The 57,671-nt window shown below is 24.0% G+C and carries 48 protein-coding genes (2 of these 48 only partly in view); 26 read left to right on the top strand and 22 right to left on the bottom strand.

Annotation, left to right across the window (positions count from 1 at the left end; translation table 11 throughout):
* The 4 genes from ACZ5EC_RS10755 to ACZ5EC_RS10740 form a co-directional block, all read right to left on the bottom strand.
* Positions 1 to 1,450 carry the 5' portion of an IS1182 family transposase gene (locus tag ACZ5EC_RS10755; RefSeq protein WP_464302360.1) on the bottom strand. Its footprint begins 218 nt before the window's first position, so only the first 1,450 of its 1,668 coding nucleotides appear in the window; the start codon lies at positions 1,448 to 1,450; the stop codon falls past the left edge of the window.
* 94 nt (positions 1,451 to 1,544) lie between these two features.
* The gene (locus ACZ5EC_RS10750) at positions 1,545 to 3,065 is read right to left on the bottom strand and encodes a M16 family metallopeptidase (protein ID WP_464302485.1); all 1,521 of its coding nucleotides are present in this window, start codon (positions 3,063 to 3,065) and stop codon (positions 1,545 to 1,547) included.
* A gap of 94 nt (positions 3,066 to 3,159) precedes the next feature.
* On the bottom strand, positions 3,160 to 4,623 hold the full coding sequence (locus ACZ5EC_RS10745) for a M16 family metallopeptidase (RefSeq protein WP_464302484.1): 1,464 nt from the start codon (positions 4,621 to 4,623) through the stop codon (positions 3,160 to 3,162).
* Positions 4,624 to 4,955: 332 nt separating this feature from the next.
* Complete coding sequence (locus ACZ5EC_RS10740; protein ID WP_464302483.1) at positions 4,956 to 5,624, bottom strand: HAD family hydrolase; 669 nt, start codon at positions 5,622 to 5,624, stop codon at positions 4,956 to 4,958.
* 397 nt (positions 5,625 to 6,021) lie between these two features.
* Between ACZ5EC_RS10740 and ACZ5EC_RS10735 the strand changes: the two genes are divergently transcribed.
* Entirely contained in the window at positions 6,022 to 6,513 is a 492-nt protein-coding gene (locus tag ACZ5EC_RS10735) for a metallophosphoesterase (protein ID WP_464302482.1), read from the top strand.
* 134 nt (positions 6,514 to 6,647) lie between these two features.
* On the opposite strand, the gene ACZ5EC_RS10730 is transcribed toward ACZ5EC_RS10735, so the two are convergent.
* Positions 6,648 to 6,989 carry a DUF3795 domain-containing protein gene (locus tag ACZ5EC_RS10730; protein WP_464302481.1) on the bottom strand — a complete coding sequence of 114 codons (342 nt, stop codon included), beginning with the start codon at positions 6,987 to 6,989 and terminating at the stop codon, positions 6,648 to 6,650.
* A 253-nt stretch (positions 6,990 to 7,242) separates the two neighbouring features.
* On the opposite strand from ACZ5EC_RS10730, the gene ACZ5EC_RS10725 reads away from it, so the two are divergent.
* The 3 genes from ACZ5EC_RS10725 (at position 7,243) to ACZ5EC_RS10715 (ending at position 12,438) form a co-directional block, all read left to right on the top strand.
* Positions 7,243 to 8,409, top strand: a complete 1,167-nt coding sequence (locus ACZ5EC_RS10725) for an HD domain-containing protein (protein ID WP_464302480.1) — start codon at positions 7,243 to 7,245, stop codon at positions 8,407 to 8,409.
* 374 nt (positions 8,410 to 8,783) lie between these two features.
* Positions 8,784 to 9,719, top strand: a complete 936-nt coding sequence (locus ACZ5EC_RS10720) for an acetyl-CoA carboxylase carboxyltransferase subunit alpha (protein ID WP_464302479.1) — start codon at positions 8,784 to 8,786, stop codon at positions 9,717 to 9,719.
* Complete coding sequence (locus ACZ5EC_RS10715; RefSeq protein WP_464302478.1) at positions 9,703 to 12,438, top strand: hybrid sensor histidine kinase/response regulator; 2,736 nt, start codon at positions 9,703 to 9,705, stop codon at positions 12,436 to 12,438. Before ACZ5EC_RS10720 ends, ACZ5EC_RS10715 begins: the two co-directional genes overlap by 17 nt.
* Positions 12,439 to 12,482: 44 nt before the next feature.
* On the opposite strand, the gene ACZ5EC_RS10710 is transcribed toward ACZ5EC_RS10715, so the two are convergent.
* Together ACZ5EC_RS10710 and ACZ5EC_RS10705 are read right to left on the bottom strand one after the other, a co-directional pair.
* The gene (locus ACZ5EC_RS10710; RefSeq protein ID WP_464302477.1) at positions 12,483 to 14,132 is read right to left on the bottom strand and encodes a DUF342 domain-containing protein; all 1,650 of its coding nucleotides are present in this window, start codon (positions 14,130 to 14,132) and stop codon (positions 12,483 to 12,485) included.
* A 39-nt stretch (positions 14,133 to 14,171) separates the two neighbouring features.
* Positions 14,172 to 15,044 carry a GNAT family N-acetyltransferase gene (locus ACZ5EC_RS10705; protein ID WP_464302476.1) on the bottom strand — a complete coding sequence of 291 codons (873 nt, stop codon included), beginning with the start codon at positions 15,042 to 15,044 and terminating at the stop codon, positions 14,172 to 14,174.
* 142 nt (positions 15,045 to 15,186) lie between these two features.
* On the opposite strand from ACZ5EC_RS10705, the gene ACZ5EC_RS10700 reads away from it, so the two are divergent.
* Positions 15,187 to 16,263, top strand: coding sequence for a pyridoxal-phosphate-dependent aminotransferase family protein (locus ACZ5EC_RS10700; protein ID WP_464302475.1), 1,077 nt, complete (start codon positions 15,187 to 15,189; stop codon positions 16,261 to 16,263).
* Positions 16,264 to 16,353: 90 nt separating this feature from the next.
* On the opposite strand, the gene ACZ5EC_RS10695 is transcribed toward ACZ5EC_RS10700, so the two are convergent.
* A complete protein-coding gene (locus ACZ5EC_RS10695) occupies positions 16,354 to 17,304 on the bottom strand; it encodes an NUDIX hydrolase (protein WP_464302474.1) in 951 nt (316 codons plus the stop codon).
* Positions 17,301 to 17,762, bottom strand: a complete 462-nt coding sequence (locus ACZ5EC_RS10690) for an archease (RefSeq protein ID WP_464302473.1) — start codon at positions 17,760 to 17,762, stop codon at positions 17,301 to 17,303. Before ACZ5EC_RS10690 ends, ACZ5EC_RS10695 begins: the two co-directional genes overlap by 4 nt.
* 250 nt (positions 17,763 to 18,012) lie before the next feature.
* Here ACZ5EC_RS10690 and ACZ5EC_RS10685 point away from each other — a divergent pair, with 250 nt between their 5' ends.
* The 8 genes from ACZ5EC_RS10685 to ACZ5EC_RS10650 all read left to right on the top strand — a co-directional run bounded on the left by ACZ5EC_RS10685 (position 18,013) and on the right by ACZ5EC_RS10650 (position 27,893).
* The gene (locus tag ACZ5EC_RS10685) at positions 18,013 to 18,288 is read left to right on the top strand and encodes a Smr/MutS family protein (RefSeq protein WP_464302472.1); all 276 of its coding nucleotides are present in this window, start codon (positions 18,013 to 18,015) and stop codon (positions 18,286 to 18,288) included.
* A 64-nt stretch (positions 18,289 to 18,352) separates the two neighbouring features.
* The gene (locus tag ACZ5EC_RS10680) at positions 18,353 to 18,919 is read left to right on the top strand and encodes a cytochrome P460 family protein (protein ID WP_464302471.1); all 567 of its coding nucleotides are present in this window, start codon (positions 18,353 to 18,355) and stop codon (positions 18,917 to 18,919) included.
* Entirely contained in the window at positions 18,909 to 20,474 is a 1,566-nt protein-coding gene (locus ACZ5EC_RS10675) for an adenylate/guanylate cyclase domain-containing protein (protein WP_464302470.1), read from the top strand. The genes ACZ5EC_RS10680 and ACZ5EC_RS10675 overlap by 11 nt, the downstream gene beginning before the upstream one ends.
* Before the next feature lie 186 nt (positions 20,475 to 20,660).
* The gene (locus tag ACZ5EC_RS10670; RefSeq protein ID WP_464302469.1) at positions 20,661 to 21,497 is read left to right on the top strand and encodes a hypothetical protein; all 837 of its coding nucleotides are present in this window, start codon (positions 20,661 to 20,663) and stop codon (positions 21,495 to 21,497) included.
* Positions 21,498 to 21,535: 38 nt separating this feature from the next.
* Entirely contained in the window at positions 21,536 to 22,342 is an 807-nt protein-coding gene (gene ccsA, locus ACZ5EC_RS10665) for a cytochrome c biogenesis protein CcsA (RefSeq protein WP_464302468.1), read from the top strand.
* A 130-nt stretch (positions 22,343 to 22,472) separates the two neighbouring features.
* A complete protein-coding gene (locus ACZ5EC_RS10660; protein ID WP_464302467.1) occupies positions 22,473 to 25,739 on the top strand; it encodes a hybrid sensor histidine kinase/response regulator in 3,267 nt (1,088 codons plus the stop codon).
* Positions 25,740 to 25,763: 24 nt separating this feature from the next.
* Positions 25,764 to 26,813, top strand: coding sequence for a cation diffusion facilitator family transporter (locus ACZ5EC_RS10655; RefSeq protein ID WP_464302466.1), 1,050 nt, complete (start codon positions 25,764 to 25,766; stop codon positions 26,811 to 26,813).
* A 300-nt stretch (positions 26,814 to 27,113) separates the two neighbouring features.
* Positions 27,114 to 27,893 (top strand): hypothetical protein, encoded by a 780-nt coding sequence (locus ACZ5EC_RS10650; RefSeq protein WP_464302465.1) that lies wholly within the window; start codon positions 27,114 to 27,116, stop codon positions 27,891 to 27,893.
* A 137-nt stretch (positions 27,894 to 28,030) separates the two neighbouring features.
* Here ACZ5EC_RS10650 and ACZ5EC_RS10645 read toward each other — a convergent pair whose 3' ends face one another.
* Positions 28,031 to 29,524, bottom strand: a complete 1,494-nt coding sequence (locus tag ACZ5EC_RS10645) for a hypothetical protein (protein WP_464302464.1) — start codon at positions 29,522 to 29,524, stop codon at positions 28,031 to 28,033.
* A gap of 533 nt (positions 29,525 to 30,057) precedes the next feature.
* Here ACZ5EC_RS10645 and lysC point away from each other — a divergent pair.
* Complete coding sequence (gene lysC / locus ACZ5EC_RS10640; protein ID WP_464302463.1) at positions 30,058 to 31,437, top strand: lysine-sensitive aspartokinase 3; 1,380 nt, start codon at positions 30,058 to 30,060, stop codon at positions 31,435 to 31,437.
* Between the two features lie 140 nt (positions 31,438 to 31,577).
* The gene (locus ACZ5EC_RS10635; protein ID WP_464302462.1) at positions 31,578 to 32,930 is read left to right on the top strand and encodes a diaminopimelate decarboxylase family protein; all 1,353 of its coding nucleotides are present in this window, start codon (positions 31,578 to 31,580) and stop codon (positions 32,928 to 32,930) included.
* Between the two features lie 104 nt (positions 32,931 to 33,034).
* On the opposite strand, the gene ACZ5EC_RS10630 is transcribed toward ACZ5EC_RS10635, so the two are convergent.
* The gene (locus tag ACZ5EC_RS10630; protein WP_464302461.1) at positions 33,035 to 34,237 is read right to left on the bottom strand and encodes an MFS transporter; all 1,203 of its coding nucleotides are present in this window, start codon (positions 34,235 to 34,237) and stop codon (positions 33,035 to 33,037) included.
* Positions 34,238 to 34,764: 527 nt separating this feature from the next.
* On the opposite strand from ACZ5EC_RS10630, the gene ACZ5EC_RS10625 reads away from it, so the two are divergent.
* From ACZ5EC_RS10625 to hydF, 7 genes are all read left to right on the top strand, one after another.
* Entirely contained in the window at positions 34,765 to 35,514 is a 750-nt protein-coding gene (locus tag ACZ5EC_RS10625) for a hypothetical protein (protein WP_464302460.1), read from the top strand.
* Between the two features lie 223 nt (positions 35,515 to 35,737).
* The gene (locus ACZ5EC_RS10620; RefSeq protein WP_464302459.1) at positions 35,738 to 36,769 is read left to right on the top strand and encodes a 4Fe-4S double cluster binding domain-containing protein; all 1,032 of its coding nucleotides are present in this window, start codon (positions 35,738 to 35,740) and stop codon (positions 36,767 to 36,769) included.
* Between the two features lie 324 nt (positions 36,770 to 37,093).
* Complete coding sequence (locus ACZ5EC_RS10615) at positions 37,094 to 37,336, top strand: TM1266 family iron-only hydrogenase system putative regulator (RefSeq protein WP_464302458.1); 243 nt, start codon at positions 37,094 to 37,096, stop codon at positions 37,334 to 37,336.
* Between the two features lie 80 nt (positions 37,337 to 37,416).
* Positions 37,417 to 39,024, top strand: a complete 1,608-nt coding sequence (hydG, locus tag ACZ5EC_RS10610) for a [FeFe] hydrogenase H-cluster radical SAM maturase HydG (RefSeq protein ID WP_464302457.1) — start codon at positions 37,417 to 37,419, stop codon at positions 39,022 to 39,024.
* Between the two features lie 34 nt (positions 39,025 to 39,058).
* On the top strand, positions 39,059 to 40,081 hold the full coding sequence (gene hydE, locus ACZ5EC_RS10605) for a [FeFe] hydrogenase H-cluster radical SAM maturase HydE (RefSeq protein WP_464302456.1): 1,023 nt from the start codon (positions 39,059 to 39,061) through the stop codon (positions 40,079 to 40,081).
* Positions 40,082 to 40,103: 22 nt separating this feature from the next.
* Entirely contained in the window at positions 40,104 to 41,477 is a 1,374-nt protein-coding gene (locus ACZ5EC_RS10600) for a lyase family protein (RefSeq protein WP_464302455.1), read from the top strand.
* A gap of 40 nt (positions 41,478 to 41,517) precedes the next feature.
* The gene (gene hydF / locus ACZ5EC_RS10595) at positions 41,518 to 42,759 is read left to right on the top strand and encodes a [FeFe] hydrogenase H-cluster maturation GTPase HydF (RefSeq protein WP_464302454.1); all 1,242 of its coding nucleotides are present in this window, start codon (positions 41,518 to 41,520) and stop codon (positions 42,757 to 42,759) included.
* Between the two features lie 351 nt (positions 42,760 to 43,110).
* Here the strand turns inward: hydF and ACZ5EC_RS10590 are convergent, their stop codons facing one another.
* Positions 43,111 to 44,478: an ATP-binding cassette domain-containing protein gene (locus ACZ5EC_RS10590; RefSeq protein WP_464302453.1), complete on the bottom strand. Its 1,368-nt coding sequence runs from the start codon at positions 44,476 to 44,478 to the stop codon at positions 43,111 to 43,113.
* A 38-nt stretch (positions 44,479 to 44,516) separates the two neighbouring features.
* Positions 44,517 to 45,497, bottom strand: a complete 981-nt coding sequence (locus ACZ5EC_RS10585) for a dipeptidase (protein ID WP_464302452.1) — start codon at positions 45,495 to 45,497, stop codon at positions 44,517 to 44,519.
* Positions 45,498 to 45,726: 229 nt separating this feature from the next.
* Between ACZ5EC_RS10585 and ACZ5EC_RS10580 the strand changes: the two genes are divergently transcribed.
* The gene (locus ACZ5EC_RS10580; protein ID WP_464302451.1) at positions 45,727 to 46,053 is read left to right on the top strand and encodes a thioredoxin family protein; all 327 of its coding nucleotides are present in this window, start codon (positions 45,727 to 45,729) and stop codon (positions 46,051 to 46,053) included.
* Between the two features lie 38 nt (positions 46,054 to 46,091).
* On the opposite strand, the gene ACZ5EC_RS10575 is transcribed toward ACZ5EC_RS10580, so the two are convergent.
* From ACZ5EC_RS10575 to ACZ5EC_RS10565, 3 genes are all read right to left on the bottom strand, one after another.
* A complete protein-coding gene (locus tag ACZ5EC_RS10575) occupies positions 46,092 to 46,550 on the bottom strand; it encodes an arsenate reductase ArsC (protein ID WP_464302450.1) in 459 nt (152 codons plus the stop codon).
* Between the two features lie 107 nt (positions 46,551 to 46,657).
* The gene (locus ACZ5EC_RS10570; RefSeq protein ID WP_464302449.1) at positions 46,658 to 47,326 is read right to left on the bottom strand and encodes a molybdopterin-dependent oxidoreductase; all 669 of its coding nucleotides are present in this window, start codon (positions 47,324 to 47,326) and stop codon (positions 46,658 to 46,660) included.
* A gap of 170 nt (positions 47,327 to 47,496) precedes the next feature.
* Positions 47,497 to 48,714: an IS256 family transposase gene (locus tag ACZ5EC_RS10565; protein WP_464302448.1), complete on the bottom strand. Its 1,218-nt coding sequence runs from the start codon at positions 48,712 to 48,714 to the stop codon at positions 47,497 to 47,499.
* A gap of 370 nt (positions 48,715 to 49,084) precedes the next feature.
* Between ACZ5EC_RS10565 and ACZ5EC_RS10560 the strand changes: the two genes are divergently transcribed.
* Positions 49,085 to 50,272: a cysteine desulfurase family protein gene (locus ACZ5EC_RS10560; RefSeq protein WP_464302447.1), complete on the top strand. Its 1,188-nt coding sequence runs from the start codon at positions 49,085 to 49,087 to the stop codon at positions 50,270 to 50,272.
* 146 nt (positions 50,273 to 50,418) lie between these two features.
* The gene (locus ACZ5EC_RS10555) at positions 50,419 to 51,087 is read left to right on the top strand and encodes an iron-sulfur cluster assembly scaffold protein (RefSeq protein ID WP_464302446.1); all 669 of its coding nucleotides are present in this window, start codon (positions 50,419 to 50,421) and stop codon (positions 51,085 to 51,087) included.
* 92 nt (positions 51,088 to 51,179) lie between these two features.
* Here ACZ5EC_RS10555 and ACZ5EC_RS10550 read toward each other — a convergent pair whose 3' ends face one another.
* The 6 genes from ACZ5EC_RS10550 to ACZ5EC_RS10525 form a co-directional block, all read right to left on the bottom strand.
* Positions 51,180 to 52,226, bottom strand: coding sequence for an inorganic phosphate transporter (locus tag ACZ5EC_RS10550; RefSeq protein WP_464302445.1), 1,047 nt, complete (start codon positions 52,224 to 52,226; stop codon positions 51,180 to 51,182).
* Between the two features lie 103 nt (positions 52,227 to 52,329).
* Positions 52,330 to 52,980 (bottom strand): DUF47 domain-containing protein, encoded by a 651-nt coding sequence (locus ACZ5EC_RS10545; RefSeq protein WP_464302444.1) that lies wholly within the window; start codon positions 52,978 to 52,980, stop codon positions 52,330 to 52,332.
* Entirely contained in the window at positions 52,946 to 53,197 is a 252-nt protein-coding gene (locus tag ACZ5EC_RS10540) for a hypothetical protein (protein WP_464302443.1), read from the bottom strand. The genes ACZ5EC_RS10545 and ACZ5EC_RS10540 overlap by 35 nt, the downstream gene beginning before the upstream one ends.
* 26 nt (positions 53,198 to 53,223) lie before the next feature.
* Entirely contained in the window at positions 53,224 to 54,255 is a 1,032-nt protein-coding gene (locus ACZ5EC_RS10535; protein ID WP_464302442.1) for a TDT family transporter, read from the bottom strand.
* 149 nt (positions 54,256 to 54,404) lie between these two features.
* A complete protein-coding gene (locus ACZ5EC_RS10530) occupies positions 54,405 to 55,055 on the bottom strand; it encodes a 4Fe-4S dicluster domain-containing protein (RefSeq protein WP_464302441.1) in 651 nt (216 codons plus the stop codon).
* Positions 55,056 to 55,166: 111 nt separating this feature from the next.
* Positions 55,167 to 56,444 carry an endonuclease/exonuclease/phosphatase family protein gene (locus ACZ5EC_RS10525; protein ID WP_464302440.1) on the bottom strand — a complete coding sequence of 426 codons (1,278 nt, stop codon included), beginning with the start codon at positions 56,442 to 56,444 and terminating at the stop codon, positions 55,167 to 55,169.
* Between the two features lie 487 nt (positions 56,445 to 56,931).
* On the opposite strand from ACZ5EC_RS10525, the gene ACZ5EC_RS10520 reads away from it, so the two are divergent.
* A protein-coding gene (locus ACZ5EC_RS10520) for an MBL fold metallo-hydrolase (protein WP_464302439.1) crosses the window boundary here: on the top strand, positions 56,932 to 57,671 show its 5' portion. The gene runs 262 nt beyond the window's last position; the window shows 740 of its 1,002 coding nt (coding positions 1-740); its start codon is at positions 56,932 to 56,934; its stop codon lies beyond the right edge, outside the window.

Genomic DNA, 57,671 nt, shown 5'->3' with positions numbered 1-57,671 from the left:
CTATCTTCCTTCTAAATGATAACTCCTGTCCCATTAATGTTGATAAATTCGATTTAACTTCTGATTTTAATTTTAAAAATACTGGATTTACCCATATATTCTTGTAAGGTTTTCCTTTACTACACCTATCCTGATAAATACAACCTTTACATCCATTTGTTGAATATACTTTGTATAATTCTAATTTCTTCCTTTTTGTAGATCTTGCAGTATAAACATATTTTAATTCTTTCCCATTTGCACATATAAAACAATCTTTTGACTCATCATATTTCCAATTCTGTCTGTTTAATTTATCCTTTTTAAAACTTCTTTTACTTTCTTTAAAATATCCTGAATATTTAACATAATTATTTATTCCTCTCCTTTTTAAATATAAATAATTATAAGTAGAACCATATCCTGCATCAGCTATTAAATTTGTTGGTTTTCTCCCTGTCTTTAATATTAAACTTTCTAAATGAGGAATTAATGTGTTTGTATCTGATCTGTCTTGATGGATACTATACCATAATATAAATTGATTTTGTGTGCCTATCTGTACATTATAGCCTGCTTTTAATTGACCATTTAACATTGCATCTTCTTTCATCCTCATAAATGTAGCTTCTTCATCTGTCTTAGAATAACTATTACGTCCTTTAAATTTCTTTTCCTGCTCTTCATATCTTTCTAATCTTGGTATGTAATCCTGTTTTAACTTCTTAATACTTTTTTTTAATTGTTTGCTCTTTTTATCTTTTTTATCTTCTCCTCCTTCTTTCAATACCTCTTCTAATTCTTTTGCTATCTTTTTTAGTTTCTTTGAATCTAATACTTCCTTTTTACCTTTAGATTCTTCAGACTCTTTTTCTTCATAATATCTATCTTCTTCTTCATTTAAATAATCTATCTCTTTTAATAATTTCTTTACATTCTCTTTAAGCTTCTTTTTGTAATTTTTTATGCTCTTTGACCATACAAAACTATATTTATTCGCATTAGCTTCTATTTTTGTCCCATCTAAAAAATAATTGTTTAAATCTACATAACCTGTTTCATATAAATAGGATAATAATATACTGAATATTTCTTCCAAATGTCTTCCTAACTTCTCTTTCCTGAATTTGTTTATTGTCCTGAAATCTGGATAATTCTTCCCACTTAACCACATGAAATATATATTCTCTCTTAATGCCTTGGCTATCTTCCTTGATGAATATATTTTCTGGGTATAAGCATAAACTATTACCTTTAAAAGCATCTTCGGATGATAACTACTTCTACCACCTCCTTTATAGCTTCTGTAAAGAAAATTTAAATCCATATTTTCTATTAAATCATTTACTATTCTTACTATATCATTTTCTGGTATATATTCTTCTAATCTTTCTGGAAATAATAGTGGTTCATCCTGTATATATCTTTTAAATACTACCTTATTATGTACTTTTGTTCTTCTCTTTTTCATAATTCAATTATAGCAAATAAATTATAAAAAAAAAGAGGTTGTCCCCAAGTTTTGAGACAACCCCTTATTATCTAAAAAAGTTGGTGTTTATAAATTAACCGTTATAATCACCAATAAAATTAAGATAATCATCTTTTTCAACATCTTCTAAAATGTCAGAAGAACCTGTTATAGCCCACATAATTTTATTATCATAGAGATATTTTTTTATGACTCTTTGAATATCTTCAGGTTTTACACTATTTACCTGATCAATTAAGAGTAAATAATCCCTATAATCATTGTGATATAAAACTGAAAATTCAATTTGAGAAGCAATTGATGAATTGGTCTGTTGTCCTTCAAAATAGCTATTAATAAATTGAGCTTTGTAAAAATCTAAAGCTTCTTCTATTTTTCCATAATTACCTTTTTGCTCTTTTACATTTTGTTCCTTACCAAGCCCACCTTTACCAGCAGCTGATGCAGAAACTTTTGGTAATAAACATTCCCCTTTTAATAAATGAGCAATTGAATCATCAATATATTTTTTGACTTCTCCTGGAACTCTAGTTTTGTAAATAACAATTGACCCATAATTTGCTTTAAAAGTTCTTGCAATTGCCCATGCTGAATAGCAAGCTGAATGTTCTGTTCTAACAATCTGGAAAAGAATATCATCAAGCATAGCTAAACCTATTCTTAATGGCATATAATCTGGATCTTCTGAATCAGGTATAGCGAAATCTCCTCTTACATATGCTAAACCTTCTGATTTATTATATTTATCAAGAATTAAATTACTTTTTACTTTTCCCAAAAAATCAGGTACATCAGGTATTTTAACATTTTTATTTTTAATTGTTCCTAAAGTTGAATCTAGTTTCTCTTTTAACTTTTCAGTATCAAAATTACCAACTGCAATTACAAACATTCTATTTGAAGAAAAAGTTTTTTCATAATATTCCTTTATATCATCTAGCTTCATTAAAGCTAAAGAATTAACTGTTCCATCCCATTCAGCTTGATATGGATGCCCTTCAAAAAACGCATTGTTTAATTTATTTACACATCTGCTATATGGATCTTTTGCTTTATCCTGTACAGCTCTAATTAAGTCAGTCCTTACTTTAGAGTAATCTTTTTTTGTAAACGAAGGATTCATAAAAGAATCAATATAAACATCAAATACATCATTAAAGTATTTATCTAAAGTATTTAAATCATATGAGGATGAATCAAACAAAGTTTCATAAGATATAGAAGAAGAGGTATCAGATAAAATTTTTTGCATCTTATCATAATTATATTTTTCAGAACCTCTTCTTAACATAGCTAATGTAAATTTTTCTATACCAGCTTTTTCTACTGTTGTTAAAGCAACACCACCTTTTAACACTATTTTTATATTATAAATTCTATTATAAGGATTTTTTTTAACAATAACTGGAATACCATTAGATAAATTAAAAACTTCAAAAGTTGGCAAATTTGCTTTAGCAAACTCATTTACATTACCAGCACTAAAAATGTCCTCTTTTGAATAAAGAGAAATCCCCTGTTTAGATGTAACCCCACAGGAAGTAAAAAGCATAACAGCTAAAATAAAAGCTATTATTCCTAATATTTTCTTCATAATCTTCTCCTATATTTATATGCTTTATATTTTTATTAATATCTTTATAGTTTTAATTAAATTTTTATTAAATTAAATTTTTTATCTATATTTTTTAATTATTATTATAGTTTTCCCACCAGTAAGCATTTTCTTTTTTAATTACCTCAAAATTTTTAAAATTATCTTTTTCTAAATTGTAATCTTTATCAAACATTCTAACACCTAGGATAGAATTTTTTGATAACACATATTTTTCTAAATATGCTTTAATATCTTTATATGTAACTTTATTACAATTATCAATATAACCAAAATAATAGTCAGTTGTAGCTGAAGCCCACCAGAAAGATAAATTTTCTATAAAATTTGATGGAGTTTCCATATTAATTAACCTTTTATCTGCAAGTTTTCTTTTAGCAAGTTCATAGTCTTCTTTTGAAAAATAATCAGGATCTTCAGCCATTTGTTTTAACTCATTTAATACTGCTTGTTTTAATTTCATTATTCTTTCAGCTGTATTTTTCCCATCTAAAACTTGAAGATAAGTAGCAAAATCTATTTGACCACCATCTCTTTGTGTATAGTAATACATCCAGATATAATCTTTTGAATATATACCAGGAACTGAACCAAAAATATGGTTTAAAAATTTTCCATTTGGATCTTCTAATAAAGTTCCCCATACATCTGCAGCATATGTGGCTTCAGGATCAGCTGTTACATCAGGTCCTCTAAATGTTAGATATACATATGCAAACTTCTGATAAAATGTATCATCAGGATAAATATAAAATTCATCTTTATTTATATAAGGATGTGGATTTTTTGCTATTTGTGGATTCTCTTCTCCCTTAGGCCAATCTCCAAAGTATTTTTCCGCAAATTTTTTTACCTGTTCTGGATTTACATCCCCTCCAACAAACAATGCTGCATTATTTGGCACATAATATTTTTTTTGTATATTTTTCAAAATATCAACAGTAGCATTTTTAACATTGCTTTCAGGTCCTGAAACATCTTTTCTCCAAGGGTATTTATAAAAAAGTGAATAAGTTATTTTTGAAGTAAATATATTACCAGGATCATTATGATATCCTCTAATTTCATTAATTACAACATTTTTTTCTGACTCCAATTCATCTTTATTAAAAAGAGGATATTTAACAGCATTAGCCCAGAATTCAATTCCTTTATCAAGTTTAGATGAAGGAACAGTAATATAATAAGTTACATATTCCCTTGATGTTCCACCATTCCATGTAGATATACCTAGCTGTTTCATTGCAGCAGCAAATTCTGTTTGGTTTTTATAAACTTTGTTCCCCTTAAACAACATATGTTCATATAGATGGAACAACCCTGCTGTTTCTGGAGTTTGAGCAATACTACCACATCTAAAAGTTATCTGAATTCTTGCTAATGGAACAATATGATTCTCAATTACAAAAAGTTCAAGCCCATTATCAAGAATATAATGAGTTAATCCAGGAATTGCAGAAGTGTTTCCAGCAACACCAAAACTAAAAAAAATCAGGATTAATAAACCTGAAAAAAACAAAAAAAGTTTCTTAGACATAAATCCTCCTTACTTTTATATATTTTTTAAGTTAAAATTTTTAGATTAAAACTTTACTTATTATGTTTATATTTTATTTAATTTTTTGTAATGCTTTTTTCTATTTTATAATTGGTTACAAAAAATCAATATATTAGATTTATATTACAATGCATATTTTTATATTACCATGCATATTAATATATTTTTAATATTTATTTATTATATTTAAATTTTTATTATTTCTTCCTTTTATAATAATACAAATAACATTGTAATTAAATTAGATCAAAGATTCTATAATTTGTAAATTATAGAATTTGTTCAATAAATTCTTTATTCTATAAGAATATTTATTCTATAGATTCTATAATTTTTATCAATTGTTTCAAATTATTTATTATAAAATCTGAACCTTCAAGCTCTTTCTCATGCCCATGCCCTTTTATCCCAACAAAAATTGTTTTCGCTTCTCTTGCAGCAATAAGGTCTGTTATCCTATCCCCAACCATAATTATCTGGTTTTTTTTTAAATTATATTTGTTTTTATAGTACTTTAAGATATCTGTTTTTTCTCTAAATTCTTCAATCCCAACATATTTTACTTCATTAAAAAATTCATAAATGTTATATGTTCTTAATACTGCTTCAACATATTCTTTAGAACCATTAGATGCTGTTCCTATTTTAATATTTTTATTTTTCAAATATGAAAGTGTTTCAAAAACTCCATTAAGCAAAACACCTTTTTTTGAAGATATTTTTAAAGTCAAATCTCTCAATATAAACTTTCTGAGTTCTACCATCTCTTTTTCACTTATATCCGGGAATAAACTTGTCAGTATTTCTCTATATGTTTTACCAACATTTTTTAAAATATCTTCTTTTTTGGGAGGGATAAAATTTTTAGAAGTATTTTTTTTTAAATAATCGATTACACCCTGATAATAGGATTCTTGAAGAAAATTCTCAGATGAATAAATTACACCATCAACATCAAATGCAACAAACTCTATAGACATACTTATGATCTTTATTTTTTTAAGTTTTTAACACTATTCATCACATATGTCAACAAATATTAAAAAAAATTAATTAATAACAAAAGTTATTTAATTTCTTTTATGTATTCAATTCAAGGAGCAAAATTATTTGAAATATAACAAAAGTTATTTAATTTTAATAATTAATCAATGTTTTTAAAAGTATTTTAAAATTTATATTTTGCATTAGAATTATTATGTGTTTTGTTATTATACTAAAAATAAAAATATTGATATTAACTTATTAATATATAAACTCATAGATTGTTGAACAATAAAAAATAATATTTTTTTTAAAAATATTCATATTTTTAAAAATTATTCTATAATAAAAACAAATAAAGTTAAAATAAAAATAGCATTTTAGGAGATGTGAATGAATAAAATTTGTATTATCTCTGATAGCCATGATAGATTATCAAGCTTAGAATATCTTTTTAAAATTCTGGAAGAAAAAAATATAACTTCCGTTTATCATGCAGGAGATGCAATTTTTCCCCCTTTTTTTAGAGATTTTTTTAAAAAAAATTTAAAAATATATTTTGTACGTGGAAATAATGATGGGGAATACGAATTTTTAAAATCAACTTTAGAAAAAAATGGTTCATTATTTTTCCCTGAATATATGGATATAGAGCTTAATAAAAGAAGGATATTTATGATACATAAAGATGATCTAATTAAACCCCTGGCTAAATCAGGTTTATATGATGTTATAATTTATGGACACACACATAAACTTGATATAAGAAAAGAAAATAATACACTTATAATTAATCCTGGAACTCTTTCAGGTTATTTAGCTGAATTTAAAAGTTTTGTAATACTTGATATTGACTCATTAGAATATGAAGTTTATAAATTTTGATTTTAAACTTTAATTTCATATTTTATTATTAACTTCTTATTTAATCATTAATCTCATATTTTATAATTAATTTATTCATTGAAAAAGATTTTCAAATTAAATAAAAAGAAAGATTATGATCTCTCTTATTTTTTTTAAATAATATTTTTTTCTAAAATTTCTTTTTTAATTTCATATATTCTATCGATAGCTTCTGTAGTAAAATTTGAATAAAAAACACATGGGAAATCAGGACACAAACCACAAAACGAGATCCCTCTCTTTTCCGCACATAACGCAATATTGCAATCTTTATGAAATTTTATTTCACTTTCTTCTTTACATCCATAACAAATCTTATCTGCAAATTCCTTTTTTATTTTCTCATCAATATTTTTAATATCTAATTGAGAATCATTTTTTTCTTTATTTTTGTAATATATTGGACAATTTTCACATGAAAAACCGCAATAAGAATATTTATCCAATGTTACCATATTTTTTCCTTATTCAGATTTTATTATAAAAATTTAGATTTTAATTTTTTAAATTCTAAAATTTTTCTTTTGTCTTAAATATTTTCTAAAATATCGATTAATGTGTATTTACTATTTTCCTTGTAAAATAATAAATTATTTTTAGAAAATTAAAAATAAAAAATAGTTAAATATTATTAATAGTTGTTTTATTAGACAATTTATATGAAAAAGGTATTTTTAAACAAAATAAAAAGAAAGTTAATAATTATAAATGGATAAAAAACAATATTTTAACTTTATTAAAGAACTTGAAAAATTATTTTCCCCTTATAAATTCTATTTTATTTCAGAAACTGCATATAAAATTTCCAAAAAGAAAACCCCTGACATTTTTTTTACAGTTTCAAATATCGATACAATAAAATTATATTCAAATTTTGATAAAGTAACACATTTAAAATTTTCATCTTTTGATTATTATATAAACTTTTCTAATAAAATAATTTTTCTTAAACATTTTGATTTAAAAAAATCAAATACTAAAGACTATCTTATAGATTTTGCAAAATCAAATAAAGATCCATTTATTATAAATCTTTTTTATGATCCAATATTAGAAATATTTTATGATTTTAATTCTATACTTCATTATTTAAATAATAAACTTCTATTTCTTAGACAATTAGATTCAGATAATATTTTAAAATCTATAATACTTGCTAATAATCTATCAATAAAATCAGTTATATATGAAAATGATAATATTTTAAAAAAAATTGATTTTAACATAAATTACAAATTTAATGAAGCAATTTCAGATGAAAACTTAAAAGAGTTTCCATTACATCAATTTTTTAACTTATTCTATTTTTCTATAACAGGTTCAGGAAAATATAAAAACCTTATATTACTGGATAGATTAAAATTACTAAATTATTTTATACCTGAACTTGATAAATTAAAAAATGTTAATCAAAATAAAGATCATCACCCTGAAGGAAATGCTTTTGAACATTCTCTTCTTACAGTAAAAAACATAGAGTCAAATGATTTCGCTCTCAATCTTGCTGCCTTATTTCATGATCTAGGTAAATTTAAAACTGAGGTAAAGAAAAAATTGCAAAATGAAGCAAAATTCCCTTTTCATTCAAGGATTGGGGCAAATATTGCAAGAAATATTTTACAAAGGTGGAAGACCTATTTAGATTTTTATCCTGAAATAGAGCTTAAAATTTCATTTTTAATTGAAAATCATATGAATATTGGATTTATATATAATCTTGATTTTAACAAACAAAAAAAAATTTTAAACTCTATATATTTGCCTGACCTTTTAAAATTGTTTAAAGCAGATGCTAAAAGCTCATACAGGAGTCTTGATAGATATAAAAAAGTATTATCATACATTAGATCAAAATCAAAATATATTAAAAATTAATTTTTTTAAAATTATAGAGATAAAAAAATAGAATTTTAATACTGAAAACCTAAAAAAATATAAAATTTTAATTTGATTATAATTTATTATAAAAGTATACAATTATAATTATATTTAATTTTATTTGAAATTAAAATATTTGAAAATTATCAAACCTTAATTATAATTTTTAAAAGAGAAATGAAAGTGTTTGAAAATTATTATACTTTAATTATTATCTCTAAAAAAAGAATAAACATAGATATATTATTTTAGTATATTTTTTTATTTCTTTTTTTGTATTTTAAGCTAGAAAATTTTTATTATTTTTTGAATAATTAACTAAAAAACATATAAATAATAAATCTAATAATTATTTTAAGTGGTTAAATATTATGATCTATCTTGAATTTGAAAAAGAAATTGAACAAATTGATAAAAAAATTGATTCCGCTAAAAATATAAGTGAAAGAAAAATCCTTGAAAATAAAAAGAAAGCATTATTAAGAAGAATTTACAACAAACTGGATTGTTGGCAACAGGTTCAGGTTGCAAGACATCAAGACAGACCTTATTCCCTTGATTATATCAATTATATTTTTAAAGATTTTTTTGAAGTTCACGGTGATAGAGTTTATGAAGATGATCCTGCAATTGTTGCAGGTTTTGGTTATTTAGGGACATACAAACTTGCAATAATAGGACAACAAAAAGGAAGAACTCCTGAAGAAAGAGAATTCAGAAAATATGGAATGCCCAATCCTTCTGGTTATTATAAAGCTCTAAGGGTTTCAAAACTTGCAGAAAAGTTTAATTTACCAATAGTAATCTTTATTGACACTCCTGGTGCTTTTGCTGGATTTGATGCAGAAAAGCATGGTCAGGCTTTTGCTATTGCAAATAATATCTTACAATATTTCAAAATTAAAACCCCCATTATCTCAATAATTATTGGTGAAGGTGGTTCTGGAGGTGCATTAGCTTTAGGCATTGCTGATAAACTTTATATGTTAAAATATTCTATCTTCTCTGTGATTTCGCCTGAATCATGTTCTTCAATATTATTTCGAACTTCTGATAAAAAAGTTGAATCAGCAAACTTATTGAAACTTACAGCTAAATATGCAAAAAGATTTGGTTTGATTGATGGGATTATCTATGAACCTCCAGGAGGTGCTCATAGATATTTCAAAGAAACTGCTTTAAGAATTAAAAATCAAATAAAAAAAGATCTTATTGAATTTAATAAGGTTGATATAGATAATTTAATAAAAATTAGAAAAGAAAAATATTTAAAAAAGGGAGATAATTTCCTTGAAAGAAAATATTAAAATTGGAATTCCTGAATCAATATTTTCTCATTTATTAATTTTTTTAAAAAATCAACACCTATTAAATAACAAGAATTTACAATTTTTCCCTCTATTACATTTTAATATATTAGAGAACCTTTTTGAATCTAATTACCTCAATCTTTTAATATCTTATCCATCTTATTTATATGATTATATTAATAAAAACGAAATAAATTTAGAAAATATAAATTCAATATATTTACTTGATATTTTTTCCTTATTTCAATTTTCTATTTTTACACATAAACATTTTTTCAAATTCAAATTTAATAATAATATCACTTTAAAAATAGCTTTACCAAAAAACACGATTTATTACAAAACAATCATAAAACAATTTTTAAACTTTTTTAAAATCACAAATGTTAGAATTAAATGGCTTGAAATCATAAGTAAAGATATTGAATATTATTTTGAAAACAATATACTTGATGTTGCTATTGTTTTTGAAAAAGAATCGTATAACTTAATTAAAAAAAATATTGCCAATCTTGTTGAAATACCAATTAATAAAAAAAATGTTCCTGGTTTTGTTTATTTTTACAATGATTTTGCTTCTAATATTGATTTAGAAACAGCATATTCTGTTATAAATGAAATTAAAGATGCATTGAAAAAATTTGCAAATAATATAAATTTAAAAAATTTATTTCTAAACGAATTTAAAAATGAACATAAACATTTCATAAACATTTTTTTACAAAATATCAATAATATTTTCTACAAAAATAATTTTTCTATAAATAAAAAATATATCTATTTTGATAAAAGAGATATTATTAAACCTTTTGTACTATTTGAAAATAAACCTAAAAATCTACCTAAACAAAATAAAAAAGGAATAACTCTTCCTATAAAAAATGAATTGATACATCATATAATAAATTTCAAAAAAATACCTTTGTCTTTAGTACCTAAGGAAATACATCTTTTCATAAATACATATAATAACCTTTTATTTGAAAATGACCTGTTAAAGAAGAAACTCAAAGATCAAATAAATAAAAACAAAGTTTTACAGGATGACCTGGAAAATTTAAAAACTACTCTTTACCAAAACTTTATTCAACTAAAAGATATTTCTGATAACCTGATTGTTCAAAAAATTCGTGCTGAAGAAGCTAATAAAGCAAAGTCTAATTTTTTTGCATCTATTACACATGATTTAAAAACACCTTTGGTAGGTATAATATCGTTAACTGAAATGCTATTAGAATCTGAACAGGACAAAGAAAAAAGGAACAAATTGAAAATTATTATGGATTCATCAAATACATTATTAGAATTAATCAACAATATTTTAACTGTTTCAAAAAATGAAACAGCTAAAGTAACAATTTCAAAAAAAATATTTACCCTCGATACTTTAATTTCTGAAATAGAAGAAAACATTAAAGCAAAATTGGCTTCAAAAAATGTTAACCTGATTATTGATATTGATCCCGACATACCTGAAATGCTAGCAGGTGATCCACTAAAAATAAAACAAATAATATTTAATCTTTTAGGAAATTCTGTCAAGTTTACAAATAATGGATATATTAAACTTTCAATTAAAAAAGGTATTCAACAATTAAAAAAAATAGAACTTTTAATTACAGTTGAAGATACTGGAATTGGAATTAAACAATCTAAACTTGATAAGATATTTCTCCCATTTGAACAAGCTGAAGATAATATCGCTGAAACATATGGGGGTACTGGTTTAGGATTGGCAATAGTAAAAAAATTTGTAGAATTGATGGAAGGTAAAATTTCAGTTACTTCAAAATTAAATAAAGGAACTACTTTTTCTCTTAATATTTTTTGTGAAATTGTCACAGATTCAGAAGGTGATAAAGTTGAGCATATAGTTGATGCTACAGAGAAAAAACAATTCGTATTTATCCCTTCCAAAATATTAATAGCTGAAGATAATGAAGTTAATCAATATGTTATTAAAGAATATTTAAAAGATTTTAAAAACATTGATTTCGATATTGTTGAAAATGGAGAGCAAGCTTTAGCCCTTTTTTCAAAAAACAAATATGATTTAGTTCTAACAGATATACAAATGCCAATAATGGATGGTATTGAACTATGCAAAAATATTAGAAAAATAGATCAATCAATACCTGTAATTGCATTTACAGCTTATGATGAAGATTCAGTTAAAGAATTTAAACTAATTGGATTTACTGAGATTTCTAAAAAACCTTATAAAAAAACAAATCTTTTTAATTTATTATCCAAATATATTGGAATAAAAAGCATACATAATAAGCAAATACAGACACCTACATTAAATTCAGATATAGAAAACAAGAAATCCATCTCTTCCGATATTAATTTAAACAAAGCACAGACCAATAAAGTTTTACCAAATAAAGAAAAAGAAATTATTTTAAAACTTAAAGAAAAAATGGAATCTCTTGATAATAAGCAGGATAAAATAAAAAAGCTTTTTATTAAAAGTTTAATTGATTACTACACTAAATTAAAAGAAAATAAAGAAGATGTTGAACCAATAAGATTTATTCTTCATAACATAAAAGGAACAGCTCAAATTGGAGGACTTGATATATTAGCTGAAGAAGCATCGAAACTTTCAAGATACATTAAAGAAAATAAAATCACCAATAAAACACTAGATATTGAAAAAATTGATAACTTTTTAAAAAAATTCCTGGATAGTCTTGAAGTTTTACTAAAATAATATTTAAAAATTAAAATATTTAAAATGTACCAATCCTACTTAAATTAAGTATTATATTTATATGAAATCGTTTTTGATTCATCATCCCAATATATTGTAACATTTTTTAATGTTTCAAATACCTGAAATTTTGTTTGACCCATAAAAATAGTTACTCCTTCATAACATGCTTTTTTAACAACAATTTTTGCATCAGGATAAGTAAGAGATTTATTTAATTTTTTTATTTGTTGTTCTATTTGTTTTTGTTTTTCCATAAGTAAAAATAAATTTTCAAGATGTTCTTCTATCTCAATAAATCTATCTTCAGAAATTGTTGCTAGATATTTTTCAGGATTTTTAAAATAGCTTTCCCCTATTGCTAATTTAATTTTTCTAATCTCAATATTATTCATTTTATGTTGGTTATTTAAACTTCTTAATTTTAATTCTTTTTGTAAATCTATACCAACTACAACTTCTGTTGGAACAGATAATTTGGAACCCAATTCTATTACTTCTATACCATTAGAAGCAACAATTTTTCCTCCAATAACAACACCCTTTCCAGTAGCAATAATTTTACCACCACTCTGTATTAATGAATGGATAATCGATTTTGAAAAATAAATATCTTTAGCAGCCCAAACATTTGCATATTCTAAATAACCAGTATGAATTTCCCCACCTGCAATTATTTTATACTTATTGGAATCACCAATGATACCATTTTTTACTTTAATATTACCCCTTGCTCTAACATTTGCTTTTACAATAGAATCTCTTACACTAATATTTTTCCCTGCTTCAACTTTAAAACCTTCCTGAACTTTGCCTGTTATAACAATATTAATATTGGTCTTTATATTTCCGGTTTCTAAACTAACATCTCCATTAATCAATACTTTATCACTTATAGAAATCACTTTATCGTCAGTAACAGAAATAACACCATCAATGGTTGAAACAATGTTATTATTCTTATCTATTTTAAGATTTTTTCCCAATTTATAATTACTAATTCCATTGTACCTTGCACTTTTGATATGTCCAAATACATCATAACCATCTTCAGGTTTTATTTCAGGTATATATTCTCCAATTATAGTCCCTTTTTTAATATTTTTTATTGAATTAATTTCTTTAAAATCAATTGTTCCATCCTCTTTTACCTGACCAATATTTTTACTAAGGTCAATAAATAATTTTACCTGATAAGCTCTACCATCTATACTTTTTTTTCCTTTAGCTATCAAAACAAGTGATCCAGTTCCTTTCCTAGCATTTTCTAAAGCATTTCTGATTTTATCTTGATTTATGATTTTTTTTATACCAAATTTTTTTATTGATTTTATAATTGTTTCTTCATCTAGTTCAAGTGAATTTTCTGTTAAAGGGGGTAAAACCAGATATGCATATAAATCTTTTCTTAATGTTATTATTGGATCAATCACATTTATAAGCATCCCATTGAATTCAACAAAGCCAAGTTTATCAACAGAAAAACCACCTGCTGCAACATTATAATAAATATTTTCACCTTTATAATAATTTTCAATATTATTCCCTTTTATTATAACTCTATGTGGGACAAAAAAATTCTCAGATAAAGTTTTAAAAATCTTTTGGTCTTTAGGTGAACGGATTAAGTCATTAAACACTTTTTTAATCTTAATCCTTTTGTTAAAATAGAAAGTTTGCTCAACCATACTCATACCTTTAATTTAATCCAATTTTTTTTTAATGCAAATTGATTAATTTTTTAATATTATCCATTTAAGCATTCCGTTTTCCTTCTTAAAACCTAATTTCTCATACAAATTTATAGCTTTATAATTTTCTCTTCTAACAAATAAAGTTGCATAAGAAAAATCAAGGTTATTGAAAGAATAAAGGATCATTTTGCCAATTAAATAAGTTGAATACCCTTTTTTTCTAAAAGAAGGTAATGTAAATACCCCTCCAATTTGAAATATATTATGAGTATATGCATTCCATTCACATTTTGCTACTGGAAAACTATCTTTAGTTAGATAAAAAAGTTTAAATTCTTTATAAATTTTTAATAATTTAGTTAAAATAAATTTTTTGCTTAAAATTTTATCAGGGTAATTCATTTCTTCAATCATATACCCTGTTTGCAATTCTATAAGATTTATTAAATCTCTTTTTTTTATTGGTATTTTAAATTGTAATGAGCTAACATCTGAAATTGTTGAAATAAGATTTTCTAAATTTTTATTGTTTTCATTATTATTTTTAAAAGAATAAAAATAATAATTTTCTGAAAATATAATTTTTGTTGAGATTTCTGGCAAAATGGAGGTTAATAAATTAACAGTTTTGTTTTCACCACTTAGATAGGAAAATGTTATCCCATATTTTTTTATCAAATTTTTAAATTCAAATATGTATTTATTATCATAAGAGAAAATATGTAATTCCTTTGATTTCTTTGACAGGGTTGCAAAAAAATTATAATCTTTAGTGAAAAAATAAGTATTTTTATCATTATTTTTGTAAATGTTATACAATAAATAGATACTAATACACCCTTTATTAAAAAGAGAATTGATAATATTTCTTTTTTCTTTAGCTGAAATTGACGATTTAATCTCTATTTCCATAAAAATATATATAATTTTATTTCTTAAAATTGTCAAAATTTTATTTTATAAAGATTATAAAAAAAATTGTCAATTTTTTCTTGATTTATTATCAATTTTTAATACTAATATATTAGATTTAAAATATTTAAGGAGTAAAAAAATGCATAAAAAACTATTTATCCCTGGTCCTGTTGAAGTAAAACAAGATATTTTAGAAAAAATGTCTACTCCAATGATTGGCCATAGAACAAAAGAATATACTGAATTACAAAAATCTGCAACAGAGAAAATGCAAAAATTGATGTATACAAATAATATAGTTTTGTTTTCAACATCTTCTGGTACTGGATTTATGGAATCAGCAATTAGATCCTGTACTAAAAAAAGAGCAATAGTATTTTCTGTTGGTGCTTTTGGAAATAGATGGTTCAAAATAGCCCAAGCCAATGGTGTTGAAGCTGATAAACACGAAGTTGAATGGGGAAAAGCTATTACACCTGAACTTATTGATAAATACCTTTCAACTGGTAAATATGATGTTATGACTATTACACACAATGAAACATCCACCGGTATTATGAATCCAGTTTATGAATTGTCTGAAGTCTGGAAAAAATATCCTGAAGTTGTGGTGTTAATGGATACTGTTTCTTCCATGGGTGGTGTAAAAATAGAGGTAGATAAATTAGGTGTGGATTTTTGTTTAACTTCTACTCAAAAAGCATTAGGATTACCTCCAGGACTTGCAATTGCTGCTGTTTCTGAAAAAGCTATAGAGTCAGCAAAACAGGTAAAAAATAGAGGTTATTATTTTGACCTTTTATTATTACTTAAATATTACAAAGAAAAACCATACCAATATCCATCAACACCTTCAGTATCTCATATGTATGCATTAGATTATCAATTAGATAAAATTTTAAATAAAGAAGGACTTGAAAATAGGTTCAAAAGACATAAAGAGATGGCTGATTATGTTAGGAATTGGGCAAATGAACATTTTGAAATATTTCCTAAAAAACTTGAATGGGCTTCAAATACATTAACAACAATCAAAAATACAAAAGGATTTTCAATTAATGAGTTAAATAATGAATTAGGGAAAAGAGGGTTTATGATATCCAATGGATACGGTACATTGAAAGAAAAAACATTTAGAATAGCACATATGGCTGATACTACATTGGAAGAAGTTAAAGAATTACTAAAAAATATTGAAGAAATATGGAAGCTTTAAAAATTAAAAAAACTGCCTCAAAAAAAGGGGCAGTTTTTTTTGTTAATTTATAATATTTTAAATATATATTTTAACTTCATAATTATAAATTTATTTTATTAAATCATTTAACAGATTATAAAGAAAATCTGCTGATACCCCCCAGATAATTTCATTTAATTTAACTTTATAATTAATAACTTCAGTTTGAAAATTTCCTCTTGTACCTCTTTTTAACCCCTGTAAAATTTCATTTATTCCCTTTTTTTTGTTAACAAATAAAATTTCAATATTATTATCACTTTTATTTAAAATCTGAAAATTAAAAAACTGCTTTTCCAGTTTTGCAAGACAAAAACATTTTAAATTCCACAATTTATTTTTAAATTCCCATTTAGCATTATATAATAATGAAAAGATATAAAATGTAAGTAAATCTATAATCAATACTTTTTCGATTTCATTTGAATTAATGTTTAAATTATAGAAAAAATTTAAATCTTCTATTTCAATAAATGATATAAAACTTTTTATAAAATATCCTGTTGCAGATAAAATTTCTCTATTAAAAATCAAATTTTTAATATTGTAATTTAATCCAAGTTCTTCAAAAGTTTCTCTAATTGCAGTGTTTTTTAATGAAAAATCTTTCAAAATATCTAACTTTCCACCAGGAAAACTAAATTCTCCGGGATGATTCGATAATTTCTTATTTCTTAAAGTAAATAATACAAAAAATCTTTTTAATTTCTTAACATAAAAAATTGGGATATTAATAGCAGCAAATTTTGATGAAAATAATTTTTTAAAAATATTCTTTATAGAGTAATCTTTATTCTTATGTGTATCATATTTCTTTTTATTTACCCTCCTACCTTCAGAATAAATACTTTCAAAAGAATTATAAATTTTATCATTAAAAAGCTCTATATAGTCACCATTTTTATAAAAATCAATATTTGAGTTTTTATTTATAAAATCGTAAAACTTTATTAAAAGAGAATTATCTTGACTAATTTTGTTGAATATAATGTATCCATCTTTTTGATATTGATTACTCATACATCTATCACAAATTGGAACATATAATTATTTGAAACTTTATCTTTAGATAATTTAATATTTCCTAAAGTTGCAGCTTTTACTTCATTAATTTTTTCTTTTTCAAATTTTTTATTTAATATCACTACTGCGGAAAATAAAAAATTATTCCCTTTTTTTATTAAATAATTTATATGAAATTCAAATACAATTGATTGTTCAATATCTATTAGATACAATATTTCATTTATAATCTTTATAATAAGGAATTCAATTGAATCGCTTTCTACTAAAACATTTTTAAATATTACATGATCAAGATTATTTAAATATTCTTTATTAACAAAAATCTTATTTTCTTTAAAAGGATAAATATAATTCAATACTGCTTCAACAGAATCAGAGATAAGATTAATTAAATCATTTGAATATACCCTGATACCAATATCCGAAGTATGATCATAATATTCATATCCCATATTTAAGATTATATATATATAATCTTTATTTTCAAATAATTTTTATTTACTTTTTTCATTATGTCTTTTGAAATTTGTAAAAATAAAAATTAATGTAATAATTAGATATATAATTTATAAATATGAAAATAAATTTAAAAAAAAGAGCAATCTAATTGTTTTTAAACAGTTCAATTTATATATTTTACATTACTATCTATGTACATTTACTATTTTTATAAAATTATAAAAAAACATTTGGGTTATTACAATGAAAAAAGAAAAATATGACGAAATAGATTTACACCTTTTTCATCCAAAAGATGTTAAAGAAATAGTCCCTTTATTTTTAGAAGAAAATTTTTTAAAACAAACAGATAAAGTAAAAATTATTACTGGCAAAGGAAAAGGGGTTTTAAGAAACATTGTACTTAATATATTAAAAACCAGTAAATATGTTGACTATTTTTATCAAGCTCCTGCTTATGAAAGTCATTGGGGAGCATTCTATGTTAAAATAAAAAAAAATAAAAATTTTACAAATTAGATTGTTATATTATAATATTATAAAATGGTTAAAATTTCAAGAAGTTTTAAATTAAGAGAATTTTATGTCAAAAAAAAGGTTAATAAAAAGATTTTCAATACAAAAAATAAAAGGGGTTCTTTTATTACTTTTATTTACTTTTGCATTTGTTTTATTTTCCTGTTCAGAAAGTAAAACAAATATTTCAAAAACAAAATTAACTAAAAATAATATTTCTGCTGATCTATTATGGAAAAGAATAACCCAGGAAGATAATTATAAACGATGGAGTAATTGGCCCGGATTAAAAGGATTCTTTAAAGGACAGGTCCCTCATGGAAGTTATCACAAAGTTTATATATCAGAGGAAATAAAAGATGCTATACCAATAACTTCAAAAAGAATTCCCGACAATGGTATAATTGTCAAAGAAAATTACACTCCAAATAAAGAATTTGATAGTTACACCATTATGGCCAAGGTTTCAGGTTTTGACCCTGAACATAATGACTGGTTCTGGGCAAAATATGATAAAGATGGGAAACCTATTGCATCAGGAATTTTGCAAGGGTGCATTAATTGCCATAAAGCCAGAGAAAACAATGACTATGTTATGATACATACGCTTGGAGAACAAGAAGATGAAAAATAATAGTCTAAAAAAAAAGAATTTAATAAAAAATAAAGCAAAAAAAAATATTGTAAAAAACAATAATAACAAAAATGACAATATATCAAAAAATACTATAGATAAAAAAATAAAAAATAAAAAATTTGTAAAACTTAATTCTATACAATTTAAAATTCTAACTTTTATCTTTATCACTTTATTAATTATTTTTATCTCTTCAACTATTATTGTATACAATAATCAGCGAGAAAATTTATTTGATGAAACATCTAAAAATATTGAATTATCAGTGCAAATTTTAATCACTGCTTTAAAAAATCTTATGCTTGATGGACAGGCCCCAATTGTAGTTGATACAATGAATCAACTAAAACAAATATATGGATTTAATGAAATAACTATTTTAAGACGAAATGGAGAACTTGCATTTAGTGATTATGCAACAATGGATACTGTTAATAATAATATTGGTACAAAATATTTTAAAAAAACTCCTAGAATTGAAGATAAAAGAAGCTCTGAAGAATTAAAACACCATTTAATTGAAATTAATACTATTTTAAAAACCTCATCTCCAATTCAAAACTCAAAAGATGATGAAATGGTTGTTGAATTCTTTTATCCTATTGTCAATCAGGCGAGTTGCATGAAATGTCATGGCTCTGATCATTCAATAAGAGGAATTGTTGATGTTCAAATTTCAACTGCCAGTATTTTTCGTAAAATTAAATTAACAAGAAACTTTTTAATTATATTTTTCTCCTCAATAGGCTTAATATTAATAGTTATACTTTACTTTATGATAAGACAAATGATTTTAAAACCTGTTTTAACTATTGGAAGTATTGTTAAAATTGTAGGACAGGGTAATTTTAAAGTTAGAATCCCACTAAAAAAAAATGATGAAATAGGAGAACTTGGAGATAAAATTAATGAAATGATAAAGGGATTAGAAGAAAGATTTATTTTATCAAGATATGTTTCAAATACTACTGAAAGATTTATAAAATCTTCATCCGTTTCTGAAAAAGAATCCAATTTTGGGGAGAAAAGGGAAGTGACAGTTTTGTTTTCTGATATTAGAAGTTTCACTTCATTTTCAGAAAGCCACTCACCAGAAGTTGTTGTTGAAAATTTAAATAAAATCCTTGGGGGTCAATCTGAAATTGTTGAAAAGTATAATGGAGATATAGATAAATTTGTTGGTGATGAAATTATGGCTGTTTTTAACAACCCATTAGATGCAATTAAAGCAGCTTACCATATGATAATGAAAGTAATTGAAATAGATAAAGAAACCCATCAAAGTTTAAAAGTTGGTATTGGGATTAATAGTGGAGAGGTTATTGCTGGTAATATTGGTTATTCAAAAAGATTGGAATATGCAATTATTGGAGATACTGTTAATGTAGCCTCAAGATTATGTAGTATTGCACCACCAAGTCAGATATTGATTTCAGAAAATGTTTACAATAAAGTTAAGGATAAAGTGATTGCGAAATTAGTAACAGGCAAAAAAATTAAAGGAAAGAAAAACCCCATTAATTTTTATATTGTAAAATCAATTAAAATGTAAAAACACTATTTCTTTTTAAAATTTACAATTGGGTTGTCTTAGAACTCAATATAAAAATAAATATTAATTATATAAATATTAATTATTAAATTTAAATATCGATTTTTAAGAGTAATTATTTAAATTGATTATAAAGAATTATACATTAATTATAAATAATTAATTATAAAACATTAATTTATTATTATGACAATTATCAAAAAAAAACATAAAATATTATTATTATTTTTACATATTCCTTTACTTTTTATATTTTTTTTATTTTTTCTCACTTTATTTTTAAACATTAAAACTGAAATTTACATAAAAAAAGATAGCAAAATAAATATAAATTCTTTTTTTAAATTAACACCCCCTTTCCAGAACTTAAAAAAAGATTTAATTAAAAATGCAAAAAATTTAAATATTACATTAAAAAATATTAATATTACCAATGAACAAATTGTATCAACCTGCTTTTTGTCTTATAGCAATAACTCTTTATCAAAGAATGATGAAAACAAAAAATATCATATTAACAAAATAAACAACATCAATAATTTAAGTAATATCAATAAGATTGAATTCACAATAAAATACAATAAACCTTTTTATTATAAAAATTTTACTTTCTATCAGAATGGAATATCTTTTAATTTTATAAATTTTAAATTTAGTTTGAAAAACAAAGTTTATGATTTAAAGAAAGATAAAAATGTACATTTAATAATAGATGGTAATGAATTTCGTTTTTACCCTATAAAAATAATAAATAGTAAAGAGATAATTTTTCAGTGGATTTTATTGGATTCAAATAATAAAATTATTAATCAAGGGTACTTTACTAATTTCAACTATACAAATGATTCATTTTTACAAAAGTTTGATTTCAAAATTATTGATCTTTCTTTTGATATTTTCAATAAAATTGAGGTTTCATATAACCCTTTTAAAAAATATCTTTTATATTTTTCTCTATTTTTTCTCTTAATGTTGATTATTAATTTTTACTTTTATATAAAAAAAATGAAGACAAATATTTAAATAGTATAAATTTTATAGTAATAACTTCAGGATGTTAAATGAATATTATTTTATTTTTTAATTTAATTTTAGGTTTTATAGTTATATCTCTTTTACTTTACAGCTATTTTGAAATAGTAAAAGTTTATAAAAAAATAAAAATGTTTAATCCATTTTTAATTATATCATTAGTTCTAATTACATTATGGTATATTATTAGAATTTTGATTTCAGGATTCTACCCTTTTGTTTCACTTTTTGAAACTCTTGTTTTCTTTTCTTCTTTAATTTTGCTTGATATTATCTTTATAAAATATATTAACCCTTTTATAAAAGCTTTAATTTTTCTAATACCTGCAATTATATATTTTGCTGCTTTAATTTTACCTATAAAATTTAAAGTTATAACTTCTGCTGATATTTCATTAAAATCTTTCTGGATAATAATACATGTACCAGCTTTTTTTCTTGGATACACATCTATTTTGTTAAGTTTTATTTTTAGTATCAGATTATTATATTTAATAAATAAAAATGCTAAGTTATCACCTTTACCTCAACCAGCTTCTCAAAATGAGATAAATAATATTGCAAAATTTTTAAATTTAGAGATTTACAAAGCTTTTATTCTTATAACAATAGGATTAATTACTGGTAGTATATGGGCTGATTATACATGGAAAACCTTCTGGAGCTGGGATCCAAAAGAAACTTCTGCTTTAATTTTGTGGATTTCAATATCATTTTATTTTCATTTTAAAAACCCTAAAATAAAAGCAATAATCACAATTATATCTTTTCTAATTTTAATTTTTACTTATATTGGAATTTCTTATTTATTCAGTGGACTTCATTCTTACATTTGATTTTTACCAACAATTATTTTTTTAAACAAGCATTTTTTTAATTAATATATTTACTTGAATTTAATAAATTATTGTTGTATTTATGTTATATAGATTTAAAAAATAAGACAAAATAAAAAAGGGTTATTTTTTGGATAAAAAATCTAAATCTTTAATTAAAAAAATCTTTATAAAAATAATATTTGCATTTTTTATAAGTGGACTAATATTAATTTTTTTAATTGAATTCCCAAATTACAAAAATAATGTAAAAATGTTAAATAATAACTATTATTATTTTTTTCAATCTCAAAGTACTAATATAGAACAATTATTTTCTACTTATGAAGAAAAAGCAAAATTTATCTCTGCATCTCAAACAGTTAAAGAAAGTTTAAATAACTTTTATAAAGGGAAAATATCTAGCAAAGGTCTAATTGATATTTTAAAAGAGAAAAACAGATATTATTCTAATTATTTTAAAGACATTGTTTCAATTTTTTATTTTGATAAAAATGGGAAAATTATCTTTAGAAATGATGAAAATATCCCTTCCCAATTTTTAAATCTTCCTGGCTATTATTCATATAAATCATTTGTACAAAATATTGTTAAAGTAAAAAATAAAAAATTTATAAAAGTATTTTCTCCTATACTGGATAATAATTCTAAATATCTTGGTTTTTCTTTAGTTTTTTACAAATCTTCTTCAATAGATAATCTTCTATCTCAAAATTATTCTATTAATAATATTGCTCTCAATATAGAATTATATTTGATTACAGAAAAAGATTCTTTTTTAAAATATTCTGATTATCAAACTTTTAATGATACTAAATTTGTTCAAATTTTGAATAAAGCTTCTCATAGAACTTCAAATAAATTTTATAAAACAGGTGATTTTTTATATAATTTTAAAAGAATAAATTATTCAAATTGGATTATTGGATTCAAAATTAATAATAAAGATTATTTCTTTAAAACAAAAGGGAATTTTTTGCTTTTTTCTTTATACATTACAGTTATTTACATTATCATATTAATTTTAATTTATATATTCTTAAAACCACTTTCAAAAAATGTTATATTGACTTTTGATGAAATGGACAATAAGATTGCAGATTTAACTTCAAAACTAAAAAATGAAAGAGATAAATACCTTACCTATCTTGATAATATTGGAAACATTTTTATTGTTCAAAAAATAAATGGAGACCTTATATATATTAATAAGCAAGGAGAAAAACTACTAGGCTACAAAAAAGAAGAATTACTTGGAAAAAATTGGTTTAAAAAAGTCCATAAAAAAGAATCAGAAGCTTTAGTAAAAGAACTTTTTAATAAGATAAAACTAAAAGAAATTGAAGCTACAAAATTATCTGTTAGCCCTCTATACACTAAACTTAATCAAAAAAAGATTATTCAATGGTATAATAGTTATATAGAAGATGAAAATGGAGATATTATTGAAATTTTTAGTTCTGGAATTGATATAACTGATAAAATTAAATTATTTAAAGAGATAGATCAAAATGTTAGACAACTTAATTTTATTATTAATTCTTTAAACCTGTTTATATGGCAATTAAAAATTTACAACAATGGAAATCATGAATTGACATATCTTTCTCCTTCTTTTACTAAAGTTACAGGAATCTCTCCAGAAATTATTTTATATTCAAATATTGATTATATTAATTTTGTTTTACCTGAAGATAGGAATGTTATTATTAATTTAAGACAGGAAGTTCAATTATACAAAGAATATTCTGGAGAATATAGATTTCAGAAAGCAAATGGCCAAATCATATGGTTAAAAGATTTTGCATACCCTTTTAAGAAGGAAAAAGATTTCGTTTTGATTAATGGGTTTTCCCTTGATATAACACAAGAAAAAGAAAATTATTTAACACATATTTTTGATGCTATTTCTGAGTTAAAAATTGGAATAATAATGTATACCAATATCAATGGAAAAGAAGGGCTTATAACTTATGCAAATGAAGCTGTTTCCCGAATTACTGAATATAATATGGAAGAAATTTTAAATAAAAAAACTGTTTTTGATTTTATGACAGAAGACTCAAAAAAAATTTTAGCTACAAGGTATAGAGATAGACTTAATGGAAAAAACCCAATCTCCCATTTTAAAACAACAATCATAACCAAATTTAATAATAAAAAAACTTTAGATTTGATGATAACAACTCATGATATTGGAAATACAAAATATATAATTGCAATTTTGATTGATATTACAGAAAAGGAAAAATTAGAACAAAATTTATTTATTAAACAAAAAATGGAAGCAATCGGATTAATTACTTCTGGAATTGCTCATGACCTAAATAATATTTTAGGAGGAATGCTTGGTTATCTTGAACTTATAAGGTTAGAGTTAAAGGAACCTAATTTTATTGAATATATTGAACAAATTATGCAAGGTGGAAACAGAGCAAAAAAATTTATTTCAAATCTTTTAGGTTATTCCAGAAAAGGGAAACTTGAAAAAAGAGCAATTGATATTAATGAAATAATAAATTCAGCTCTTAACTTGCTTAAACCAACAATTAAAAAAAATATTAAGATTAAACTGGATTTATCAAAAGATATTGATTCCATTGAAGGGGATCCAGGACAAATTGAACAAATCATTATTAATCTTTGTATTAATGCAACACAGGCAATGCTAGATGGGGGAACTCTTTTAATTAAAACTGAAAACTTTTTTATTGATGAGGAATTTTCTAAAACTCATTACAATATACCTTCCGGGAAATACATAAAACTTATGGTGCAGGATAATGGGATTGGTATGGATAAAGAAACATTAAATAAAATATTTGATCCATTTTTTACAACTAAAACAAAAGAAACTGGAACTGGCCTTGGACTTGCAACTGTATATGGTATTGTTAAAAACCATAATGGAATAATTACTGCTTATAGTGAAAAGGGGAAAGGTAGCATATTTAATGTTTATTTACCAGCATCCAACATAAAAAAGGTTAAAACCAAGATTTCAAAAGTAGAGCGCTCTCTAATTTCAGGATCTGGAACAATTTTAGTTATAGATGATGAGAAAATTTTACAAAATGTATTTTCTAAAATGTTAAATAAACTTGGATTTGATGTTTTAGTTGCTGAAAATGGTAGAAAAGGTGTTGAAATTTACAAAAAAAATAAAGATATTATAAAACTTATATTATTGGACCTAAATATGCCAGAAATGTCAGGCAAAACTGCTTTTAAAAATTTAAAAAAGATTAATCCTGATATAAAAATTTTAATTACAACAGGATTTGCTCTTAATGAAGAAGTTCAAGAGCTTTTAAATATGGGAGCAGATGGATATATTAAAAAACCATTTGATTTGTATACTTTATCAAGCAAATTAAAAGAAATCATTGAAGAATGAAATTATTTATAATCAAGGGATATTATGAATATTGAAGAAAAAAGGAAAAAACTAAAAGAATGTCTGGATGAAACTAATAATTTTGAAATTGATAATAGAAAAAATAAAGAGATTTATGCTAACCCTAAAAATATTGATATTGACCATAGCCTAAATGATAACAGAATTAATGTTATAAAAAAAGCTTCATGGATTGGTATCATAGGTAATGCAATTTTAGCAATATTAAAGATTATAATTGGTTTTGTTTCTGGAAGTTATGCTGTAATTGGAGATGGAATTGACTCTTCTTCAGACATTTTAACATCAATTGTAACTCTCTTTACAGCTAAAATTATTTCTAAACCTCCTGATAAAGAACACCCTTATGGATATTTCAGAGCGGAAACCATTTCAACTTCAATTTTAGCTATTATTATTATCATTATGGGTTTTCAATTATTTTATAACTCAATTATAAAAATAATCTTTAAACATTCAATAACCCTTCCTTCTATTCTTGCAATATACATAACTATTATTTCTATTATTGGAAAAATCTTATTAGCCTTATCACAAATTAAAACAGGAAAAAAAATTAATAGCAAAATGCTAATTGCTAATGGAAAGAACATGGAAAATGATGTCATTATTTCTTCAACTATATTAATAGGGCTTATAATAATACATATCTTAAAATATCCTTTACTTGATAGAATTATAGCTGCTATTGTTGGTTTGTATATTATATATACAGGAATTACAATATTAAATGATACCATACATGAACTCATGGAAGGTACTAATGATAAATCCATTTACAATAAAATATTTGAAATATTAAACAACACAAAATGTGTTATTAACCCTCATAGAGTTAGAGTAAGAAAACTTGCAAATCTTTATGTAATAGACCTTGACATTGAAGTTGATAGAAATTTTACAATTAAAGAAGCTCATGATATCTCAAAAATTGTTGAGAAAAATTTAAAAAAAAACATTGAGAACATTTATGATATAATGATACATATTGAACCTGAAGGTAATATCGAAAAAGAAGAAAAATTTGGTATATCAAAAAATATCAAAAATTAAAGAAAATTTAATAATTTTTCACTTTTTTAATTTTATAAATTTTCCTAATTTTTCATTTTTTTAACCTATTATTTTTTTAATATATTTTATATTCTTATCTGGGTTTTTACTATTTTGTTCAGAAGGATTTAGTCTTTTTTTATAAATTTTTGAATTCATTTTCAAAAGTATCTAATCTTTTTTTATAAGTTTTTGACATCTTTTTCAAATTTATTTTATTTTTTTGAATTTGACCATTTTTTTAATTTTTATTATCTTATGCATAGATTGGCATATTAATAAAACTTAAATAATATTAAAATGAAAAAGGATAATGGCACTCTTATAAATGATCCAATTATAAAATACAATCTAATTTTCATAATATGGTTTAATATCATTTTTATTGGATTTAATGCTATAATTTTTTATTCAAATTACAATATACATAACTATCCTTTATCTTATCTTGGTTCCCCATTTACACCTGATGGGAAAAATAACTATTTTAGTATGATAATTTTTGAATTAACACTTATTATTGATTCAATATTATTTTTCAATATTGGAAAGTTATACAGTGACAATAAACTTAACAAAGACTTATATCTTAATAAAGGTCATAATTTTAACAAAACTTACAATAACAATAATGACCAATTTAGCATAAAATATGAAGAACATTCGAAAGGAAAGTCAAAACTATTTTATACTGGAGGAGCTGGATTTATCTTGATGCTATCTCCCTGTACAATAAATAATACAATTCATAGGATGGGTTCTGCATTGGTTTTTGCTTCAATTTTTTTCTTCTCACTTTTCTTATTTATGGAATCATTTAAATTAAAGTTGCCTTTTTATTACTATTTTTTTAATATATTAAACTGGTTAATTTTGTTTCTCTATGCTATTGAATTTTTATTTGGAAAAGAAGAAAACAGTTATACACAAAAATACGCACTTCTTGGAATATTTATTAATATAATACTTGATACATTTAATTATAATAAAAAATTTTTACCCCAATTTTTGCACCTATTTTTTTTCAAAGAAATAACAAAAAATTCATCAATCCATATATTTCATAAAAAAATTATATAATGCATAAAAAAAAGCATATTAAACCCAAATTATTTAAACCTGATTTATCAATTATTGGATCACTATTATAATAATGATAATTAAAAATACTATAATATTATAATTTTTACATAATATAACAATTTTTATTATACTTTTTATTGTGAGCTAACTGCAATATTATTCCAATACCATTCTGGACTATCTGGATCACTATCATAATCCGGGATATAGATATTATCATCTATTATGTGGATCTCTTTAGAAACATCATTATAATAAAAATATTTACTTTCACCGGGATATAAAAATCCAGCCAAATATAATACAAAATTTTTTAAAAATAATCCCTGAATAAATGATTGACCTGAATAATCAGGTGTTGTTTCCCATATAGTTTCATAAGGAGAATTTTGAATATATTTTCTTAAATAAAAACCATATTTTCCTATAGTTGCCGAATCATTTATAAATCCTCCAGCCATATAATAATTACCATTATCAATAACAATTTTAAAAGGATTTGAAAGGAATAAACCACTATCATTTTCAATTGATACTGCATCTGCATTTTTCCAATAACTTAAATTACTTGAACTTCCTGTTGAATAAACATTAGAATCATTATAAACAACCTGATATAATGTTTGAGAACCATCAGGTTGATAAGTGTGTTCTATTAAGTCGCTACTATTATTAACATCAATTTTCCAGATACAACCCAAACTATTACTTGCAGAAGAAGTTCCAGCTATATAAATATCACCAGTAGTTTCATCAAAATCTAATGCATAAGCATAAGTATCCCCTATATTCATAATTGGTTCTAAATCAAAAAATGTTGTTCCATCGAACAAAACTCCTGTATATATTGTAGAGCTATTATATTTACAATATCCTAAAATATAAATCTTTTCATTAAAAATTTTAATAGCTGTTATTACAAAAGTTTGATCGTCCAAGTTTGATGGAAAAGAAATAAAATTATCTATCCTTTCTCCATTTTTCCAGTAACAAAATATTTTTTTATTGTATTCATTAAAATAGTATCCTGCAACATAAATATTGTTATCTTCGTCAATATCAATTGCAGTTGCATAGGAGTTAAGACCCATTTCATATAAATCATTTCCAATTTCAACCTTTTGACCATCTTTCCAGTAACTTGCTATATACTCAGTATCAGAAAGCATATATGTTCCAGCTATATAAGTATAAACTTTCAAATGGATGCTCCCTTCTATCCCTTTAGAATAATTTACATTATCATCATCATATCCAAAAATTTTATAATAATAATCTTTTGTTGGATCAACTGTATCTACACAGGATAAATCTGATCCTGTATAAACAACTCTAACATCAGTTGATACCTCATCATTAATACTATATAATTTCCCTTTTTCAGGTTCCCATGTTATTGTGTTATGGCTTCTTACAACTAAAACATTTTTAAAATCTTCTGGATTAGACCAGTTTATACTTAGTTTATTTAAATTTACCTGTTCAATATGTATATTTGATACATCTACATTCTTTAATGGATTGCAACCATAAAAAAATGAAAATACTAATAAGGCTAATAAAAATAAAACAAAATAATGTAAATAATATTCTAATCCATACTTTGAATTAATATACTTCACTTTCATCTACTCCCCCACAATTATAATTAATAAAAAAGAATTTTCCTTTTTAACCTTTGAAATATTTATAAAGATTTTTAAATAGAAGAAAGAAGAAATAAAAAAGAAAATTCTGTTATACTTTATTTTTTTATCACAACTTTAAAAAAAAATCAACAAAACTTTAAATAATTTTATAGTTTTTCATATTCGACAAATATAAGTATTTAAATAGAAATTAATGAAAATTTATAATTTTTTTCCTCAAATTTAGATAATTATTTTAAATATGGTGTCTTTATTCACTTTGCTTTCAACAGCTATTTAACACAAACATTATTTGCGAAAGTTATTTAATAATATTAATTTGAAAAAATCATAAAATTTTAACCATTTTTTCATTTTAACAAAAGTTGTTTGAAATTTATGGTTAAGTAGTAAATCTTGACAATTTTACTTTTAAACTTATAAATTTATTCAATATATATTGATTATGTTTCACAATTATTAAAATTAATGCAAAGATATTTTATTTAAGACAATTCAGGGAGAAAAAATATATGAGTAGTAAAATACAAATTTTAAAATTTGGTGGGACCTCTGTTGCTGATGCTATAGCGATGAATAATGTTTATAAGATCATAAAAACAACTATTACAAATAGTATAGATACAAATCTTATTATTTTTTTATCAGCAACTGCAAAAACTACTGATCAATTACTTGAAACTATTAATTTTGCATTAAAAAATGACCTTAATAAAGCACTGGAAACAAAAAATAAAATATATGAAAGACATTTTAAAATAATAAAAGATCTTGATTTAACAAAAGATAATAAACTTGTTGATTCAATAAACGACCTTTTTAAAAAATTGGAAATTTTGATTAAAGGAGTGTATTATCTTGGAGAAATCACACCCAAAGCAAAAGATTCAATATTAGCAACAGGAGAATTATGTTCTACATTGATTTTTTCATCATTTTTAAAAATTAAGCTGAATAATATTTCATCAAGCTGGTTTGATATAAGAGAAGTTATGATTACAGATTCTAATTTTTCACAGGCTACCCCTGATTTTAATGAAATAAAAAATCAAAGTGAAAAAGTTCTTATCCCTTTTATTAAAAATTACACCATTATTATAACTCAAGGTTTTATTGGATCTACTAAATCTGGTGAAACAACTACTCTTGGTAGAGGGGGTAGTGATTATTCAGCATCTATAATTGGGTCAATTTTAGATGCTGAAAAGATAGAAATCTGGACTGATGTATCTGGAATATATACAACTGATCCTAGAGTTGTAAAAAATGCATATCCACAAATAGAGGTTTCATTTAAAGAGGCAGCAGAACTTGCATATTTTGGTGCAAAAGTTCTTCACCCCAGCTCCATTTTACCTGCAATGAATAAAAATATTCCAGTTTATGTTAAAAATACACATTCACCAGATGAACCTGGTACACGAATAGCAAGCAATAAACAGGAAAATAAAAATTTAATAGCTATAGCATTTAGAAAAAATGTAACAATGATTAACATTGAATCAACAAGAATGTTAAATGCTTATGGATTTTTAGCAAAAATATTTTCGATATTATCAAAATATGAAATTTCAGTTGATTTAATATCAACTTCTGAGATTAGTGTTTCTTTAACACTTGATTCCAAAATTGTTAATCTTGATGCTATAAAAGAACTAAAAAAATATGCTAATATAACAATTAAAGAAAATGTTTCAATTATTGCATTAGTTTCAGAAAACATTAAAATTATTGAAAATTTTTTAGAAACAGTTTTTAAAACTCTTAAAAATATACCTGTTGAAATGATTACTTATGGTTCTTCTAATATTAACTTGAGTATTGTAGTAGAAGATAAATTTTTAGAGGAATCTATTAAGAAATTGCACAAAATGTTTTTTGAAAATATTTAAAAGAATTGAAATAACTAAAAAAATTAAAATTGACAAAATTCTAAATAGATAAAAATAGATAAAAATGGATGAAACTCTAAATAGATAAAAACTTAATATAATTTAAACAATTAGATTGAAACAATTTTAAGGGGTTAAACATGTTAAAAATCAAAAATAACAAATTTTTTATTGAAGAAGTTGAAATATCACTAATAGAAAAAACTGGTACTCCTGTTTATGTATATTCAAAACAAAAACTCATAGAAAACATAAGAAATTTAAAAAATGCAATTTCAAAATACTTTAATAATTATAGAATTCAATATCCAATAAAAGCAAATAGTAATCCTTATCTGCTTGAAATTATTAAACAGGAAGGATTATTTGCAGATTGTGGAACTAAGGGAGAATTATATATTGCTAAAAAAACAGGATTTAACCTTTCAAAATCTACATATACAGGAAACTATGAAAGTATAGAGGATTTTAAATATGCTTTAGACTCTGGAATTATTTTAAATTTAGATGATTATACAAGGCTTAATGAAGTTTTAAAAATTAAAAAACCAGATATTATCTCTTTTAGAATAAACCCGGGTATTGGTAGAGGTGGATTTGAAGGTATTGTTACAGCAGGTGCTGATGCAAAATTTGGTATCCCATATGAAAAAACTTATGAAGCTTACAAATTAGCTTTAGAGAAAGGGATAAAAAAATTTGGAATTCATATGATGACCGGTTCCAACAATTTAGAACCTTACTATTTTGCAGAAATAACACAAAAATTGACAATGATTGCAGGTGAAGCTTTATCAAAACTTGGGATAAAACTTGAATTTATAAATATAGGTGGTGGATTTGGAATACCTTATAAAAATGATGAAAAAGAGCTTGATCTTGATAAAACATTTTTTCATATCAAAGAAGTTTTTAATGAAAATATTAGAAAATATAATCTTGGAAATCCAGCTCTAGTAATTGAACCAGGAAGATATATAGTTGGAAATACTTCAATCATATTAAGTAAAATTAATCATATAAAAAAAAGCTATAAAAATTATATAGGGATAGATTCTGGAATGAATACATTGTTAAGACCTTCACTTTATAAAGCTTATCATAGATTCTATTTTCAATCTAAAGACAATAAAATAATTTATTCTTCAGATTTGCATAAATTAAACAATAATATTTCAAAAGATCCTACCACACAAAAAGAACTGGATAAAATAATTGGATTACAGGATATTAAAAACTTAAAAGAATATTTTATTACCGGTCAAATATGTGAAAATTCTGATATCTATCCTTATGAGAGAGAAATTGGTGAAGTTGAATCTGGCGACCTCTGTATAATTGATAATGCAGGAGCTTATGGTTTTAGTATGGCATCCAATTATAATAATATTCCAAAACCTGCTGAAATCCTTATCGATAAAGATAAAATAATTTTAATAAGAAAGAGAGAAGAATTAGAAGATATATGGAAGGATATTATAATTGGGTTTTAAATTATATTTAAATAAGAAGCTTAAGATTCTTTTTATATGTTTATTTATTAAATTTATAAACTCATCTTTTCTATTATTGATTTTTATTGAATGCATATTCTTTTTTAAAAAGCATTATCCGGGACAACTTTTTTAAACTTTAAGAAATATACACTAGTTCCAAATAAAATGAATAAAAAGAAAGACATTAAATAATAGGTATTTTTTAATAAAAAAAGATCTGAAAAATATCCAAGAAACATTATTAAAATCATTTTAACTAAATTTAAGCTAAAACTATTTAAAGAACCAATAGTACTTTTTATTTGATTTTCAGGACAATTATCGAGTAATATTTTGTTAAAAATTACTCCCCAGCTACCAAAAGCAAACTGTTGAAATATTATTGCTGTAAAAATTAATAGAATATTATTTGAAGTACCAAAAAATATAAAGCTTATAATTATAAGAATACCAATTCCTAAATAAGTATATTTATAACTTAAGGATTCAACCAGTAAATTTGCATATTTTCCACCAATACCCATTATTAACATAAAACTTGCATAAATTAACCCAAAATATTTAGTTGAAATCCCCATAAGTTTAAATTTTACCTGATACATTTCAAAATTGAAAATTAAAAAACTAAAAATAATTGAAGTACTAAGAATTAAGTAAGTCAGAGTTTTATTATTTAAAATTACTCTAATCGCTTTTTGTGGAATTACAATGTATTCTTTTATCAGTTCATTAAAATTTCTATTTTCTTTTTTATGATAATCCCCTGGTAATAAAAGAACTGATACTAAAGATAGTAACCCTAACAAGGAAGTTCCAATAAATACAATTCGCGAATTTATTACATATAAATAAGAACAAAAAATTGCAATAATAGCAGATGTAATTTTTTTTATAAATTCGATTTTTCCATAAACTACTAAATATTTATCATTAGTTTTTTCTTTAATAAAGGTATGCAAATATGCAGTATCAGCTCCTGAAATAAAAGCTCCTGATAAAGCTAATAAAATTTGAGTAATAGCAAATCCTATAAATGAAGGATATATAATATAAAATATTGCATGGATTGAAAACAAAATTGTTCCCAGAATCATAGATATTTTTTTACTTATTAAATCAGCTAAAATTCCTGTTGGTATTTCAAAAATCATTATAGAAAATGAAAATATAACTTTTAATATTGATATTTCACTTAAAGACATTGAGTATAGTAAAAACCATGTTATTTTTACAGGTAAAATAAAATTTTGAGTGTAAAAAACTCTATAAAGGGTAAACAATATGTATTCTTTTTTTATTGCCATATAATCTTCTTCTCCTTTTTTATTTTAAATTAAATTTACAGTATCCATATTAACTAATAAACTGTTACCATTTTTTGTTTCTAATGCAAATATATTATATTGTTTAGCATACTATCCCTTTTTATCAAAATTTTATACTGGAAGTATATCCTTTTTCCAGTAAAGATATAAAATTTATACTTTATGTTTAATAATTTACTACAGATATAAACTTAAACTAATGCGTAAGGGTATAAGGACAAATTTAATTTTATAGATATGAAATATCTTTTTTATTGTCTCCTTTTTTGCTTTGAAATTTTTATAAAATCATTGAATCTTATTTAATCTAACATCAATAAAAATAGATATTGACTTTTTACTTTTATTTAAGAGAATTTATATAGCACAGTTAAGTTTTAATTATATGGTTTAATTTAAAAAAACTTATTAAAACATTTATTTAAGAAAATGGAAATAATAATCAATTTACTACACTTAAAAAATAAATATCCTGTATCTTAACAAAACAAAAAAGAAGATTTTATATGATTTTAAAACTTTCAAAATTAAATCATATAGTTTACTTTCTTACATTCACCTGTATAAACTATCTTATTGCAATTGCTTATATACAATTCTTTCCAGATATTAACTTATTACTAAAATTACTAATGACGATAATTGTATTTATATTAATGTTTACAATATCATCTATTTTTTATGGTAATCCTTTCAAATTTAATCAATTATCTTCTTATTTTAATAGTTTAATACATATATTAACATTATTAGTTATTGGAAATTTGATTCCTGTAATTATTATCATTACAACAGGTACAACAAAGATTTATATTGACGCTAAACCTTCATTTGTTAATAAGTGGCATTTTTGTTTACCATTTTATGCTTTAATTCATTGGGGATTTGTTAGCATAATGATTGCTTTTTTTTATCATTCTATAACTTATGAATTATTTAGTAAAAAAAACAAACTTATTGGAATAATAGCTTCAACATTTTTGTTTACAATAAATTATAACTTACCTTTAATTTCAAATTACTGGAATATCTGGGATATTTTATTTTTTGGAGCTGCTTTTGCTTATTCTTATTCAATTAAAAAGAATCCCTGGGCTTTAATAACAGCATATTTACTATCTGAAGTTCCTTTATGGTGGTGCATATTAGCCCCATTTGGGGAAACTGTCTTTGCTTCTTATTTCTTTGTAAGGTTTATTATATCAATCATTGCACTTTTCTTTTATGTAAACAAGTTTTTAAAAAAGGAAAAATAATCTTTCAAATTAGATTTATACATTATGTTTTTACAAGAATGATTCTAATAAAAATTTATTTATTAATAATTCTTATGTCATTTTATAAAATCTAATTATATACTTTTCTCATTTTTTTATTATACTAAAAATATGATTTAAATATATTAATTATATAAGATGTAACTTTTACTTTTATATACACTATGAAAAATTTAATTATATTTAAAACAGGATAAAATTAATGAGAAAATATGATGAAAGAGACACAATGTTTGCAAGAGCAACCTATTTATCTGGAACAAAAATTTATGAAGATTACTATAAAAGAAATCCTGATAAAAAAGAGATTGATGATAAAATTAGAGCAATGCCTCAAATCTGTTCTCCACAAACACCAACTTATGATCCAATTGGTTCAAAACTTGTTGATGCAAGTTTTAAATTTTTATCTGATTTAAAACAATTTTCATACAAAAAAGGGATTAAATTAAAAGAAAGTGAAAAAATTAAATTTGATAAATACGAGATTACTTTAAAAATTAAAAATTATGCTAAAAGTATGGGAATTGACCTTGTTGGTATTACAAAAACAAAAGAGTACTTTTATTATTCTTATCAGGGAAGACACCCTGAAGTTTATGGTAAAAAAGTTACTCTAAAACATAAATATGCAATTGTTTTTGCAAAACATATGAATAGAGTTAATATTCAAAAAGCTCCAAAATTTGAAGAAGTTTTTGAAAGTGCTACAACTTATGCAAAAGTTGGTTTCCCAGCTATATGGATGGCTTATTTTATAAATGAACTTGGTTATGAAGCTAAAGCTCACACTGATGCAAATTATTTAATGATTTTACCATTAGTTGCCAGAGAAGCTGGAATTGGTGTAATTGGTAGAAGTGGAATGTTAATTACTGATAATTTTGGCCCTGCTGTAAGACTCAGTGCGGTAACTACAGATTTAGAACTTGTTGAGGACAAACCATTGGATTATCCAATAATTGAATTTTGCAAATTGTGTGGATTATGTGCGAAAAGCTGTCCTGGAAGAGCTATACCTGCTGATGATCCTCAAATTATTGAATCAGAAGATTCTTCAAAAGACAAAACTTACAAATGGAATGTAAATCAGGAAAAATGTTATACTTTCTGGAGAAAAATTGGAACAGATTGTGGAGTGTGTTTAAAAGTTTGTCCTTTTGGAAAAAAAATTAGACTCCATGATTTCAATAAATATTCTATAACAACTTTAATTGAAAAAGTTTTTAATTAAAAATCAAATTATAAAAAATAAATAGGAATAAAACAATATTAAAAAATTAACAAATAACAGCAATAATTTTTTTAAAATTTATTTGTCTTCTTTTAATTTATAATTTCATTTATTATAAATCATTATTTAAATAAAATTAACAGCTAAAAAAAATATACTATTATTAAAAACCATTTATATATCTAAACAATTTTAAAAAGCATATCAATAAATATTTAACAATTACTTGACAATATATTTTTTTGTGTCATATATTTCACGACTGAAAAAGTGGAACTTCCGCTTTAAGGTCTATCTACTTACTTATCCAGAGGAGTTTTTCTGATGGAAAAGAGAATTGGCGTAGTTGCTATTCTTGTGAAAAATAAATCTTTTATACCAAAACTAAATTCCATTTTGTCTGAATACTCAGATATAATTAGAGGAAGAATGGGTTTGCCTTTAAAAGAAAAATCCATACAGGTAATTTCTTTAATTGTTGAAGGTTCAACAGATAGTTTGGGTGCACTAACTGGAAAAATTGGAAAACTCCCTGGAATTACTGTTAAAAGTACTTTAACTAAGTAAAGTTTTATTTTTAACAGTAAACATGCACTATTATATTTCTAAAATTTAATTATAAAAACTAATAAAAAAAAGGGGAGTTTATGAAAACAACTTTTTTTAATCCAATAATTGAATCTCAAATTAACAAATATTTAGACAATGGAAAAGATTTTATTAATGAAGAAGAGATATTTTATTATCTGGAGAAAGAAAATGGTGATGATTATCAAAAGCTTAAACATATTCTACAAAAATCCCTGGAAATAAAAACTTTAGCTCCAGATGAAACAGCTTTTTTATTAAATGTAAAAAATCCTGAATACTGGGAAGAAATTTTCCATACTGCAACTTTAGTTAAGAAAAAAGTTTATGATAATAGAATTGTTACTTTTGCACCACTTTATTGTAGTAATTATTGTGTAAATAACTGTAAATATTGTGGTTTCAGAATTGACAATAAAAAAGAAATTAGAAAAAAGTTATCAATTGATGAGGTTAAAAAGGAAACTGCTGCTTTAATTAATGCAGGACATAAAAGGTTGATCCTCGTTTATGGGGAACATCCTGAATCTAATATTGACTATATTGTTGATACAATAAATGCAGTATATTCAGTTAAAATTCCTGCTTCACAACACAATAAAAAGGTTAATAAACATCTAGGAATTAATACAAAATCTAATAATTTAAATAATTATTCCAGAATATCTGAAACTTTTCAACCAAAAAAGGTAGAAAGCGGAAAAGATAATGAAATAAAAGGGTATAACACAATTAGAAGGGTAAATATTAACAGTGCCCCTCTTTCAATTGAAGATCTTGTTAAAATGAAAGAAGCTGGTATTGGAACATATCAGGTTTTTCAAGAAACCTATCATAAAAATACATACAAAAAAATGCATCCTTCAGGTATTAAAGCAAATTACAGATGGAGACTTTATGCATTACATAGAGCAATGGATGCTGGAATCGATGATGTTGCTGTAGGTGCTTTGTTTGGTATTTATGATTGGAAATTTGATGTAATGGGTTTGCTTTACCATGCATTGGATTTAGAAAAAAAATTTAACATTGGGCCACATACTGTTTCTTTTCCAAGGTTAATGCCAGCAGCAGGATCAGAAATATCTAAACATAGCAAATATAAAGTATCAGACGATGATTTTAAAAAGCTTATAGCTGTTTTAAGACTTTCAATTCCATATTCAGGTATGATTATAACAGCAAGAGAACCTGAATATATTAGAAATGAAGTTATCCCTCTGGGTATTACTCAGACTGATGCTTCAACTAAAATCGGGATTGGTAGTTATTCCAAACATGAAAACAAACAAAATGAAAAACTGCAGCAATTTTTGTTAGGAGACACAAGGTCTTTAGAAGAAGTTATTACATTTTTTGCAAAACAGGGAATTATCACCTCATTTTGTACTGCTGGATATAGATGTGGTAGAACTGGAGATAAAATAATGAGATTATTGAGAACTGGAACTGAAGGAAAATTTTGTAAATTAAATGCAGTTTTAACTTTTAAAGAATGGCTTTATGATTATGCCTCAGAAGAAACTAAAAAACTTTGCCAACCTGTAATTGAAAAAGAAATTAATGAAATTAAAAATGATCCATTTTTTAAAAATGAAAATCTTTTAAATACCTTTTTTGAATATCTAAAAAAAATTGATGAAGGTTACAGGGATATTTATATTTAAAACATTTTATAGAATTAAAAAAATAGAGAAAATTATGATAAAACTTGAAAACACTTTTTTAAAAGATTACAAATATACAAAATTTTCTTATATTGCAAATAAAATAACTTTAAAACATTATGGAAATAAAGTTTTTTTAAGAGGGTTAATTGAATTTTCAAATCACTGTAAATGTGATTGCTTATATTGTGGAATCAGAAAAAGTAATAGTAAAGTTAAACGATATAGAATGAATGAAGATGAAATTTTAGATTGTGTAAGAGCAGGCTATAATAAAGGTATTAGAACTTTTGTATTACAAAGTGGAGAAGATCCTTACTATAAAACAAAAGATATCATTAAAATTATTGAAAAGATTAAAAATATTGATAATGACATTGCAATTACATTAAGTATAGGAATAAAATCCTACGAAGAATACAAAAGTTTTAAATTTGCTGGAGCTGATAGATATCTTATAAGATTTGAAACATCTGATCCTAAACTGCATAAAAAACTAAGAAATGGGATAAGTTTAAATACAAGATTGAAAGCAATTGAAAATTTGAAAAAATTAGATTATGAAATTGGTTCAGGATTTATGGTTGGGTTGCCAGATGAGACTTCTAAAACATTTTTTTCAAATATAAAATTATCCCGTGAACTTGAACTTGATATGATTGGAATAGGTCCATTTATTCCCCACCCTCAAACTCCTTTAAATTTTTTTACAAAATTTTATGATAAAAAAACTGCTTTAAATAAAAGTTTATATGCCATCTCACTTTTAAGAATTAATCTCCCCCTATCAAATATACCTGCTACTACAGCTATGGGAACCATTCATCCTAAAGGAAGAGAGATGGCTTTATCAAGTGGTGCTAATGTTTTAATGCCAAATATTACAAAAGAAAAATATAAAAAAAATTATCTTTTATATCCGGATAAAATTTGTATTGATGAAAGTGGATTGAACTGCATATTTTGTCTTGAAAATAGTCTTAAACCAATTGGGAAAACAATCTCTTTTGAAAGGGGAGATTCTATTTCAAAAAAAAATAAAAATAAATTTATATAAGAATTTTTTTCTGGATAAAGTTATGGAAAATAATGAAATGAAAAACAAAACCTATAAATATTTAGGACAACAATCAATTGCAGCTATAAATAATTTTGGTACAGGACTATTACCCTATGATTATATAAAATATTTTGCAATGGTAAAAAAATCTGCAATTATCGCTATTCAAAATGTTATCCAGAAATGGGAAAAAAACATTTATTTAATAATTTTAGAAACAATTGATGAGATTATTGAAGGAAAACACAATAATTTATTTTCTATTCCTTTAAAACAGGGAGGGGCAGGAACAAGCATAAATATGTTCTTTAATGAGATTATATCCAATATTGCTAAAGAAAAATATTTGTTGAAATATAAAAAAGAAATTTTACTTGATCCAATAGAGGATATAAATCTTTTCCAATCAACAAATGATTTAATTCCAACTGCACTAACAGCTATGTTATATTACTATCTAAATACAATAGAGAATAAAATTATTAAATTACAGGAAATTTTTGTTACAAAAGAGGAAGAATTTTCAAATATTTTGATAACTGGAAGAACTCAAATGCAGGATGCATTGCCTATACGACTTGGTCAAATTTTTGGAGGGTATGCATCTGCCATTCAAAGAGATAGATGGAGAACAAATAAGCTTAAGGAGAGAGTTAGAACAATCGCATTAGGAGGAACAGCAATTGGGACCTGTTTTTTTGCACCAAGGGAATACATTTTTGAAGTTGAAAAAATTTTAAGAAAAGAAACAGGATTGCCCTTATCAAGAAGTCAAAATCTTATAGATGAAATTTCCAATCAGGACAAATATGTTGAAGTTTCAAATGGATTTCAAATAATCGCTAATACTCTTATAAAAATTTCAAATGACTTTCTTATTTACACATCATCATTTTTAAATGAAATTAAACATCCAGAATTACAATATGGTTCTTCTATTATGGCTGCAAAAACAAATCCTGTAATCTTAGAATTTGTAAAAGGGTTATGCATTGATACAATTGGTGAGACAAATAAAATTCTTCTATATTGTCAAAATGGTAATCTTCAATTAAATCCATTTTTACCATTTATTATTGAAAGTTTTTTCAATATAAAGTCAAATTTATGCAAAGCAATTGATTCTTTTATTGATAAATTTTTAAATAAAATAACTATTAATCATAAGATTATTGAAAAAAATTTTGTTAATTCATTTGCTTTGATTAACTCTCTTGTCCCCTTCCTTGGATATAATAAAGTAAAAGAAATTTATACTTTGATTAAAGATAAAGAAATAAAATCATTTAGTGAATTGAAAGAAATACTATTAAAAAACACTGAATTAAATGAAGAAAAGATCAACAGGATTTTTGAACCATATTTTTTAACAGGATTTTTAAAAGAACTTTAAATTGTTTAATAAAGACTAATAAAAAAAGAAAGAGGATTTTATGATTACCAATACACCATTAGCAGAACAACCACATATTGCAATTATTGGTATTAGAAACTCTGGAAAATCTTCTCTAATGAACAATATATTCAAAAGACAGGTATCAATTGTTAGCGATGTAAAAGGAACCACAACTGATCCTGTTACAAAAAGTTATGAATTGATCCCCATAGGACCTGTTGCATTTATTGATACAGCAGGATTTGATGATGATCAAGAGAGTATAGGAGAAAAAAGAGTAAAAAAAACTTTAAATAGAATAAATAATTCAAATATTATAATATTTGTAACTAAAGCAAACAACCCCTTAACTGAAAAAGAAATAGATTTATTAATAAAAATATCAGAAAGTAAAAAGCCGAAAATATTTGTTCTGACTTTCGCAGATAAAAAAATAGATAATGAGAAAATAAATATATTAAAAAACAAATATCTAGCTGAAAAAATTATTCTTGTAGATAATATTTCAGAAAAAGGGATAGAGGAGGTAAAAAAAGAGATTATAAATCTTCTTCAATCCAGAAAAATTGAAATAACACCTGTAGAAGGACTTGTAAATGAAAATGACCTGGTATTACTTGTAACTCCAATTGACCTTGCAGCTCCAAAAGGTAGATTAATTTTACCTCAGGTAGAAACAATAAGAGATCTTCTTGATAAAGATTGCGCTGCATTAATAGTCAAAGAAAAAGAATTAAAATACTTTTATGATAATCTCAAAATAAAACCAAAACTTGTTATAACTGATAGTCAGGCTTTTTCAAAAGTAGCTGCAGATATACCTGAAAATCAAATGTTAACAAGCTTTTCTATCCTTTTTGCCAGGAAAAAGGGGGATTTGAAATTTTTTATTGAAGGTATTAAACAATTAGATGCTACACCTTCAAATGCCAAAATTTTAATTCTTGAAGCTTGCAGCCACCATAAACAGGCTGATGATATTGGCACAGTGAAAATCCCAAGATTATTTAAACAATTAGTTCGATCTGATGTAACTTTTGAATTTTCAAAAAATTTACCAGTTAAAGAAAAATTAAAAGAATACTCTTTAGTTATAAATTGTGCTGGTTGCATGGTAACAAGAGAGAAAATGTTAAATAGAATAAATATACTTAAAGAAAATAAGATATATGCAATCAATTATGGACTATTTTTAGCTTGGGTTAATGGTTTATTACCAAGAGCATTGGAACCTTTTCCATTGGAATATGAGCTATATAAAGAAAAAATAAAATTATAAAATATATGTTAAATTTAAAACAACTTTTGTAAATTGAAAAAAACTATAAATTTTAATGATTTTTTTTAAATAATTTTATTATTTATAATTTTTTATTATCTTTTACTATTATTTCCAATAATTTATTTTACAATAATAATTTTTTTAATAGTTCTGAATTATTTTTTAATATTTTAAAACTACCAATATTTAATGATCTATTTTTTTCTATTACAATACCTACATCTGTTAATTCTTCCAGCATCTTAATATCGTGAGAAATTATTATTCCAGTTTTTTGTTTTATTTTTGTTTTTAATAACTTTTTTAATTTATTTTTAGTTAAATTATCAAGGGAGGTAAAAGGTTCATCTAAAATAAAATAATCAAATTGGTCAATATGATATAAAAACCTCGCAAAATTAACTTTTCTTTTTTTTCATTTCCAAGCTTTATATTTTCTTCCAATGTATCATTTAGTATATATGAATCTTGAGAAATATATAATATATTATTTTTTAAATTATATTTACAAATATTAATGTTATCATTTAAAAAATACCCTTCCCCAGTTCCATTTTCACAATTATTCAATATGAATGAAATAAAACTTGTTTTTCCCTCACCTGTCATACCTATTAATCCATATATTTTATTTAACTTAAGAACAAAATTTAATTTTTCTAAAATTACTCTATTTTTAAATTTTAAATTTACATTATTGAATTTAATAAAAAATAATTTTTTAATTTTTCTAACATTATCAATTTTTAGCTTAATATTTTTTTCATTATTTTCTATTATATCAACCATCTCTTTAGATGATACATTAGCCTGACGAATAAATTTTGATATTTCATCAAAATCATCAAATATTGAACTAATTTGAGAAAAATACCCTATAAGCAAAACTATTATAGAAATAGTTATTTTATTTAATACATATAATTTTCCCATATAAAAAAAAAGTATTATAGTTAAAACTGGAATTACAAATTTAGAAACAAGTTTATAAATATTATCTCCAAAAAATCCATGAATTCTTGAAGCCTCATTTAGATCTTTTATTTTCTTAAGTGCTAAAGAATTATTTTTTTTATTAAATAATGGAAAAGTTGAAAAAAGAGCGTTCATTGAAATTGATTCATAAAAAAATGAATAAAAATCAACCATTTTAGATATTACTCTTTTATAATTTCTTTCAAATATTCTTTTATTATATATGTAATTAAAAAAATAAATAAACAATGAAATTAAACCTATTGTTCCAATTATTAGATTATATTTAAAAAGTATAAAAATGATAAAAAAATATTTGAAAATACTAATTATTCTAATAAATACCTGAGGGGTAAACAATATTACTATGTTATATATAGTTGTATCCATTATCCTTTCATAGTATCCTTCTCCCTTTGATTTTATATCAGTTTCTTTCTCATTTTTAATAACATTATAAAGATAATATCTTATTTTCTCATCAATTTTTACATTGATTTTACCATAAATCAAATCAAGACATAATTCTAATAATACTGATGAAGGGACAATTATTAAATATAAATAAAGATATTTTTTATAATTTAAATGATTCTGTAATGAATAAATAAATTTACTATAAATCCATGGATAAACTAAAGAAATTAAGGACAAACCTGCAAAAAAACAAGAAATTATTGATGCAATAATAATTAGATTTTTAATTTTAAATTTATTTATTATTATTTTCAAATATCTCATAAAAAGCACCTAATGCTTGTTTTAAAACTTAAATTATTTTAAGCTAGAATAGTTGTAAATACTCTTTGAAAATTTTTTCCTGCGATCAATTCAATTTCATCATCATTAAATCCCGCTCTTTCAAGATTTTTTAGTATGATATCTATATCATAAAGATTATTATATCCTTCCATATTTCCTGGAACAGCATTAATATCTGTACCAATTGCAAGATGTCTTGCTCCAACAATATTTTTAAAATGTTTTAAATGTAATTGAAACTCCTGTTCTGTTTTAATCCCTTTACCTTTATAATAATACAACCATAAACCTATTAAACCACCATTTGATGCAATATTTTTTGCAACTTCATCAGAAATGTATCTTTCAAAATTCATAACATCTTTTGATCCCGTATGTGAACAAATTACTGGTTTTTCTGAACATCTTAACACATCCAGAGCTGTTTTCTCATTAGCATGAGCAATATCAATTAAAATCCCTTTTTTATTCATAGATTTTACAATATCATATCCAAAATTGGTTAAACCATCTTCTTGATTTTTTATTTCAATTTTTTTACCTCCAAAACCCATACACGGAATTCCTATACAATTCTTGTTAAAATGAATTAAAGTTATTACTCTAACACCTAAATTGTAAACATCATCAAGTCGTTTCATATCCCCCTCTAAAAAATCAGCTCCCTCTATTCCTAAAATCAAGAATTTATTTTTTTCATTTATATTTTCAATAAACTGTTTTAAATTGAAGACAATTTTTAAATTATTATTAATAATTTGTTTTTTTATCTTATTAATTTGATTAATTGTATTTTTGTATGGGGATATTGGAAATTTCATTATTCGTGAAAAATCTCCAACTGCATTAACAATAAATCCAGATACATCTGTTTTTTTTAAATCATCAAATCCAATATCTTCAGGAAATTTATTTTTTGCAATTATCTTAAAAAATAAAGGTAAAATATTCTTTTTATGACCATGAATATCAAAATAAAATAAATTATTTTTATTCATACTTATTCCTTATTTGTTATTTTTGTTTTAATTTAATTCTTTTTTATTATAAAACAACTTTTAAAAATATTAATATTTAAAAGTAATATTAAAAAAAATTATTATTTGTTATTGTCAAACACATTACAAATTTATTATATTAAGTGTATATTTTAATATTTTATATTTTTTTAATCTTTAGCAATAAATCATAATTACTCTTATTAAGATCTGTTATGGAGGAAAATATTTGGTACAAATTAATAGAATCGAAGAAATTGATACATTATTTGAAAATAATACAATTGTTTTATTTTATTTTTCAACTCCAACATGTAATGTTTGTAAAGCACTTTTACCAAAAGTTGAAAACCTTTTAGAAAATTTTCCTGAAATTGAAAAAAGATATATAGATATGACCAGATTCAAAGAACTTTCTGGAAAGTTCAGTATTTTTAACTTCCCTACTATACTTGTTTTTATAGATAAAAAAGAAACTATAAGAAAATCCAGATTTATTTCCATACCTGAACTTGAAAGCTTATTAACAAGATATTACTCATTTATTTATCAATAACTTAAGTAACTAATAATAAATATATCTCAAAAACATCTTTATAATTTTTTAATATTTAATTCAAATTTATCTTCTTCAAGTTCCCCATTTATAAATTTTAAAATAGTTTCTTTTATTTGATCTCTTACAACCCTTGTTTTATTCAAAATTTCCTCTTCTTGACCTTTAAATGAAGAAGGATCTTCAAATTCTATATGTAACCTTTTACCCTGTCCTGGAAAATATGGACATTTTTCCCCTGATGCTTGATCACAGACTGTTATCACATAATCATAAGTTTTTCCTTTCTTAAGAAACTCCTGCACTGTTTTTGTTTTGTTATTTGAAATATCAATTCCAATCTCATACATTACTTTAACAACATAAGGATTTAATTTTCCTTTTTCAAGCCCAGCACTTTCAGCAAAAAATTTGTTTTTACCATAATAATTTAAAAAAGCTTCTGCCATCTGGGACCTTGCTGAATTATGAACACATACAAATAAAACTTTTTTCACCACATTTTTCCTCTAAAATAAGTATTACTAACTGTCAATATTTTAAATTAAAATATTTAAAATAAAATATTATTTTTTATCCAACAATAAAATTTTACATTTATATTTTATATTTTATTTAAATCAGCATCATTAGAATAACCTCTACTTTCCCAGAAACCTTTATAATCAGGATTGTTAGATAATTCAATTCTTGTAATCCACTTTATCCATTTGTACCCCCATTTTTGTTCAGCAATAAGTTGAAATGGAAATCCTCTTTTTGGTGGTAAAACAATATTATTCATTTTATATGCAATTATTATATTGTTGTCAATTATATACTTTAATGGTAAAGATGTAGAATACCCATCTTTGGCATAAAAAATGACTGTATTTGCATTATTTTCAGGTTCAACATTTTTTAATAAATCTTTAACAAGAATCCCTTCCCATAAAATTTTGACACTCCATCCTTCTACACAATTCAGAGTGACAAGTTTTTTATAACTTTGCAAGCTCAACACATCATTATAACTTAATTTAACAGGATTTTTTACAAGTCCATTAAGTATGAGTGAATACTCATCAACATTTATATATTGAGGACCTTTAATTGAATTCTCTCTAAATTTATTTATAGAATCAAGTTTTTCACCCTTATAATTAAGAACTTCTTTATCACCTAAATCTATTGAATTTTCCTTTTTTACTCTGGAATTATTTTTGTTACATGAGACTATTAATACTAAAACAATTATTAATATAATAGAACCAGGTGTCTTAATTATTTTCAAAATATTTTCTCTTATAAAGTTACAAAAATTTTATAATACCTTTATAACTACATTAATATTCTTATAACTTCTATTTTATTTTTTTGTTTTGGTTATGTCAATAAAAATGTGTAAATTAGTTATAATTCTAGAATTATAACTAATTTCGCCTCCCGATGAAAATATTGACATTAACCATAAATTTTTTTTAACATTAAGTCAAGCTCATATTTTGCCTGACCAAACCCCCTTAATATTCTTTCTTCCCATCTATTTTCATAATCTTTTAATATTAAAAATAATAGTTTCAGAGCTTTCTCAACTGTTGGAAAACTATTCTTCCCTTTTATTCTTTTCCTTACTTCTTCATTTAATCTCTCTATCCAGTTTGTTGTATAGATCTGTTTCCTTATACTCTCTGGAAATTCATAAAATGTTAACATATAATCCAATACTTCTTCTAAATCTTTAACTAACTTCTTATACTTACTTCCCCATTTTATTTTAAATTGTTCAAAATAAACTAGTGCTTCTTCTTTCCTAGTTTGACTATAGACTTTTTTAAAATCCAATAATATTTCTCCTCTATCTCTTACCCTTACTCTTGTTGATATGTTCCTGCTTAAATGATATATACATCTTTGTATTTTTGATTTTGGGAAATTGTTGCTTATTACTTCTTCTATTCCACTTAATCCATCTGTTACAAACAACAATACTTTTTTTACTCCTCTTGTTTTTATATCTTCAAATATTTCATTGTAAAAGCTTGAACTCTCTGTTGGATTTATGTAAAATCCTAATATCTCTCTTTTCCCTTTTACATTTACTCCTAATAAAAAATAGATTGCTTCTTTGGATACCGTATCTCTCCTTATGTTTACATGCATTGCATCTATAAATATTACATAATAACTTTCTTCTAATTTCCTGTTTTTAAATCCTTCTATATCTTTTTTTACTTTCTCCGTTATATTCGATATCGTTTCTTTACTATATTTCATCCCATATATATCTTTTATATGTTCTGATATATCAGCTGTAGATAATCCTTTTGCATACAATTTTATTATTGTATCATCTATATTTTCAAGTCTTCTCTTATATCTTTCCAATATTGCAGGATAAAAACCATTCCTTGCTCTTGGTACTTCTAAGTTGATAATTTTTCCATGACTCGTGTCTAAATCTCTGTATCTTTTACCATTTCTGTAATTTTCTTTTTCTGTTTCTCTATCATATTTTTTAAATCCTAATACAGTATCTATTTCATTTGTCATTAAACTTTCATATCCATATTTTAATATAGATAACATTAATTCTTTTGTTTTATCAGGATTTTTAATAAATTCTTCTAAAACCCCTTGACTTTCTAAAAATTTCACTAATTCTTTACCTAAATTGTTCATTTTTTTTGCCTCCTGATGATTTGTTTTTTTTATACATATTTTTTCATCGGGAGGCAATATTTTTTATTTATTTGCTTTAAGCAACCTTATTCTGTCTTTTACACACTTTTATTTATATCATGATTGTTTTTTCTTTATATTATAATTATAACATAATTTGTAATATTTTAAAATATATATTTATTATAATTTAATATTTGTTTTTAAAAGCAACTAATTCCATTTGTATATCTTACCTTCTTTTATTATATTAATAATATAATATAATATATATAAAGAATCTTTTATATGAACATGGGTTCACAACAGTTTTTTTATATATACAACTACAAAATAATGTGTTTAAAATTAATTATGAAAGGATCTAATTATGTTATATTTTGATAATTGTAGAACGTCTTTTGTACCAAAAGAAGTTTATGATGAAGTTATAAAATACATGACAAAGGAATTTTATATTCCAGCTTCTTTTGTTAGTAAAGGAACATCAATTGCTGAAGATATTGAAAATGCTGCTGAATATATTGGTAAAACTATAAATGCAAAATCAACAGAAATTTTATTTACACATAGTGGAACAGAAGCAAATAACATTGCTATGCAGGGATTAGCTAAATTTATTAAAAACAAAGATGGAAGAAATCATATAATTATTGGTTCTGCTGAACATCCTGCAATAATGTCTATTTCAAAAATTCTTGAAAAAGAAGGGTTTAAAATTTCAACTGTTAATGTTGATAAAGAGGGGTTTTTAGATCTGAATCATTTAAAATCACTTATAAACGATAAAACTTTTCTTGTTGCTACTACCTATGTTAACCATATGGCAGGTTGTATTCAGCCCTCAAAACAAATAAGTGAAATTCTACAAAATCATAAATACAAGATTTACCTTTTTCTTGATGCTGCAGAAGCTTATGGAAAATTAAAAATTGATGTTAAAGACCTTGGATGTGATCTTTTATCTGCTTCAGGTCACAAATTTCACGGTCCAAAAGGTGTTGGATTTTTATATATAAAATCTGGAACAAAACTTGAAAAAATATATGGTGGATCTGATTATTATTCTGATCTTTGTCCTGGTGGTCCCAATATACCTGGTATTATGGGGATGAAAAAAGCTGCAGAACTTGCATATACTGATTTTGATAAAAATTACAATAAGGTAAAAGAATTATCACAATACCTATATGATAGGATTACAAAAGAAATTCCAGCTGTTATACTAAATGGGCCATGGAGCGAAGGAAAAAGATCCCCTTACCATGTTAATTTCACATTTGAATATGTAGAAGGTGAAGCAATAATGATGTTTTTAGATTTTTCAGGAATCACAGTCTCAACTGCATCTGCTTGTGCATCTAAAAACCTCCAATCAGATTACGCTCTTAAAGCTATGGGTAGAAACCATGTTGAATCTCATGGTGCAATTAGATTTACTTTATCAAGATTTAATGAAAAAAAAGATATCGATAATCTAATGGAAGTATTACCTGAAATTATTCAAAAATTAAGAGACCAATCTACATTAACACCTGAAAGTTTGAGATCTAAATAAATTTTAAAATAATGATTATTTATTAATACAATAAAGAGTTATAATACATAAAAGAAAAAAGTTGTAATTATAATATAATATTGATTATCATTAAAAAATTAAATATTTATTAAAAAAAATAAATATTTTAATAAAAGGATGGTTAGATGAAAAAAATACAATATTCACAAAAAGTTATAGACTATTTTATGAATCCTAAAAATGCTGGTAAAATTGATGATGCTGATATTGTTGCAACAGAAGGGTCCCCTGCATGTGGAGATCAGGTAACAATGTATCTTAAAATCGATGAAGATAAAATTAAAGATATAAAATTTCAAAGTTATGGTTGTGCTTCAAATATCGCAACAGCATCAATTGTTACAGAAATTGCTAAAGGAAAAACTTTAAATGAAGCAAAAAATATCAACTGGCAGGAAGCAGCAAAAGAGCTTGATGGCTTACCAGCAGTTAAAATTCACTGTTCAGTTTTAGCTGTTTCAACATTATTAAAAGCAATAGAATTATATGAAGCTAAAAAAGAAGGTAAAGAGATTGTAAACATTGTTTCAGAAGAAAATGTAAAAAAGAAACTTTCAAGAGTTATTTATCCACCTTTAGAAAAAGATGTTTTAAGTTCTAATATTGTTAGTGAATTTAAAATCCTTGCTTATGGAAAAAATAAAAAAGTTGAAGTGTTTCTAAATATTGATAAAGATAATGAATTTTATGAAACAATTAAAGAGGATATTGAAGAAAATCTTGGAGAACTTGATAATTGTGAAGAAGTTGTTTTCATTGACAAATCTCATATGTATCAGGATAATAAAAAATAACAAAAATATTGTAATATATAAAAAATAGGGTGACCCTCTTCTTTTAAGGGCACCCTATTATATTAAATAGTATATTTAAACCCATACAAATTTTAAATTACATTTTGCATAAAAACATTTTGAACAAAAAATAAGAAAACAAACGAAACAACAGCAGCAATTAGAGGAGTTGCTATCCAACCCATTGCAATTCTTCCTAATATTTTAAAATTTACATTTCGTCCACCTTTAGCAATTCCAATTCCAAGTACACCACCGACTACAGCTTGAGAACTTGATACTGGAACAAGAGGAAATGATGGTAACCCATGTCCAACAAGAAAATTTTTAAGCCCCTGTGAAGCAAATAAAAATAAAACTGTTGAACTTGCAAGAACTACAATTAATGCAGCAACTGGTGATAGATGATAAATATCAGTCCCAACAGTCATCATAACCTTTTTTGAATAGGTATAAACACCAACTGCAATTGCCAATCCCCCTAAAAGAAAAAGTTGTTGAACTCCTGAAAAATTCATAAAATTTCCAATAGTTATATCTTTGAAAGGAGAAGATTGTACAAAAACTCCCATAACATTTGCAATGTTGTTGGCTCCTAAACTATATGAACCAAAAGCACCTACAAGAATTAGTGCAATTCGTGTATATCCATCCAATCTGATTAAATGAATTTTTCTTTTATACAATAAAGCTTTTACTAAAAAATAAAAAATTATAGCAAAAAACGCTGATAATATTGGTGAAAAAACCCATGTGCCCAATATTTTTGTTAAAGCTTCCATGTTAATACTAGTTTTTGTAAAAATATTCCAGCCTATTATTGCACCTACAATTGCTTGAGTTGTTGATACTGGTAAAGCAAGTTTTGTCATCCAGTACACTGAAATAGCAGCTGCTAAAGCAACTGTAAAAGCTCCAGCAATTGATGCAATTGATCCTAATTTCCCAAGAGTATGTGATGCTCCTGCTCCACTATAAACTGCACCAATAATTATAAAAATGGATGCTACTAATGCTGCTTTTGAAAATTTTACCATTCTTGTACCTACAGCAGTACCCCATACATTTGCAGCATCATTAGCTCCTAATGACCAGCCTAAAAATAAACCACTTGATAAAAAAAACAGTGTTATAAACATTTATATACTCCAAATTATAAGTTTGTTATAAAGTTTTGATTATTTCTTTAACATAATAAAGAAAGCTTATAACAATTAAAAGCCATTAATAAAAATAAAATAATTAAATTGACCTTTTAATTGCATATACTGATAATCTTTCAGAAACACTTTCAGCTTCATCTGCAAGTAAAGAGATTCTTTCAGCAAAATATCTCATATGTACTTTTCTACTGAATTCTTTTAATTCATCAGTTGAAAAAGCTTTTCTTTTTAACTTTTCTTCATATTTATCAGCTTCATGTTCCCAGAAATGAATTTTATTGATGTAGTCATTTACCAGGTGTAATTCATTAAAAAAAGCCCTTGTCCCTTTAACAAGTTCATTAACTGCATTAACTGAAGCTTCTGTTAAATCTAAAAAATCCTGTTTTAAAAATGGTAAAATAATTGGTCTTTCTATTGAAAAATGACTTATAACTTTTTTAGCAACATCAATCACATTATCAATAGTTTCAATTAAACCTAAAACATCACCTCTTGATTCAGGAATTAACATATATGTGTATAACTTATGTTTGATATCCCTTCTAATTTCATCTGATTTTTTTTCAACTTCAGCTATTTCAGTATATCTTTTTTCAAAATCATCAAATTTCTCATCAACATAATCTTTAATAGCCAGTTTAAAAATTAAAGAAGCTTTGTCCACATTGTCTAAGTATTTGTCAATTTCTGTTTCAACTTCTCTTGTTTTTGAAGAAAAAATTTTCATTTACAACTTCTATCTTAACATCCATTTTATTGGAAAAGTTATTTATATTAGTCATTAAACATGTTCCAAATGATGACAATAATACAGATGCTGCATTCATACCTACTATTGATTCCCCAACTTTTGCACTATATTTGTATATATGGTTATCCTGAATAGAAATTGCAACATCTTGATTTAATTTATCTTTTAAAACCAATACTTTATATTTTTGCACATTAACCCCTTATATTTTTTTAGTAATCATTTGTCCATGAAAAGGTGACCACTTAATGTTCTTAATAAAGTTTTAGTAAAAGTTATTAACCAGAAGAATATTAATAAAATAAATAATGTTATCCCGATATAATCAATAAATTTATTATTAAAAATTATTGCTATATTATGAGTAGCTGCTGTGTATGCCCCCAATGGAAATGTTAAAGCCCACCATGCCATTGTATATGGAAATTTTAATTTTCTTATATAATGAAGAGTCATTATAATAGACATTATCACCCAGAAAATCCCCAATCCCCAGAACATTGCAGCAAAGAAAAAGAGAGGATTTTTATCACCTAAAATACAACATGTTTTTGTTAAATTAATTATTGCAGTTGTACCTGCTCCAATAGGACCTAAATTTATCCATATTGTCGGAGCTAAAACATCTGGTAGAGGATGATGAAGTATAAATCGGTATAAAGATATTGCAGATAATGCTAGAAAAAGGAAGAACCCGGAACCAAAACTAAAATAATTTATAAATATAATCATATCTTTTAAAATACCACTAAAATGAGGTATAATAATTCCACCAGGAATTGGAATTACTATCAAAGCTACAGGAGGAATAAACCATCCAGGATTTATATGGTGAATTTCAATACCAGAATGTGTGAAAGTAATATAAGGAATCATAAATGCAAAAATTATTGTTACAAGAACTCCTATAAACCAGAAATAAACTCCTATTAAAAAATTGTTACTAATTACTAAAAAATCCATAGAAATAACTAACATTCCAGCTGATATTGTAGGGTAGAAATTTCCAATCACTGGATTTTTTAAATCAGCTACTGCATTTTTATAATACAGCAGCCACCTGAGAATCCAGGGAATAAGAAGTATAAAAAAAATTGTTACATTAAAATAGTGTAGGAAAATACTAATTGGTTTTAAAAATCCAAATTTTGATGAATAGGAAAATGCTATTAATGCTAAAATACCTGTACCCATAATCTGAGCGAACCATGATGGTATAAAGTTTTTAATAATATTTGCCTTTTTAGTCATTACTTTTCTCCAGATTATATGTTTCTATATTTAATATATCTATAAGTATCAATATTTAAGCCCAAAAAAAATATAAAGAATTAAATTATAGTCAAGAATTTTTGTTCTCATAAAAAGGTTTTTTTATTTAATAAAACATAAACTTTTTATTAAGATTTTTTTGAGATTATAACGCATTTAGAATCTTCAATTATTTTCTCAACTTTCCTAGCACACTCAGATATATCTTCCATTTCAGTTGAAACCAGATTAAACTTTAACAAAGAAGGTGCTTCCATGTCCCAGCAACCTTTTAAAGAGGGTATTTCCATAGATATTTCAGAAAGATCAACTTTACAATCACTAATTTCATTTTTAATCTTTGGAATAAGATTTTTTTCAAAAATATGTCCTGTAATTTCATATGCTATTTTTGTTTTAGAAGTAGCTAGCTTATCAAGTATGTTTTTTCTTTGTTTTTCAAAATCCATTTTTGCAATTTTAGCTTTTGCTTTTTGTTGAATTTTTACAAGAACTTTTTCCTCTTTTTCAATTTTATGTACTATCTCTTTATCTGGAAATTTTATTGCACTTGCAGGACAAATTGCAGCACATGTTGTACATCCAACAAGACATTGATATTTCCTTGCTACAACTGCTTTGTTTTTTGCAGTATCAAAATCAAACACCTGTCTTCCACATGTTACAAAACATAGCTTACACCCAATACATTTTTCTTCATCTATTTCAGGAAACCATGGAATTTTTGTCCTATCAATACCATGCCAGTAAGCAAATTTTTCAGGTAATTTATTAGCCATATGTACCTCCTTATTTTTATATATTGATAATTATCAATACGTGAACAATTTAACGCTATTTCTTAAAATGTCAACCCCTATAAATAAAAAAACATTATTAAATATAAATTTTTACTCAACAGAAATTACAGTTAAGACACCATAATGATCTGACAAATTTAATCCTTCAATTGGAGTATTGAATATTACTTTACTCTCTATTATTTTTGATTTTTCAATATTTTTTAAAAATATGTAATCTATTTTTCTTTTCTGTAAGTCACTATAACTTTTAAAAATATTTACAGTCAATTTTACTTTTTTCGAATTTAATAAATCTTTTTCTTTGTTTATAAATGGGGTTTTATAATATTTAATTATATTTAAATTTGTATCTGGATTCCATGTAAAATAGTCAATTTTCTTGTTTATTAAATTACCAAATATATCTTTTTTAAATAAATCAATCCCTTTCATTTTATAATAATTTATGTATGAACTATAAAATCCATAATCTTTTAATTTTTCAATTTCAGTAGTTTTATAAGTAGTATTAAAATCACCACATAAAATAATTTTTTCATTCGGAAATTTATCTTTAATATAATCTATTAAGATATTTATTGAATCCTGCCTCCATTTTACTTCTTTTATAATTTCATTTTTAATATTATTCACAATATTTATATCCTGTTTATACTTATTTCTAAGATTTGACAATAAACTATTAGTAGCTTCATCATTTATCAAAGAAGCATGAAGGTGAGTGTTTATAACAATATAAGATTTCCCGGCAGCTATTATTTTTCCTATAATAGCTTGTGTAGCATCATCAGTATGAAGAGAAAACAGATTCCCAACATACCCTTTCTTTTTTTCAAGTCTTATTCTTCCCATAAATTCAAGGCCATACTTTTTTTTTGTTAAGATTACATCCCCTTCTTTTAAATTTATAGGAAGTCCAAAAGGTCCTATTTTTAGACCTGAAACACCTGTATAACTTATATAATCATAACCCAATGATTTTGCTATTTTCCTGGCAAACCATGGCAAATTATTAACCTCATTTAAAACTATTATGTCAGCATCTATTTTTTTTAGTGAGTCTATTAAAAGGTTATACCTTTTTTCTCTTATTTTTTTTTCTTCATACCACCCCATCTTTAAAGTACCCTTATAATCTAGTCCTGACCAGATATTAAAAGTAATAACCTTTAACTCATTAATTTTTGAAGCTTCAGTCTTTTCATATTTTTCAGGATGCAACATTTTATCAATTTTATAAGAATAGTAATGAATTTTTCTAAATAGGTTATCCTGATGAAATAGATAATCATAATAAATAAAAAATATAATTACTGTTAATAATATTAAAATTATGATTACTAATTTTTTATTTCTTCCATTCATAATAACCTCCTGCATTTATATTTACATTTATATTTATTTTTATCTAATTAAAAACTTATGGTATAAACTTCTAATTGTTTAATTTAATTATTTTAGACTTAATATTATTTTATATCTCCTTTTTAATTAAATTAAATTTAAATAATTATTTTAATTAAACAATTATTTTTTTAATATTGTAAACCAATTCCTCAAATTAAAGCTTATTAATAAGCTACAAAACATGATTTATGATTTTATAGTTCTTAATTGTTTTTATTTTAACTTTAAATACAAAATTATTTTTAAATTAACCTATTTTAATATTACAAAATTAAAACAAATTAGTTATAATTCCAGAATTATAACTAATTTACACAATATTATTGTCATAACCTAAACACTATTATTTACATTTAAAAAATAATAAGATAAAAAATTAATTGAAATTGTTATTAATAAGTATATTATTAAAATTGATTTTTGATTTTATATACAGGAGCTAAAAATGGAGTTGATTACACTTATTGAAAACACCACTTTTAAAGAAAATCTAGTTGCTGAACATGGTCTTTCTTTCCTAATAAAAACTGATGATATAAAAATTTTATTTGATACTGGAAGTACAGGAATTTTTTTAGAAAATGTAAATAAATTAAATGAAAAAATTGATGATATAGATTACATTATATTAAGTCATGGCCACTATGACCATACTGGAGGATTGGGTAAACTTCTTGAATATTATAAAACTAAATTGCTAGAAGACCATTCATTTTCTAAAAATCAATTACCTAAAATTCTTTTAAAAAAAGAATCTTTATATTTTAAATATAAAAAAGATAATGATAAAATAATTGATAAAGGATTTAAAATCAGGAAAGATCTGAATAGCTATACAAACAAAATTATTTATATAGACAAATACTATAAAGTATCTCAAAATATTTATATTATAGGGAACATAAATAAATATAATGATTTTGAAGGAAATAATCCTGGTTATTTTTATTATAATGATACCACAATTAAAAAAGAAAATAAAACTAATAAAAAAAATTTGAAAAATTCTGAAAAAATCATTAATTTTTCTGATACATATAATGACTATTTTAAACACAAAGAAATGTTAAACAAAAAGTATACTAAAAATTTATTAAAAAACTCCAAAAAGGATACTTTTAAAGACGAACTATTTCTCATAATTAAAGATGAAAAAAAGAATGCTTTGAATATTATCACTGGTTG

Source organism: Exilispira thermophila, from assembly GCF_055389015.1.
This window is presented reverse-complemented; position numbering and strand designations above follow the sequence as displayed.

What these genes read in the sequence shown, in the direction of transcription:
- ACZ5EC_RS10600 (WP_464302455.1), top strand. Translation starts at nt 40,104, where the DNA reads ATGGAAAATAATGAAATGAAAAACAAAACCTATAAATATTTAGGACAA.
- ACZ5EC_RS10725 (WP_464302480.1), top strand. Translation starts at nt 7,243, where the DNA reads ATGGATAAAAAACAATATTTTAACTTTATTAAAGAACTTGAAAAATTA.
- ACZ5EC_RS10750 (WP_464302485.1), bottom strand. Translation starts at nt 3,065, where the DNA reads ATGAAGAAAATATTAGGAATAATAGCTTTTATTTTAGCTGTTATGCTT.
- ACZ5EC_RS10525 (WP_464302440.1), bottom strand. Translation starts at nt 56,444, where the DNA reads ATGAATGGAAGAAATAAAAAATTAGTAATCATAATTTTAATATTATTA.
- ACZ5EC_RS10735 (WP_464302482.1), top strand. Translation starts at nt 6,022, where the DNA reads ATGAATAAAATTTGTATTATCTCTGATAGCCATGATAGATTATCAAGC.
- ACZ5EC_RS10630 (WP_464302461.1), bottom strand. Translation starts at nt 34,237, where the DNA reads ATGGCAATAAAAAAAGAATACATATTGTTTACCCTTTATAGAGTTTTT.
- ACZ5EC_RS10695 (WP_464302474.1), bottom strand. Translation starts at nt 17,304, where the DNA reads ATGAGTAATCAATATCAAAAAGATGGATACATTATATTCAACAAAATT.
- hydE (WP_464302456.1), top strand. Translation starts at nt 39,059, where the DNA reads ATGATAAAACTTGAAAACACTTTTTTAAAAGATTACAAATATACAAAA.
- ACZ5EC_RS10545 (WP_464302444.1), bottom strand. Translation starts at nt 52,980, where the DNA reads ATGAAAATTTTTTCTTCAAAAACAAGAGAAGTTGAAACAGAAATTGAC.
- hydF (WP_464302454.1), top strand. Translation starts at nt 41,518, where the DNA reads ATGATTACCAATACACCATTAGCAGAACAACCACATATTGCAATTATT.
- ACZ5EC_RS10560 (WP_464302447.1), top strand. Translation starts at nt 49,085, where the DNA reads ATGTTATATTTTGATAATTGTAGAACGTCTTTTGTACCAAAAGAAGTT.
- ACZ5EC_RS10740 (WP_464302483.1), bottom strand. Translation starts at nt 5,624, where the DNA reads ATGTCTATAGAGTTTGTTGCATTTGATGTTGATGGTGTAATTTATTCA.
- hydG (WP_464302457.1), top strand. Translation starts at nt 37,417, where the DNA reads ATGAAAACAACTTTTTTTAATCCAATAATTGAATCTCAAATTAACAAA.
- ACZ5EC_RS10620 (WP_464302459.1), top strand. Translation starts at nt 35,738, where the DNA reads ATGAGAAAATATGATGAAAGAGACACAATGTTTGCAAGAGCAACCTAT.
- ACZ5EC_RS10585 (WP_464302452.1), bottom strand. Translation starts at nt 45,497, where the DNA reads ATGAATAAAAATAATTTATTTTATTTTGATATTCATGGTCATAAAAAG.
- ACZ5EC_RS10710 (WP_464302477.1), bottom strand. Translation starts at nt 14,132, where the DNA reads ATGAGTATGGTTGAGCAAACTTTCTATTTTAACAAAAGGATTAAGATT.
- ACZ5EC_RS10635 (WP_464302462.1), top strand. Translation starts at nt 31,578, where the DNA reads ATGTTAAAAATCAAAAATAACAAATTTTTTATTGAAGAAGTTGAAATA.
- ACZ5EC_RS10745 (WP_464302484.1), bottom strand. Translation starts at nt 4,623, where the DNA reads ATGTCTAAGAAACTTTTTTTGTTTTTTTCAGGTTTATTAATCCTGATT.
- ACZ5EC_RS10685 (WP_464302472.1), top strand. Translation starts at nt 18,013, where the DNA reads ATGAAAAAAGAAAAATATGACGAAATAGATTTACACCTTTTTCATCCA.
- ACZ5EC_RS10670 (WP_464302469.1), top strand. Translation starts at nt 20,661, where the DNA reads ATGACAATTATCAAAAAAAAACATAAAATATTATTATTATTTTTACAT.
- ACZ5EC_RS10730 (WP_464302481.1), bottom strand. Translation starts at nt 6,989, where the DNA reads ATGGTAACATTGGATAAATATTCTTATTGCGGTTTTTCATGTGAAAAT.
- ACZ5EC_RS10645 (WP_464302464.1), bottom strand. Translation starts at nt 29,524, where the DNA reads ATGAAAGTGAAGTATATTAATTCAAAGTATGGATTAGAATATTATTTA.
- ACZ5EC_RS10535 (WP_464302442.1), bottom strand. Translation starts at nt 54,255, where the DNA reads ATGACTAAAAAGGCAAATATTATTAAAAACTTTATACCATCATGGTTC.
- ACZ5EC_RS10565 (WP_464302448.1), bottom strand. Translation starts at nt 48,714, where the DNA reads ATGAACAATTTAGGTAAAGAATTAGTGAAATTTTTAGAAAGTCAAGGG.
- ACZ5EC_RS10680 (WP_464302471.1), top strand. Translation starts at nt 18,353, where the DNA reads ATGTCAAAAAAAAGGTTAATAAAAAGATTTTCAATACAAAAAATAAAA.
- ACZ5EC_RS10555 (WP_464302446.1), top strand. Translation starts at nt 50,419, where the DNA reads ATGAAAAAAATACAATATTCACAAAAAGTTATAGACTATTTTATGAAT.
- ACZ5EC_RS10705 (WP_464302476.1), bottom strand. Translation starts at nt 15,044, where the DNA reads ATGGAAATAGAGATTAAATCGTCAATTTCAGCTAAAGAAAAAAGAAAT.
- ACZ5EC_RS10590 (WP_464302453.1), bottom strand. Translation starts at nt 44,478, where the DNA reads ATGAGATATTTGAAAATAATAATAAATAAATTTAAAATTAAAAATCTA.
- lysC (WP_464302463.1), top strand. Translation starts at nt 30,058, where the DNA reads ATGAGTAGTAAAATACAAATTTTAAAATTTGGTGGGACCTCTGTTGCT.
- ccsA (WP_464302468.1), top strand. Translation starts at nt 21,536, where the DNA reads ATGAATATTATTTTATTTTTTAATTTAATTTTAGGTTTTATAGTTATA.
- ACZ5EC_RS10650 (WP_464302465.1), top strand. Translation starts at nt 27,114, where the DNA reads ATGAAAAAGGATAATGGCACTCTTATAAATGATCCAATTATAAAATAC.
- ACZ5EC_RS10615 (WP_464302458.1), top strand. Translation starts at nt 37,094, where the DNA reads ATGGAAAAGAGAATTGGCGTAGTTGCTATTCTTGTGAAAAATAAATCT.
- ACZ5EC_RS10550 (WP_464302445.1), bottom strand. Translation starts at nt 52,226, where the DNA reads ATGTTTATAACACTGTTTTTTTTATCAAGTGGTTTATTTTTAGGCTGG.
- ACZ5EC_RS10720 (WP_464302479.1), top strand. Translation starts at nt 8,784, where the DNA reads ATGATCTATCTTGAATTTGAAAAAGAAATTGAACAAATTGATAAAAAA.
- ACZ5EC_RS10690 (WP_464302473.1), bottom strand. Translation starts at nt 17,762, where the DNA reads ATGGGATATGAATATTATGATCATACTTCGGATATTGGTATCAGGGTA.
- ACZ5EC_RS10655 (WP_464302466.1), top strand. Translation starts at nt 25,764, where the DNA reads ATGAATATTGAAGAAAAAAGGAAAAAACTAAAAGAATGTCTGGATGAA.
- ACZ5EC_RS10675 (WP_464302470.1), top strand. Translation starts at nt 18,909, where the DNA reads ATGAAAAATAATAGTCTAAAAAAAAAGAATTTAATAAAAAATAAAGCA.
- ACZ5EC_RS10530 (WP_464302441.1), bottom strand. Translation starts at nt 55,055, where the DNA reads ATGGCTAATAAATTACCTGAAAAATTTGCTTACTGGCATGGTATTGAT.
- ACZ5EC_RS10625 (WP_464302460.1), top strand. Translation starts at nt 34,765, where the DNA reads ATGATTTTAAAACTTTCAAAATTAAATCATATAGTTTACTTTCTTACA.
- ACZ5EC_RS10700 (WP_464302475.1), top strand. Translation starts at nt 15,187, where the DNA reads ATGCATAAAAAACTATTTATCCCTGGTCCTGTTGAAGTAAAACAAGAT.